Raw genomic sequence first — 57671 nt, 5'->3', positions numbered from 1 at the left:
TGCGAGGAGCGACCATGAACGCGATCGGACACTGCCGGACCTTCCTCGTCGTTGCCGTAATCGCCGCGTCGAGCCTCTTCGGGGGGGTGGCGTCGGCGGACGCGTGGCGAACCCTCCCAGCCGAGAAACCTGCATCGGCAGACGGATCCGTCCTCGACCACGTCGAAGAGGTCGGCGACCGTCAGCTGAACATGTACGTCTACTCGGCAGCGATGGAGAAGGTGGTCCTGCTCGAGGTGATCCGCCCCGCGGATCCCAGCGTGCCCCGTCCGACGCTGTACCTGCTCAACGGTGCCGGTGGCGGCGAGGACACGGCAACCTGGCAGGCCAAGACCGATGTGGTCGGCTTCTTCGCCGACAAGAACGTCAATGTCGTCACCCCGGTCGGCGGCGCCTACAGCTACTACACCGACTGGGAGAAGCCCGACCCCGTCCTCGGCCTCAACAAGTGGACCACCTTCTTCACCAAGGAACTTCCCCCGATCGTCGACGCCACGCTCGGGACGACCGGGGTCAACGCCATCGCGGGACTGTCGATGTCGGGGACTTCCGTCCTGAGCCTGGCCCAGGCCGCCCCCAAGTTGTATCGCACGGTCGGCGCCTTCAGCGGGTGCGCCGAGACCAGCACCGCGCCCGGCCGCGACTACGTCAACTTCGTCGTCGGCTTCCGCGGCGGAGACGTCGCGAACATGTGGGGACCGCCCGACAGTCCGGACTGGGTGGCCAACGACCCCGTCGTCAACGCCGAGAAGTTGCGCGGCATGAACCTGTACATCACCAACGGCACCGGGCTGCCCGGCCCCCACGAGACCCTCGACGCACCGGGAGTCAACGGAGACCCGGGCGTCCTGGCCAACCAGGTGATCGTGGGCGGAGTCATCGAGGCGGGCACCAACGAGTGCACGCATCGGCTGGCCGACAGGTTGAATGCGCTGGGAATCCCGGCCACCTACGACTTCCGGCCCACCGGCACCCACTCGTGGGGCTACTGGCAGGACGACCTGCACAACTCCTGGCCCATGATCGCCGACTCCCTCAACTGATTCGCAGCTGGTCGGACCGGCCGACGGCTACTCCGGCGGCGTCTCGACGGGCAGCGTCAGCTGCATGATCGTCAGGTCCAGCCAGCGGCCGAACTTGACGCCGACCTCCGGCATCTGCGCGACGACGCGGAAGCCGAACCGTTCGTGCAGTGCGATGGACGTGGTGTTGGTCGACTCGATGTTCGCCACCACGGCGTGCACCCCGCCGGCGCGGGCGCGCTCGATCAGCTCCGCCATCAGCGCCTTCGCGATGCCCTTGCGGTGGTGGTCGACGTGTACGTACACCGAGTTCTCCACGGTGTACCGGTAACCGCTCTTGGTACGCCACGTCCCGTACGACGCGTACCCCGCCACCTTGTCGCGGTCGACCGCGACAAGCACGGGGAACCCGGACGCCTGTCGCCCCTCGAGCCACGCGCGCCGGTCCTCGACGTCCACCGTCTCCTCGTCCCACACGGCCGTGGAGTTGCGCACGGCCTCGTTGTGGATCTCGAGGATGCCCGGTAGGTCGTCGTGACCGGCGTCGCGGATCAGCATGGGGCGTAGGTCATCTCAGTTGCCCGTCAACTCAGTTGCTCAGGCCGCGGCGGGTCTTCTCCAGCGCGGCCAGCATGCGCAGGATCGAGGTCTTCTGGTTGCCGAGGTCGGCAAGGCGGGCCCGGGCGGCGAGCCCCTGGCCGGTCTCCGCGACCGTGATCTGCTCGTCGACCGAGGAGAGCTGGTCCAGCAGTCCGGTGACGCGAGCCTCGAGCGTGGCCAGGTCCACCGTCGTGGTCGCCGACGCAGCCGGCGTCTTGGTGGCCCCGGAAGTCGACGCAGACGCGCCGGCGGCGGTGGACCGGGGTGCGGCCGTGCGGCGGGCCGGTACGGCCGTCTCGGCGACCACAGCGGCCGCACGCGGACGCAGGGCCTTGCGCACGAGCGCCGGGTCCGGCGGGTTCTGCAGGCGGGTGCCGTTCAACGCGGCGCGCGCGTCGCGAGCGGTGACGCGCCACTCGCGCTCCTCCTCGTCGTCGGACTGCAGCGTGCCGCCGAGCGGGCGCAGACCGTACATCCCGAGGAAGCGTCGCGCGCCTTCGATGATCTCCTCGTTCGTGCGGCAGGTGCCGCAGCGAGGCTCGTTCCGGTAGGTCTCCACCGAGTCGTCGTCACCGCACCAGACGCAGGCGCCGGGAACCCAACGTCGGGCCGCCTGCATCGTCGTGGTTCCGGCCGGGACATCGAGAGTCTGCGCGTCAATCACAGCGCATGACAATAGGGCAGAGCGCGACGGCGCACGACACCGGATCGTTACGAACCTGCATTTCTCCGTTCCAGCGTGATCAATCTCATGGTCACCGCCGCGACTGGGGACGCCATAGCGCACAAATGCTTGTCGCGCAAGAAGATTCCGGGCGGTCTGTACCGCTACGACGGATCGCCGAGCACGTCCGACGACCACTCCACGAGCGGCGTCAGCGCCGTCCAGGCGGCGGCCACCTCGGTGGCCGCGCGGGCGGTGGCGAGCCACTCCGGGGCGCCGAATGCGCGGCCCGCGGTGAGGGAGCGGTGACGCAGGAGGTCGATCCGTGGATGGTCGGTGGCGAAGCCCCGCGGCTGCGTCTTGAGCCGGTCCCCGCCGATCTCGAATCCCGCGGTGCGGAGGTCGGCGGTGATGCGCTCGAGTTGCCCGCCACGCAGCGCCCCGTCGACCGCGGCGCGGTACCGGGCGACCCGGTCGGGGGTGTGCTGGTAGAAGCCGCCCGCCACGAAGAGCCCGGACGCGTCGACCTGGACGTAGTAGCCGAGGCCGGAGCGGACGTCGACGAAGCCGCCCTGGTGGGTCTTGTAGGGGGTCTTGTCCTTCGAGAACCGGACGTCGCGGTACGGCCGGAAGACCTTGCCGGCCCCGAACTGCGGCTCGAGTTCGGCGAGCAGTTCGGTCATCGGCGCGCGGACGCACTCGTCGTAGACCGCCTTGTGCGCGGTCCCGTTTGACGGGTCCGTAGACACGTCAAACGCGCACGAGCGCGAAGCGACTAGGCGATGCCGTTGAAGAGCGAGGTCACCGAGCCGTTCTCGAAGACCTCCTTGATGGTGCGCGCGAGCAGCGGGGCGATCGAGAGGACGGTCAGCGTCGGGAAACGCTTCTCCTCGGGGATCGGCAGCGTGTTGGTCGCGATGACCTCCTTGGCGCCGCACGACGCGAGCCGCTCGGCGGCCGGGTGCGAGAAGATCCCGTGCGTGGTGGCGATGATGACGTCGCCCGCGCCGGCGTCCTTGAGCACCTTCACCGCGCCGGCGATGGTGCCGCCGGTGTCGATCATGTCGTCGATCAGCACGCAGGTGCGGCCGCTGACGTCACCGACGACCCGGTTCGACTTGACCTGGTTGGGCACCAGCGGGTCGCGGGTCTTGTGCACGAACGCCAGCGGCGCGCCGTCGAGGGCGTCGGCCCACTTCTCGGCGACCTTGACCCGGCCCGCGTCCGGGGAGACCACGCAGATGTTCTCGGTGCCGTAGTTCTCACGCACGTACTCGGCGAGCTGGCCCTGCGCGTGCATGTGGTCGACAGGGCCGTCGAAGAAGCCCTGGATCTGGTCGGTGTGCAGGTCGACGGTGATGATCCGGTCCGCGCCCGCGGTCTTGAGCAGGTCCGCGATCAGGCGGGCCGAGATGGGCTCACGGCCGCGGTGCTTCTTGTCCTGCCGGGCGTACGGGTAGAACGGCAGCACCGCGGTGATGCGCTTGGCGGATCCACGCTTGAGGGCGTCGATCATGATGAGCTGCTCCATCACCCACTGGTTCAGCGGGGCGGGGTGGCTCTGCAGGACGAAGGCGTCGCTGCCGCGCACCGATTCCTCGAACCGGACGAAGATCTCGCCGTTCGCAAAGTCCGTGGCCGTCTGCGGGGTGATCTGGATGTCGAGTTCCTTGGCCACCTGCTCGGCCAGTTCGGGGTGGGCGCGACCGGAGAAGAGCATGAGGTTCTTCTGGTTGTCGATCCAATTCGCGGTCACTGCTCTTCGCCGTCCTTGTTCGTGTTCTCGATGTGTTGCTGCTGTGCCCGCGAGGCCGCCTCGGCCGCCGCAGTGCCGGGTCGGTTCCGCTCGACCCAGCCTTCAATATTGCGCTGCTTGCCTCCGGAGACGGCGAGCGCCCCCGGCGGAACGTCGAACCGCAGCACCGTTCCGGCTCCGGTGTAAGCACCGTCACCCACCTGCACCGGAGCGACGAACATGGTGTCCGACCCCGTCCGCACGTGCGACCCCACCACGGTACGGCTCTTGCCGACCCCGTCGTAGTTGACGAACACGCTCGACGCCCCGATGTTGCTGTGGTCGCCGATGGTCGCGTCGCCCACGTAGGTCAGGTGCGGCACCTTCGAGTGCGCACCCACCTCCGAATTCTTCACCTCGACGAAGGCCCCGAGCTTGCCGGCGGCGCCGAGCACAGTGCCGGGACGCAGGTAGGTGTACGGCCCGACCGTCGCGCCCGCACCGATCGTGGACCGGTCGGCGTGCGTGCGGACGACGGTGGCGCCTTCTCCGACGGTGACGTCGGTGAGCGTGCTGTCCGGGCCGACGACCGCGTCCTCGTCGATGGTGGTGCGTCCGCGTAGCTGGACGCCGGGTTCGAGGGTGACGTCGCGGCCGATGGTCACGCCGACGTCGACCCAAGTCGTGGCGGGGTCGATCACGGTGACGCCGGCTCGCATGTGGGTCTCGAGAATGCGGCGGTTCATCTCCCGGCCCAAGGCCGCCAACTGCACCCGGTCGTTGGCGCCTGCGACCTTCACCGGATCTGCGAGCAGGGCTGAGTAGACGTCGCGACCGGTCTCGCGGGCGATCTTCAGCACGTCGGTGAGGTACAGCTCTCGCTGCGCATTGTGGGTGTTGAGTCGGCCGAGTGCGTGCCGCAGCACCGCGGCATCGAAGGCGTAGACACCCGAATTGACCTCGGTGATCATGACCTGCCGCGGCGTTGCGTCGGCATGCTCGACGATCTCCATGACATCGCCGTCCGAGTTCCGGACGATGCGGCCGTAGCCGTTCGCGTCGTCCGGAACGAAGGTCAGCACGGTCACCGCGGCAGGCGTCGGCGCCGACAGGTGCTCGTCGAGCAGTCCGTGCAGGGTGTGGCCGTCGAGCAGGGGCACGTCCGCGGAGGTGACGACCACGGTGCCGGCGAAGTCTGCCGGCAGGGCGCTCAGGCCGCACGCGACCGCGTGGCCGGTGCCGTTCTGCTCTTCCTGGACCGCCGTGGCGATCTCGAGGTCCAGTTCCTTCGCGACCTCGGCGACCGCGGCGCCGACGGCCTCGCGGGCGTGACCGACCACGGTGACCAGGTGGGCCGGCTTGAGTTCGGCCGCTGCGTGCAGGGAGTGGGCGAGCATCGTGCGACCGCCCAGGGTGTGCAGCACCTTGGGGGTCTTGGACCGCATTCGCGTCCCTGCTCCCGCAGCGAGGACTACTACGGCGGTCTCGACCGGCATGAATCTCCCTCGAAAAGTCGTCGTTCTCGCGCTCCGCCGCCAGGACTCGAACCTGAACTATCTGAACCAAAATCAGAGGTGCTGCCATTACACTACGGCGGATCATTGCGACAGCGGAGTGCTATCAACCCTGGGCCGACGCGCCCGCTGTGCGCCCACGATCTTCGCATGCGGGCGCCGAATCGGTCGAACCGCATCGCCGAAAATACCCGACCGGCCGATAGGCTGGCCGACATGTCCCGACCACCGCAGGCCACTCCCGACCGACCGGCCCGGACCCGGATGACCGGCACCCAGCGCCGGCAGCAGCTGATAGAGATCGGCCGCAGCGTGTTCGCCGAGCGGGGGTACGAGGCGGCGTCGATCGAGGAGATCTCCACCCGCGCCAACGTCTCCAAGCCGGTCGTCTACGAGCACTTCGGCGGCAAGGAAGGGCTGTACGCGGTGGTAGTGGATCGGGAGATGTCCACGCTGCTGGAGATGATCACCTCCTCGCTGACCCAGAACCGTTCCCGGGTCCGGGTCGAACGGGTCGCGTTGGCCCTGCTGACCTACGTCGAGGAACGGACCGACGGTTTCCGGATCCTCGTCCGTGACTCGCCGGTCGCGGCCAAGGAGGGCACCTACTCGAGCCTGCTCAACGAGGCGGTCAGCCAGGTCGGGCACATCCTGGCGGGCGACTTCTCGCGGCGCGGGCTCGACGCGGCGCTGGCCCCGCTGTACGCGCAGGCGCTGGTCGGGATGGTCGCCACCACCGCGACCTGGTGGCTCGACGAGCGCACCCCGTCGAAGGAGGTCGTCGCCGCGCACCTGGTGAACCTGTGCTGGAACGGACTGACCAACCTGGAGGAGAACCCGCAGCTCGGGGAATAGCCGGTGGTCCGGTGGGTTCCTGACGTCGAAGGTGCAGACAATCCAGGCGCCGTACTGCCGAGTCCGTCCCTACCGCGACTCGCAGTCGCAATCGGGGGAAGTTCACCAGTCGGGTGTTACGTTTCGACGACATTCGACAGGTAGTCGGTCACCAGAGGTGGGGTGGATGGTCAGGCAGGAACGGGCCGAGGCGACCCGGAATGCGGTCCTGCTCGCGGCGGCGGACGTGTTCGCGCGGTTGGGATACGCGCCGGCGAATCTGAGCGAGATCATCGCCGCGTCGGGTGTCACGAAGGGCTCGCTGTACTTCCACTTCGCGTCCAAAGAAGATCTGGCTCGCGGCGTGATCGACGAGGGCAGCCGACGGCTCGACGCGGCCTGCGCGCCGCTGTCCGACCTGCGAGATCCCGCGCTGGAGGTCATGATCGGCCTGTCCTACCTGGTCACGGACGTGGCAGCCGCGGATCCTGTCGTCGCCGCGATGTTCCGCCTGCACCACGAGATCGGCGATCACCGAGGGACGGGCGACAACGTCGTCGCAACGTGGCAGAAGTACCAGGTGGCGCTGGCCGCTCGTGCCGTCGCGGAGGGCGACATCGTGCCCGACGCCGATGCGGAGGCGATCGGGATCTTCACCTTCGAGACGCTGTTCGGCGCACGCGTGGTGGCGCACGCGACCGGGACGCTCGATCAGCTCCCGGCCCGGATGGAACGCGCCTGGTACTACATGCTCCCGGCGTTGGTGGGGGAGGAGAAGGTTTCCTACTTCCGGCAGTTCGCGGCGCGACGTTCCCGTCGCTGACCGGGCAGCGCGGGCTGTCGGTACCCGGGCCTAGAATCCACTGTGGTCGTCCGCGTGACGTCCGAAACCCGTTCGGCAAGCTCAGGAGCATCGACGTTGCCTTCCCGTACTCCGCACGACCCGAGCCCGGCAGTCAAGGATCCGTCGCCCTACCCGTTGGCGGGGGTGTTCGCCACGGCTGTCGCGGACGTCGCGTTCGACGGGGTGCGCGCGGCCCTGGGCCGCACCGACCTCGCGGTCGTCGCGCCCGCTCCGGCCCGTCCCTTCGTCGCTGCCGCGATCGCCGAGCACGCGCAGCTGTTGCTGGTCACCGCGACCGGACGCGAGGCCGACGACCTCACCGCCGAGCTGCAGGAGGTGTTCGGGGCCGCCGTCGCGCAGTTCCCGTCCTGGGAGACCCTGCCGCACGAACGGCTGTCCCCGGGCGCGGACACCGTCGGACGACGGATGCAGGTGCTGCGCCGGCTGGCCCGTCCCGACGACGCCGACTACGGCCCGCCCCTGCGGGTGGTGGTGACCACCGTGCGGTCGCTGGTGCAGCCGATGGCGCCGGGCCTCGGCGAGATCGAACCGGTCACCCTGCGCGTCGGCACCGAGACGCCGTTCGACGGGTTGATCCAGCGGCTGGTGGAGATGGCCTACACGCGGGTCGACATGGTCGGCAAGCGCGGCGAGTTCGCGGTCCGCGGCGGCATCCTGGATGTGTTTGCTCCCACAGCCGATCATCCTGTGCGGGTGGAGTTCTGGGGCGACGAGGTGACCGAGCTGCGGGCCTTCTCGGTGGCCGACCAGCGCTCGCTGCCGGAGCTCGAGGTGGCCGCGTTGATCGCGCCGCCGTGTCGTGAGCTGCTGCTCACCGAACTGGTCCGGGACCGGGCCGCGGCGTTGTCCGCCGACAACCAGGCCGACGCCGCGCTGGTCGAGATGCTCGACAAGCTGTCCGCCGGCATCCCCGTGGAGGGCATGGAGGCGCTGCTGCCGGTGCTGCAGGGCGGCGAGCTGGTACTGCTCACCGACGTGCTGCCCGAGGGCACGCACGTATTGCTCTGCGACCCCGAGAAGATCCGAACCCGCGCAACCGATCTGGTGCGGACCGGCCAGGAGTTCCTGGAGGCGTCCTGGACCGCGGCCTCGATCGGCGCGGCGGCCCCGCTGGACACCTCCACCCTGGACACGTCGAGCGTCGGCGGCGCCGGCATCGACCTGGCGGCGTCGGCCTACCGGTCGCTGCGGCACGTGCGGGAGAGCGTCGAGGCACAGGGCCGTCCGTGGTGGACGGTGAGCCCGCTGGCGTCCGGCAGTGCCGACGAACTGGTACTCGACGTCAAGACTGCGCCCGAGGTCCGCGGCTCCGACGACCTGCTCGCCGAGTTGTTCGTCTCGCTGCGTGCTCACGTGAGCACCGGTGGGCGGGCCGCGATCGTGGTCGCCGGCGCCGGTACCGCGCTGCGTGTGCGCGAGCGCCTGGCCGAGGCGGAGGTGCCGGTGGCGGCCCTCGAACCGGGCGCGGCGCCCGCCCGCGGCCAGGTGAGTGTGCTGTGCGGCAGCCTGCACGACGGCCTGGTGCTCGCCGGCTCCGACGACGTCCCGGGCCTGGTGCTGATCTCCGAGTCGGACCTGACCGGCAACCGGGTGGCGGCGGTGGGCGACGGCAGGCGACTGCCCGCCAAGCGGCGCAACCAGGTCGATCCGCTCGCGCTCTCCGCGGGCGACATGGTGGTGCACGACCAGCACGGCATCGGCCGCTTCGTAGAGATGGTCGAGCGCACCGTCGGCGGGGCCCGGCGCGAGTACCTCGTCATCGAGTACGCGGCCAGCAAGCGCGGGCACCCCGGCGACCGGCTGTTCGTGCCGATGGAGTCCCTCGACCAGCTCTCCCGCTACGTCGGCGGCGAGCTGCCCGCGCTCTCGAAGCTCGGCGGGTCCGACTGGACCAATACGAAACACAAGGCGCGCAAGGCAGTTCGGGAGATCGCGGGCGAGCTGGTGCAGCTGTACGCGGCCCGGCAGGCGGCCCCCGGCCATGCGTTCGGCCCGGACACGCCGTGGCAGCGGGAGATGGAGGACGCGTTCGCGTTCACCGAGACCCAGGATCAGCTGACGGTGATCAGCGAGGTCAAGGCGGACATGGAGAAGCCGGTCCCGATGGACCGCGTCGTCATCGGTGACGTCGGCTACGGCAAGACCGAGATCGCGGTGCGCGCCGCGTTCAAGGCCGTGCAGGACGGCAAGCAGGTGGCCGTGCTCGTCCCGACCACCCTGCTCGCGCAGCAGCACCTGCAGACCTTCACCGAGCGGATGGCGTCGTTCCCGGTCAAGGTGCGCGGGCTGTCCCGGTTCACCGACGTGGGGGACTCGAAGGAGATCATCGCGGGCATGGCCGACGGCGAGGTCGACGTCGTGGTCGGTACCCACCGGCTGCTGCAGACCGCCATCCGCTGGAAGGACCTCGGTCTGGTGATCGTCGACGAGGAGCAGCGATTCGGCGTCGAGCACAAGGAACACATCAAGGCGCTGCGCACGCACGTCGACGTGCTGACGATGTCGGCCACGCCGATCCCACGGACGCTCGAGATGAGCATGGCCGGGATCCGCGAGATGTCGACGATCCTCACCCCGCCGGAGGAGCGGCACCCGATCCTCACCTACGTGGGCGCCTACGCCGACAAGCAGGTGGCGGCGGCCATTCGCCGCGAACTGCTGCGGGACGGCCAGGTGTTCTACGTGCACAACCGGGTCAGCTCGATCGACAAGGCGGCCAAGCGGCTTCGGGAGCTCGTGCCCGAGGCGCGGGTGGTCGTCGCGCACGGTCAGATGAACGAGGAGACCCTCGAGAAGACCGTGCAGGGCTTCTGGGAGCGCGAGTTCGACGTGCTGGTGTGCACGACGATCATCGAGACCGGGTTGGACATCTCCAACGCCAACACCCTCATCGTCGAGCGGGCCGACTCGTTGGGTCTGTCGCAGCTGCACCAGCTGCGCGGGCGGGTCGGCCGCAGCCGCGAGCGCGGCTACGCGTACTTCCTGTACCCGCCGGAGAAGCCACTCACCGAGACCGCCTACGACCGGCTCGCGACCATCTCGCAGAACTCCGACCTCGGCGCCGGCATGGCCGTCGCGATGAAGGACCTCGAGATCCGCGGTGCCGGAAACGTGTTGGGTGCCGAGCAGTCCGGTCACGTCGCGGGCGTCGGCTTCGACCTGTACGTGCGGCTGGTCGGCGAGGCGGTGGAGGCATACCGGGCCATCGCCGACGGCCGCCCGGTCACCACCGAGGAGGCCACGAAGGAGGTGCGCATCGACCTGCCGGTGGACGCGCACATCCCACCGGATTACGTGACCAGCGACCGGCTCAGGCTCGAGGCGTACCGGAAACTGGCGGCGGCGGCGGACACCGACACGATCGCCGCGGTCATCGACGAGCTCGTCGACCGCTACGGCCCGCTCCCGGAGGAGGTCCAGCGACTGGTGTCGGTCGCCCGACTGCGCCTGCTCTGCCGCGAGTACGGCCTCGAGGAGGTTTCGGTCGCCGGGACGCAGCTCAAGGTCGCGCCGATGCAGCTCCCCGACTCGAAGCAGCTGCGGCTCAAGCGGATCTACCCGAGCGCCCAGTACCGGGCCACCACCGGGATGGTGCAGATGCCGTTGCCGCGCACCGGTTCCGGCGGGATCGGCGCCGACCGGGTGCGGGACGTGGAGCTGCTGCAGTACATCGCGGACTTCCTGCTCGCCATGGACGGCAAGGCCGCGGGCGCCGTCGACGTGTCTTCCGTGACGCGATGACGGTGGTCCTGCTCGACCCGCGTCGGCCCGATGTGGTGCCCGCCGAGGCAGTGCCGCTGCTGCGGGGGCCGGTGGAGTACGCGGAGGACGTGCCCGCCGAGGTGCGCGAGGTGCTCCGGCTGCCGCACCAGCCGGGCGCCTTGGTGCTGGTGGCGATGGACCGCGACAGTGCCGCGGTGCGGCACCGGACCGGGTCCGGCGAAGCAGTGGTGGCGGTCGAACCGTCGCTGGGGGAGGGGCTGCTCGAGGCGGTCGAGGTGATGGACCGGCTGTGGGGATTCGGCGGTTGGGAGGTCACCCAGACCCACTCCTCGCTGCGCCGCTACCTGCTCGAGGAGACGTACGAGTTGCTCGACGCCGTCCAGGAGGAGGACCCGGAAGGGGTCCGGGAGGAACTCGGGGACCTGCTGTTGCAGGTGCTCTTCCACTCTCGGATTGCCGAGGCGGCCGGCCAGTTCACCGTCGACGACGTCGCACGCACCCTGGTCACCAAACTGGCAATGCGCAGCCCGCACCTGACCAATGGGCACACCGGACCGATCGACGTGGCAGACCAGGAGGCCGCGTGGGAGGTGGCCAAGGCCGCGGAGAAGGCCAGGGCGTCGTGCATCGACGGCATCGCCATGGCGCAGCCCGCGCTCGCGCTGGCGGAGAAGGTGATCGAGCGGGCCACCAAGGCGGGCCTGCCCGCAGACCTGGTCCCGGCGCAGTTGCGCGAGGTGCGGCTCGGCGGGCCGGGCAGTGCGGAGGACGAGTTGCGCAAGGCCACGCTGGCGTTCGTGGCGCGGGTCCGGGCCGCCGAAGTCGCCGCGCATGAGGACGGGATCGAGCCGGGGCGGCTCGACTCGGACGCGTGGGCGCGATACTGGATCGCAGATTAGCTTTCCGCCGCACAATGTGGGGGTGTCGGTGTACGACTACTGCGTCATCGGCGGGGGCATCGTCGGAGTCGCCACCGCCCGGGAGATCCTGCGCCGGCGGCCCGGAGCGAGCCTGCTGTTGCTGGAGAAGGCCGACCGGCTCGGCGCGGCGCAGACCGGACACAACAGCGGCGTCATCCACTCGGGCATCTACTACCAGCCGGGCAGCCTCAAGGCCGAGCTGAGCAGGCGCGGTGCTGAGATGACCAAGGAGTTCGCCGCCGAGCACGGCATCGCCTTCGACGTGCGCGGCAAGCTGTTGGTCGCGACCGACGCCGTCGAACACGCGCGAATGCGGGCGCTGCACGAGCGTTCCCAGGCCAACGGGCTCGACGTCGAGGTGCTCGACGGTGCCGAACTGCGGCGTCGCGAACCGGCGGTCACCGGCACCGGCGCGTTGTTCGTGCCCACCACCGGAATCGTGGACTACCGCAGGGTCACGGAGGTCCTGGCCGATCTCGTCCGAACGTCGGGCGGCGAGGTCCGTCTCGGCGTCGAGGTGACCGGCATCGCCGAGTCGGGGGATCGAGTGGTGGTGGACAGCCCGGCGGGCTCGTGGTCTGCCCGACGCCTGGTGGTGTGCGCGGGACTGCAGGCGGATCGGATGGCCCGGCTCGCCGGGATCCGCACGGACTTTCAGATCGTGCCCTTCCGGGGCGAGTACTTCGAGCTGCCGGCGCATCGATCGGAGCTTGTGCACCACCTGATCTACCCGATTCCCGATCCGGACCTGCCCTTCCTCGGGGTGCACCTGAGCCCCACCGTCGAGGGTCGGCTCACGGTCGGCCCCAATGCGGTGCTCGGGATGGCCCGCGAGGGGTACCGCAAGTTCAGTTTCGCGCGCAAAGACGTGTGGGAGTATGCGAGGTTTCCGGGGCTCTACCGTTTTGCCCGCGCGAACGTCCGTACCGGCGTCGCCGAGTTGCGCGATTCGCTGTCCAAGCGGGGGTACCTCGCGCGGTGCCGAAAGTACTGTCCTGAGCTGACATTGGCCGATCTGCGGCCGCGCGAGGCGGGGATCAGGGCGCAGGCTGTTCTGCGTGACGGGACGTTGGTGCACGACTTCCTGATCGAGCGGACGACTCGCTCGGTTCACGTGCTCAACGCGCCGTCGCCGGCGGCGACATCGGCACTGCCAATTGCGGAAGTCATTGCCGGGCGAGTATTTCCGTATGAGAGTTAGACGTTCGCAAGAGTGCAGTTATCCAAAGGCCATGGCAACTGTCGGTGCGATCCCTGTGACTCCTGGCATGTGCACTATCAGGCGAAGGCCCCGAAGCGAGAGGTGTGGGCGTCTCGCATCGCTTGTACGCACTTCCCCGTGAAGAGGTCTAGGCTCGCTTCCTTCTCGATGTATGCGCGGGCAGCCGCACCGATGCGCTGGCGCTCCTCGGGGCGCGAGAGTAGTCGCTCGATCGCCGCGCGTAATGCGGTCGGATCGCCTGGCGGCACGTACACGCCTGTGACGTTATCGACGATGGTGTCGACCTGGCCGTGGGTGCGGGTGGCGATCACGCACTTGCCCATGGCCATCATCTCGAGAATCGTCGAGATACCGGTCTGATATTCATTCTGCAAAAGTGGCACCACTGCGAGCGCCGAGCGGGCGTAGAGAGCACGCAGGTCGAAGCGATTGTATTTTCGCCAGTCGACGTTGTCGGGTAGCGCACTGCTCGGACGCATCTCTTTCGAGATCCAGGGGCTGCCGGCGGCGACGCGAACCTTCACAGGCAGGCCAACGGTCGCCGCGATCAGGGTGTCGTTGTCGCGCAAGAGTTGTCCGGCGCTGCAGATGACATCGGACTCCTCGGAAATCCCATCTTGCGGGCAGAAGAAGTGCTCGTCAGCGTGATAGTTGAAACGTTGGACGGCGTGCGCGGGAAGGCCCAGCTTGTCCATCAGTCGTTCCTCTGTGGAGGCATAGCACAGCACCTTGTCCAGGCGGCTCGCCGCGCCTGCCTTGAAGAAGACGCGCTTCTTGAGCGGGGCCAAAGTGTGGGCGATCATCGTGTGTGACGCCCGCACGCCGCGCGCCTTGAGCAGCATTGCCAGCGGCAAGCCGATGTCCTCCCCGGTGGTGAAGAAGGCATCCGCCTCGTTACGCTCAACGAGGGCCAGATAGGCCGCCGCGGCGGACAGCCCCAGCGTCTTTCGTATGGTCAGCACATCGGGGCGGCGCGAGCGATCGACGTCGCCGAAGTCGAGCGCACGACTGCCCAGTGCCTTCTGTAGTTCGAACACGTCCAGTCGTGGCTCACGGCCGGCGGCGATCTTGTCTGCCATGCCTTCGCCAAAGCGGCCTGCAGCAACGATGAGGGCTTTCATTGGTGATCCATACGGGACACCAATTCACCCTACGCTTCCCGCGCCTTTCGGAGGAAGTGTCATCGGTTGCATCGAGTGACCGCTTGCCGCCGGACACGGACTGGTCTGCATGGACGATCTTTCGCTTGTCAGGCTTCACCTTTCACACCAGCAGTAGTCCGAAGGTGCAGCCCCGGTGGGAGAGTCCCGTGGAGTCGTGTAAACAGGGATCCCCGAATCCGTGACCGTGCCGGTCCCGGACGTGGAAGAGCCATCGCGTGAAGCTCTGTGAGTACCGACCAAGGAACTCACAAACAAGGAGACCACGCGATGGCCTTCGACCAGTCTGCCCTACTCGAACTGACCAGCACCCTCCGCGATGTCGACGGCGGCAACATGATGCGCACCCTACTGCTCGCAATCCTGCAGGCTCTGATCGACGCCGAAACCACCGAACATATCCGCGCGGGCCACTAGCAACGCGCCGACACCCGCACCGCCAGCGGGATCGGTGCCCCTGCGTGTCGGACATCCCATGCCGGTTGTCGTCAAGCCGCGGCCGTGCATGGTGCTGGGTTTGGTGTCGCCAGCTCGGTGAACATCTCCGGCGGGAACAGATCGAACCGGTGCTCGGGGAGGAACGAGAACCCACTCCCGGCATGGAGGAGATGTTCCGCCACCGACGAGACATCCCACAGGTCACTTTGCGAACCCGAATCACCCTGCATGTCAACATTATCGCAGGTCAAACGCCGGACTGGCGTCGAGACGACCGTCTGTCGGCTGTTGGATTGTTCAGCGCCCTCCCAGTTCGCGAGCGATCCCGACGAGCTTACGGCCGCGACGGGTCGCCACGATCCGTTGACGCCGCGCGTACATCCGCGCGACCGCAAGTCGGGCCCGACGGCGCTGCTGTGCAGTGAGGTCGCACTCGGCAAGCCAGCGCAGCATCTCCCTGCACTGCAACGTAGTTGTGAAGTGCGCCTGCCACGACGGCACGTCTAGCCTGTGCGCCATGATCGACGGCTTCTGATGCTTGAAGCTCCGTCGCGCGAGTGTCTCGTGCACGTGCCCCCACGGCCCCGCGAGCGCCAACTTGCTCGCGAATACCTCGTCCTCGCTAATCATGTTGTGACGCGCGATGCGCACGACGGGCTCCCGCCGGGCCAGTCCGTACAACGGATCGATCAGCAGGTGGCTTTCGTTGAGCAGTCGTAGCATCTCGGTGAAGCGGGTGACCGGGTCGTCGGAGCCGAGTGCGGTGCCATCATAGGTGGCGGACTGGGTGACACCGTCGGGTCCGGTGTATTCCGCCTGGCTAGTCACCAGGATCAACCGGGTGTCCGCCGCGAACACCTCGAGACTCTGCGATACACAGTTCGGCGCCAGCCAGTCGTCGTCACTCAGCCATCGGAAGAACGGGCCGGTGGCCAACCGCTGTGCGATCATGAAGTTGTTGAGCATTCCCACGTTCACCGGGTTGCGGTGGTAGACGATCCGACTGTCCCGTGAGGCAAGGCTGCGGCTTAGTTCCTCGGTGCCATCGGTGGATGCGTTGTCGCAGATCACTAGTTCCAGATTCGCGTGGTCTTGGCTGAGGACCGACTCGACCACACCCTCGACCCGCTCGACCCCGTTACGGACCGGCAATCCGACCGAGACCAGCGTGTTGGCGTAGCGCATGGGAGATCCCCCTGAGGCTCAATGGGCGCGGTCCAGCCGCACCTTCAACTGGCGGAATTGGTCCATCGGGACCACCACGAGAATGTAGACAAGCATGCCCATGCCGCCTGCCAGCACCAACTGCGCGAACGCACCACCGTTGACCAAGGGGACAACGAGCATGACCACACCGGCAGCCAGCGCGGTACCGATCGCCGGACGCACGAGTGTAGGCAGCGTCGGTACCAGGCTGATGCCCGCACGGTGCAAGGCAAGCACGGCTAACGGAAGCGCGATGAGTACCGCCACAGCGGCGTGTGCGATGGCTGCGCCCTGGACGCCGTCCAGGTGGGTTCCGACCCACAGGGCGGGAATCAGCGCTATGGCCCAACCGGCGTTGAGCCACACGGTGGCCTTCGTCGCTCCCAAGGAGGTCAAGATGTCGAACGCCAGCGATGTCAGCATCCGCACGACCATCAGGACCGCGAGATAGCGCAGCACGTCTGCGGACGGGCCCCACTGATCGCCGTAGAGGAACAGCACCATCGGTGTAGCGAGTGTCGCCATCAGCACTGCAAAGGGTAAGGCCGTGGAGACCAGTACGGGAACCGCGCGCAGCACGCCGAGTGCGAGCGCCTGCGGCCCCTGTTCGGCTAGCCGCGAGAAACTGGGGATCGACACGTAGCGGACCGCAGTGCCAACCAGGCCAGGCACCCAGTTGGAGATGTTGAACGCCAACAGATAGTAGCCCAGTGCCGTGGCGCCGAGCACGTTGCCGACGATCACATAGTCGGCGTTCAGCAGGATGGATTCGATGCCCAGGCTGGCAGCCAGAGGTATCCCGAAGGCGAGTACCTTCTTCGCGATCGCCTTGTCGAATCCGACCCTGACCGGCAGATCGCCCATCTTGAACACGAGAACGCCTGTGACGATCGATGCCGTCACCTGGCCACCCGCGAAGCTGTACGCGCCGGCGCCGGCAAACGCCAACGGCAGTGCGACCACCGCGTTGGCGAACATGCCGACAATGGTTGCTTTCGTCAGCTTGTCTTGCTCGAACCTGCGCATCAGCGCAGCCGAGCGCATGGAGGTGATTCCGTCAACGATGATGATCAGGGTGAGCAGTCGCACCACGGGCGCGGAGGCCGGTGTTCCCGCGAGCATGGCGAAGGAGGGTGCGAGGATCCAGAACACGCCGTAGACGAGGACGCTGACCACCACCGCGATAGCGGAACCGGTCGGCGCCATCTCCTCCAGCTTGCCGCGCCACTGCACGCCCGCCGCGATCATGCCAATGTCGTTGACGTGCATGAGTAAGGCCGCTGCGGCGAGTGCCACCGCGTACACGCCGAAGTCCGCGGGAGTGAGCAGCCTGGCCAGGATCAAGCCGATCGCGAACGATCCAGCCTTGGTGCAGAGGTTGCCGAGCAGGCTCCACGTCAGGCCCCTGCCTGCTTTACGGCCGATAATATCGACCTGCTCGGCATTCGACTCCCCGGTGGCTGAATCCGCATCGTCAGACACGTTCGAGCCAGATCTCCCGCCAGAACGACACGAACTCGCGAGGACAGTTGGCGTTGTACACGCCGGCGCAGACGACGTCCTCCAGGATTATGCAGGGAGTCTTCATCGTCAGCATCTGGCCCGTTCTTTCGTCCAAGCACCTGGTGACCAGTGCCTGCACGCGCGCAGTGCCACCGCAGTAGCGCGACATCTCCTCCTCGAAGCCCATGCCCCGGTTGAGGCGATCTTCGTTCAGGGTCGCCTCGATCTGCTCCTTGGTCTTGATCCGGACCATCTCGCCGGGTTGCAGGTTCAGTTGTTCGACCGGTGTCCTGCCGACGACCTTTCCCTTCACGAAGCCCCAGGGTAAGCCGTCACGGAACCACAGCTTCCGTGGAAGCACCCGCTTGCTGACATCTTGCAGCCGGTTGAAAAGCGCGACGAGGAAGGCCCTCAGCGACGCTGGGGCGCTGACGTTGCCGGTCTTGACATCAGTCACGTACTGGTTGAGGTTGCGGGCAGGCAGGCAAGTCGGCGCAGCCCGCATCAGTTCGGTCGCCTGGCATGAATAGCGAGGCTCACCGTCCGGCCCGGACTCCTTGCGTGTATTCACCTCCAGCAGTGGTAGGTCGATGTGGTTGCCGGTCGCCGGGATCACCGTGCCAGAGTCAACTCGCTTGAGCCAGGCTTCCTTCCAATACAGCGAGCACTCGGTCTGGCAGCCGCCATGTGACGCGCCACTGCATCTCGAGCCGGTCAGATGCACGGCGTTGTCCATCTTGTGGATGCCGGTGCGGCTGATGGTGTCGCACAGTTTGTGCGCAACCTTGTGCACGGTCAGCCGTTGGCCGCAGAACTCGAGCATCTCCGGCATAAACGGGAGGCTATCCAGTTCGCCCCGCTCGTCGAGGGTCGCTATGATCGCCTCGGCGCTACGGACCTCGACTAGGTCGCCAACTTGTAGGCCCAGGGTTGTGTTGTTCGTAGACTGCGCCATTTCGGCGTCACCCTTCACCGGGCCGGCGTCACGCGGGCGCCAGCAGTGTATGTGTGACGGCGAACCGGGAACCTGTCGTGGCATCCAACTGGCTCCGCTTGCCGTCAGACACACTTAGGATACTTAGGGTAACCGTTTAGCCCCTGTTTCGTGTATTACTCTTGGCCGAATTGGGCGCCGGAGGACACTGCTTGGGCAGGTGGCGGAGGGGGCTAGCGCCGGGCTCGACTGCCTTGAGAGCTTCCGATCTGCTCAAAATGTACAGATGGCAGTACGCTGTCCTGATGGCAGTGGTGCAGGCATCCTGAAATCGCATGCGCCATCATCAGACGAGTCCATGACCTACTAATTCCACTGCGCGGGTTGACTTCTCGGTGGCGCGGCGTCCGCAAGGCCGCGGCAGGTCAGGGCCGGAGGTGGTAGATGATCAGCGTATCGGACTCCCTGTGATGATTTCGCCCGCCCGGACGCGTCATCAGTCCACGCAGCGACAGGTGCGTCGTTACTCCTCGGCGGCAGCGGCGGCAGGCTTGGTGCTCGTCTGCACCTCACTCGTCGCCGCCCTCGGTGTCGTTGCCACCGCGGGCGGCAACGACCAGCAGAGTTTCCATCTTCCGTCGGTGACTCAGATCCGAGATGAATTCCCGCACATCAACATTGTCGACTTGAATACCGCCACTGGGCCGCTTTACCACTTGGTGGTTGCTGCGATCTCAGGTCCACTTGGTTTTGGGGAAGCCGGCACCCAGATTGTGGGCGCGCTTTTCGCGGCCTTACTGGCCGCACTCGCCGTATGGCACGCTCGAAATGTCCCGACCGCCTATTGGCGCGCGCTTGCGGTCGCCCCACTCTTGCTTTCGGCATATTTTTGGCAGTCCGCCCTGTGGATGCTGACCGACGACGCCGCCATACTGTTCACGATGGCTGCGCTGATTATGATGGAGCGTGATCTGACAGTACGGCGACAAGTCGCGATCGGGGTCCTGATCGCTGCTGCCATCGCGACTCGCCAGACCTTCGTGTGGACCCTCGTGCCCGCCGTTCTTGCCTGCCTGCACTGTCTCCACGGCCAACCCTGGTCGACAAAATTTCGTGCGCTTGCACGGATGACGGTTCCCGGTGTGGCTGTCCTCGCCGTACTCGTGGCGCTGTGGGGTGGTCTCACGCCTCCGGCCATGCGCGGATTCAATGCTTCGGGTGCGGCGCAGAGTTGGATCTCAGTTGCATTCACATTTGCTGTTGCCGCTGTCTTCGCGGTTCCGGTGCTGCTCGCGACGATGCGAACCGGCGTCATCCGTGACCATGCCCGGATTGCGGCGACAGTAGGGGTCGTTGTATCGCTGCCTGCTGTTGTGTGCCCAAGTGCAGCGACCTCCTTTCCGGACGATTCCCGTCGAGGTGGGGTGGTGTGGTCCGTCGTTGCCGAGTTCCCGGACCTCGCCGGACGCGCACCAATTCTCGTCGCGCTTGCATTCATCGGTGGCTTTGCATGCACGATCGTGTACTTCCTCCTGGATCGGCGGACTGCGATCATCCTGTCATCGTCTCTGCTCGCGCTGGCAGTTGCGACCACACCGGCCTCGCAGATGTATCAGAAGTATGTTGAGCTTCCGATTGAGATGATTGCGGTACTTGCGATCGTGGCGTTGTTCATCGGCGGCCGTCTCCGACATTCCTGGCCACTGCTCGGTCTCGCCGGGTTCCAAGCCCTCGCGACAGTCGGAATTGTGGTGGTGCCGGTCCTGCAAGCGCTGTGAGCCAGAGCGCTCGGCGTATCGAACCCAGGTGGTCCGCCGACGTTGGGTGAATGAAGTGGCGGGGATATTATCCTCGAGAGAGCGTGCACGTCGCTCCGGGCTGATCTGCCCGGAGCGAGTAGCGTCGAAAGGTCGAGCGGGTGGGCGATTCAGGATTGACGGGGTCTCCACGAGACGAGGCCGAACGAGGCAGGTTCGTCACTTCCGACCACCATGTCGATGTCACTGCGGTGGTAGTGACCTACAACAGCGCATCCGATATTTCCCCGCTGATCGGTGACCTGCGGATCGAGGCTCACCGCAATTCGATTCGTGTGGTAGTCGTAGACAATCAATCGTCGGATGGGACAGCCGAGTTGATTCGCGCGCACTCCGACATCAGGTTGATCGAGTCGGGGGGGAACCTTGGCTACGCAGGTGGAATCAACGTCGGACTGCCGTTCACCGAACCATGCGACGCCGTACTGATTCTCAATCCCGACTTGAGGTTGGCGCCGGGCGCAGTAGCGCGACTGCTCGAGGCGCTCGATGACGATCGAATCGGGGCGGTGGTTCCACTCATTCTCGACAGTGAGGGAGCGGTCTACACCTCGCTGTGTCGCGAGCCGTCGCTGACGCGAGCTGTCGGCGACGCATTCCTCGGCAGTAGGCTGATGCGTACTCGGCCCGAATTTCTGTCCGAATTCGATTACCGCCCTGAAAGTTACGTTGCGGCACGTGATGTGGACTGGGCGACAGGAGCCGCGCTGTTGGTTCGGGCCGCGCTTGCTCGCGAGTTGGGAGGATGGAGTGAAGAGTACTTCTTGTACTCGGAGGAGACCGACTACTTCCGTCGTATCCGGGAGGCCGGCAAGCGCGTTCGATTCGAGCCATCCGCGGTTGTGAAACATCGGCAGGGTGGGTCAGGTACCTCGTCGGCGCTGGCGACTCTCACGACCGTCAACCGTGTCCGCTACGTGGAACGACACCACTGGTGGGGGTATGCGGCGCTGTTTCGGGTGGTGGTCGTGATGGCTGAGGTAGTGCGGTCCGCCGACCCGAATCATCGCCGCACACTCGCTGTCGTCGCGAACCGACATCGGTGGCGGGAACTTCCACAGGCAACCAAACTTGCTTTGGTGGAACAGATATCGGGTCCACGCATGCGCGGGACGGTGATTGTCCCGGCCTACAACGAGGCGGCGGTGATCGAACGAACGCTCGCCCCGCTGAGTCAGGCGGCGGTCGACGGGTATATCGAGCTGATCGTGGTATGCAATGGCTGCACGGACAACACCGCCGACATTGCACATTCGGTGCCGGGTGTACACGTGATCGTGCTGGAGGAGGGGTCAAAACCCTCGGCGCTCAACGCCGGAGATGAATTAGCTACTTTGTGGCCGCGACTATACCTGGATGCCGACATTCAGATTACCGCGGTCGCGGTCATCGCGGTACTCGACAGGCTTTCTCTAGGCGACGTACTGGCCGCCCGGCCAAGGTTTCGCTATGACTCCGACGGCGCCGGGCCACTGGTTCGGAGCTACTACCGGGCCCGAAGACGAATTTCAGCGCACCAGCAAGCGCTGTGGTGGGCAGGAGTCTACGGACTCAGTGCGCGAGGGCACGAACGAATCGGCGTGTTTCCGGACCTCACGGGAGACGATCTGTTCGTGGACAGTCAGTTCGACATCGACGAGAAGGCAGTCGTACAGACCGAACCAAGCGTGTGGCGCACGCCGTCCGATGTCCGCGGACTGCTGACAGTCCTGGGTCGTCATCACAGGGGCGGCACCGAACTTCTCGCCTATGACCCCGAACGAGGGCCGCGGACCGCGTCCATCACTGCGCGCGCACTTATGCGTACTATCCGTGGCCCCCGCTCTGCCTGCGACGCGGCCGTATACATTGTTATGGCGTTGGCTGCGCGGCGTACTGCTACGCGTCGGAGCACGCGCTGGGAACGTGACGAAACCAGCCGATCAAGCCGATAATGAAAATAGCGTTTCGTTTCGTCCAGTAACCGGAACGGTGAATGTGGACCACAGCAGTCCGAATACGATAAAAAGAATAAGGCTTGCCTGCTGATAGTGGAGCAGGTCAAATGTGGTGCTGGAGACCATAATGCCGGCTATCATGGATCCGAGCATGTAGGCCTCGTCCCGCTCTCGCGGTGACGTCGCTCGGCGCAATCGAGCGGATATTCCAAGAACCCCACCGACGACGAGAAGCAGCATCGCGGAGAGCCCTATGACGCCACCTTGCACGATTGCCTGAAGCCACTCATTGTCCAGTAGGCGTGGCTCTCCGCCTAAGCCGAGGCCGAATACAGGATGCTCGTGGAATGTTCGGGACACCCCCGCGTAGTCCTCGGTTCGCGCTCGAATGCTCGGGTCTTCTTCCGAACCGGTGATTGTTCCCCACAGTGCACTCGCTATCTGTGGGAATATCGCGACATAGCCGGCAAACGCGATGGATCCGACCACGATGGCCAAGGCCAACTGTCGAACTTTGAAAGCAAGCATGTAGACCAATAACACCGTGACTAGAGAGATCGCTCCGGTTCGCGAGACTGCGGCTGGAACCGCCAGCAACGCAACGCAGCATCCGGCAGCGGCGAATGCGCGGCGCCACCGGGTGGCGGTGTAGCGTGCAAGGTGGAGGGTCAGTGGGATCGTTACTGCGGCCAGCGTTGAAAACTCGATTGCGTGCTGAGAAGTGCCCATGACGCGAACAGCGCCGCCGCGATTGACAAGTTCGAGAAACCGTGGGTCGGCGTTGACAACAAATCCGGGCGGCTGAAAGATCATACGCAGGTCGATCGTCGTCGAGCTTTGTAGTACCCCGACTATGCAGTTGAAGGTTAGCCCGGTTGCGAGGCAGCCAAGAATGATTGCCCGCTGCCGCGGCGTCTTGATTCTGTCCATGACGTAGAGTGCAATGCCTGCATAGGCAAACGCCGTCACGATCGCGCGTGTCCTGTTCGCCGCGACGACCGGGTCGCTGAAGTCCCAGTGGAGCAGGCCGACTCCATATATTAGGAGCAGCGCAAAGAAGTACAGAAGTATAATCATTTTCCCCGGACTCGCAGTCCGGGGCGTCGTGGTTCGCCGGATCGAAACGAAACCGAGCAAGACCAGCCCGAAAAGTATGACCGCGACAATTCGTGCCGGTGAACCGTTGCTCTTCAGCGGTCCCGCCAAGACCACATAGGTCGGCAGGGCGGGAATCAGAACGCAGAGAAAACCGAGGAGCCACGGGGTGCGTTCTGTCGGTTCGATGCGGCGCGCAATGCCGACTCGGGGCGCAGCCGACTCGGTGGTGTTCATCTGGCGTCCAGGGGACCTTCGTAGGCGGGTGATTGATCCTTGTTGTCGGGTGAGGCGTCATCTTCGTGAGTATCGCTCCGCGAGGGTGCGGGATTCGGGCCGGCTGCCGCCTCTGTTCCCGCTTGCGGCGGTGCCTGCACGCGCGACTTGCGTCGCGGCAGTAGCAAGTCAGCCAGAACGGTGCACAAGATCGAGAGCCCGGCGCCTGCAGCGAAGATCGTGATCGTCGAACGGGTCCGGGTCGGCATCCCACCCCAGGGGATACTCGGCGGCGATACGACGAAGGGTGCCACCATCTGGTCCTCGGGCACATGGGCCTGCTCCTGAATGGCTCGAAGCGTCCCTTCGGCCTGTGCCGAAACCAGCTCTAGCGTCTTGGAAACAGCAGAAGGATCTGGGGACGTTGCTTCGATCATGATGAGGGGCAACTGTGGGTTGGGTGCATCGGTGGGGAAGATCTTCGAAACGTAGTCGGGCAGGCCACCGGCGGCGGCCACCTGGCTTACGACTGCGGGGTCTCGCAGTCCGAGGGCGGTCAGGTTGGCCACCAACGAGGCTCCGCCGATGTCCAGGAGGCCGTTTCGGCGAATCTCGCCCTGAACCGAGGTTGATTCCTGCCGGACGCTGGGTGGTGCGAGGCCGAGCACAGTATTCGCGTAATAGACGGGCTTCGCCGAGCTGTAGGCATTGTGGGCGTACCAGGCTGTGATGAGAAGTAGAGGAAGCGCGATGTACCAGCGGCGTAAGCACGATCGCGCGACATCGAACAAGTCCATGTCAACGTCCCCTTGTCGTCGAGCGCGTCGGCTTCCGCGGCTTACCCGTAGGGTTCCATTCCTTACGCTAGGGCCACCCCCGACCGCCTTCAACCCTACTGACCCCCATTCGCCGACGGCAAGCAAACCTCGCGCTTTCACGCTGAATCGGCAGGGGGCCTGTGTCACTCACAATGAAAGGTGCCCTGAACTGCAAGAATATGACTTGCTGGGTTGGCGATGATCATCGTCGGAGACGACTGGGTGGAAGGCCGCCACGACATCGAGCTGATGTCAGAAGGTGGCGACACCCTTGCCCGGTTCCAGATACCAGAAAATGTCGAGGGCCTCGACGAACTGCTGGTGAACGTCGGCGAGCGCAGCACCGAGGGAGACGACGTCACCGTCGGCATCGAACGTCACAACCGACCCTGGGTCACCGCCCTGCGCGGCTGCGGATTCCTCGTACGCAATCAACCCGCTGCAGTCCGCACGATGCCGGGAGCCGTTCTCCCTCGCCGGAGCCAAGCGCGACACCGGCGACGCCATGTCCTGGCGGACATGGTCCGAACCGAACGCCGGCAACTGCGTCCGGTAGCCGAGGACTCTGTGGAAGTCGAGGGCCTGAAAATACTTGCCCGAACCCAAAAGGCCCTCATCTGGGAACGCAACGGGCACCTGAATCGGTTGCGGTACAACCTGATCCGGCACTCGATTGGGTTCACGCTCACCGAGACAATGGCGGAGAAGATTACGTTGATAGCGAAGCGCATCGTTCAGCAACCCTGTTGTGCAATGGCTTTGAGGAATCCTGCCGTCTGGTACGCATATCCGAAAGCCCATTCCGGAAGGGATAAGTCGGTCGGGCTTGCCACCATGGTGAGTTCACCGTCGAAGCAGTGCCCGACGATGTACCGCGCGCGTGAAATGTGCAGTGTGTACGTGACGACGATGACGCGATGCCACTGATGCTGCGCTGCAAGGCGGTGCAGTTCCTGCGCTTCGCCCCTTGTTGTCGGCGGATCAGGGACGAAACAGTCCAACTCGAAGTTGGTTTGTGGCGTCGCGCAAAGTTCGGTTAACCACTCGTCTTTCGCCCCGTAGGGGTTCGACAGGACCACGGTGGGTGCCCAGCCGGCTGCGCCGAGTTCGAGACCGAACGAATACCGGCGGGAATCGGCGCCGCCGAGGATCAATATCGCATCGGCGGGCTGCAGCGGATCGACCTGCGGTCGTACGTAGACCGGCACGCCGACGAACCCGGCTATGAGCAGCAGCAGGCAGACCGACGCCACCGCTCGCCTGACTCCAACTCCGCGTAGCGGACCAACAGCACTGAACCATCGAGCCATGAGAAGACCGGCGTTGCGCCTTGATCTCGCCATTCAAGGTCCTCCGACGGAGGTCAGTCGAGCGACCTCGTTGATGATCCGGGCAGCAGCATCGACATCGTGTCCGAGGTGCCAGTAGGTGATCCCGAATCTTTCGCGCCATTCGAGCAACTGCTGTGCGCATCGCGTCGCCGTGCCTATGAGTAACGCAGGCGAATCTCTCAACAGGTCAGCTTGAGCTTCGGCATGGTGCGCCCACGATGAACGCGGTGCAGACCTTGAGGGTGCATCGGTGACGTGAACGTGGTGGCAGCTGAATTGGAGTCGGGGAGGCGGTCGCCCCGCAGCAGAAGCAGCAGCCCGAACCATCGCGATCTTGGAGTCGATCCGGGCAGCGGTCAGGTCAGTGGTGGCGGCATCGTCGATCGTATTGTCGTTCATTCTTGCGTGTATTCCGACGATGTCCGCGGTCCGTCCGGCGAGATCGAGCATGCGAGGACTTCCGGCGCCGACCAGTATCGGCGGGTTCGGCCGCTGTACGCACGGCGGAAGTGCCTCCATCTGGTTGATCCGATAGTGATCGCCGACGAAATCGACCGAATCTCTCGTGAAGTATTGACGGATCACCTCGAGGGACTCGGTCAATCTCGCGACCCTGGTGCCCGCGCTCTCGAAGGTCACGCCGAGGGCGGTGTAGTCGTCGGCTTGCCAGCCGGGCCCGATCCCGAGTTCGACCCGCCCTCCCGAGAGCACGTCGATCGTCGCAATGTCTTTTGCAAGCAATGCGGGGTGATGAAGGTCGTTCACCAAAACTAGCGAGAGGATACGTAATCGTGAAGTGTTGGCTGCAGCAAATGCCATTGCGACGATCGGCGCGAGCTGCCATCCGTGGCTGACGTGATGGGAAACGGCGAGGGTGTCGAAGCCGAGTGACTCGAGCCGGCGTACTTCAGACACCCACATTGCGCCATCCGTCCGCATCCTCGGAATCGGCGCGATGAATTGGAGTGGATCAGACATCGGTCGGCGCCGCGCCCTCGTAGGTGAGCGCGACGTCCTCTGGGATTCGCTCGAAATCTCGGGCGCGCAGGAAGTCTCGGAGCGACGTGCCGGTGCACTCGGAGTCGATGTTCGGCGCTTCACGCCGTGCGATCACGTCGTCAACGTTCACGGTACGGAAATCGATACTGAACCTCGTCTGCCCCGAGGTGTTCGGCACGGTCGAGTGCAACTGATTGCCGGAGAACAACATGACGCCGCCCGCATCGGGCACGACGCGAACCTGCGGATCGAGCTGCAACGGTTCCTCGGGCTTCGGCTGATCACGGGTGTCGGTCTTGATGTGCTGCGCGGCAGTCTGCCGGCTGGTGCGGTTCCACTCGTAGTAGTTGTAGCGCCTCGATCCGTTCAGCACCGGGTTGCTCCAGTACTGCGGATGGAACGCCATCACGTTCTCCGGCACGACCGGAAAGATCGGTATCCACCAGTTCAGCTGGCTGAATGGTGCTGAGTACCAGGTGTCGCGGTGCGGGTGGAAGGCGTACGAGATGCCAGATGTCAGGTAGTTGTTGGATGTCGACGTGCGCATGCGGGGAAGGTCGAAGTACGTCCGGTCGAGGTCGCAGCAGAAGGATCTGAGTAGCGTCTTGACCCGGACTTTCGACTCGGGGTGGTGGATGAACTTCGGCTTCAGCTTGGCTAGCACCGCAGCGAAGTCCTCGACGGGCAGGTCGTGTTGTGCGGTTTGCGGATCCTTCGAGCCGAACGCCTCTGCGATGAGGCTGCGGGCATGCTCGACCAGTGCGAGCGATTCTGGGGACGCGGAATACACCAAGACCTGTCCGCGGTAGAGCCGCGCACGTCGCTCGTCATCAGTGATGTCGGGGTTCGCGAGGACTGTTGTCACTTCAGATCCTGCCTTTCATGCCGAGGAAGTTCCCGCAGCCGCGACCACGAGGCCGACCGGATCGTGCTCGGTCCGAACCTTGGTCGCAGGATCTTCCTTCTCGAAGGCGGTCTCGGCAGATGCGCCGCGTTCAACGGGTCGTGGCACCGATGCATACGCGCAGAGGCCTTCCCTACCTCGCGATCCGGCGGTGGGTTCTCTGCGACCCAGCGTACGGCCAACCAGAGGGCGATTGCACTAGATCCACCAATCGGCGCACGCTCCGCGGCCGAGGCCGATTAGGCTCGGTAACTGTGATCGGCGACCGGATCCGACTCGCTATTCTCGGGATCAACTATGTGCCCGAGTCGACCGGAATTGCGCCGTATACATTCGGCCTCGCGACCGGCCTCGCCGCTCGTGGACACGAGGTGGCGGTCCTGACGGGGTACCCGCATTACCCGCAGTGGATGCGTGCGACGGGCCATCTCGGATTTCGAACTGAGGAGGTCGCCGCTGGTGTCCGGGTGCGCCGGTTCAGGCACTATGTTCCTCAGCCGTACTCGGCCGGCGGTCGCGTCGCGATGGAACTGACTTTCGGCCTGCAGTTGCTCACGAGCGGATGGCATCGGCCTGAGGTCGTGGTGTGTGTGAGTCCACCGCTTCTTGCCGTCGCACTGGCTGTCGCCCGGACCCGGTTGACGCGACGACGTCCGGCAGTCGGATTGCTCGTTCATGACGTGTACAGCCGGGCGGTCGTCGAGACGGAAGCAATGTCGGGTGCCCCAGCACGTGCCGTCCGTACCCTCGAGTCGGTTACCGCGCGGGGCGCCGACAGCGTCGCGGTCATTCACAGCGGGTTCACGACTGACCTGGTTGACAGGCTGGGCGTCGATCGGAGTCGGATCCGTGTGATCCGCAACTGGACGCATATCGCACCGGCGGATCCTCGCGCGGGTGCAGCCTTCCGCGCCGCGCGCGGCTGGGGTGATGACGACATCGTGGTCCTGCACGCCGGGAACATGGGCGCAAAGCAGGGACTGGAGAACGTGATCGAGGCAGCCCGAATGGCCGGTGATCACCAACGTCGGGTCCGGTTCGTCCTGCTCGGAGACGGTAACCAGCGCGCCAAGCTCCAGAATCAGGCGGCCGGCGTCGCCGCACTCGAATTCCTGCCTCCGGTTCCCGAGCACGATTTTCCGGCAGCACTGGGAGCTGCGGATGTGCTGCTGGTCAACGAGCGGCCCGGGGTTGCGCAGATGGCGGTGCCCAGCAAGCTGACCTCCTATTTCATATCGGGCGTACCCGTTCTCGCCGCGACCGATGCCAGTGGGTTCACCGAGCTCGAGGTCGCCGCATCAGGCGCGGGGATCTGCGTGCCGGCTGGTCGGCCGGAGCTACTGCTCCGCGAGGCCGTGCGCCTGGGCACCGATCAGGCGGTAGCTCGGCGACTTGTCGACGCCGGCCGTCGCTACGTCGCATCCACCCTGTCCGAGGACACGGCGCTGGACCGGTACGAGGAATGGGTCCGGGATCTTGCGGGGGCACGGCGGGCCCGAATGGGGGAGGGGCACAGATGACCCGACGTGCGCTCATCACCGGAATCACCGGTCAGGACGGCTCCTACCTGGCGGAGTTACTGCTGAACAAGGGCTACGAGGTGCACGGAATCATTCGTCGTGCCTCGACCTTCAACACCGCCCGGATAGACCACCTGTACGTCGATCCGCACACGCCCGGCGCCCGGTTGTTCCTGCACTTCGGGGACCTGGTGGACGGCGCTCGGCTGATCACACTGCTGTCCCGGATCGCGCCCGACGAGGTGTACAACCTTGCGGCACAGTCACACGTTCGGGTCAGCTTCGACGAACCCGAGTACACGGCCGACACTGCGGGTCTGGGTACTGTCCGGCTGCTCGAGGCCGTCCGGCACCTTGACCTGAACTGCCGCTTCTACCAGGCATCCAGTTCGGAGATGTTCGGGTCGTCACCGCCACCGCAGAACGAAGACACCCCGTTTCATCCGCGGTCGCCATACGGCGTGTCGAAGCTGTTCTCGTACTGGACTGCTCGCAACTACCGGGAGGCCTACGGGCTCTTCACCGTCAACGGCATCCTGTTCAACCACGAGTCGCCGCGGCGCGGCGAAACCTTCGTCACGCGCAAGATCACCCGCGCGGTGGCCCGCATTCATGCCGGTCTCGACCGGCACCTGTACCTCGGGAACGTCGACGTGGTGCGGGACTGGGGCTACGCGCCCGAGTACGTCGAGGGCATGTGGCGGATGATGCACGCCGACGCCCCTGACGACTACGTGCTCGCGACCGGATTTGGCTGTTCGGTGCGTGAGTTCCTCGCATTGGCGTTTGCGCACGTCGGCCTCGACTGGGAGGAGTACGTTCGATTCGACGACCGCTACCTGCGCCCAACGGAGATCGACGCGGTGATCGGCAACTCGTCGAAGGCCCAGTCGGAGCTGGGCTGGAAGGCTCAGGTGCTGGCCCCGGATCTGGCAAAGATCATGGTGGCGGCCGATATCCGGGCACTCGAACTCGGCGGTACCCCCGGCATCGACCGGCCTGCGCTGCCGGGCTGGGGTGTCGAATCGCGGTGAACCGGAATCGTCAGGTCCGGTAGGCGCCCTGCTGCGCGAGGTACCACTGGTACGTCTCACGCACGCCTTGATTCAGCGGGATGGTCGCTATCCATCCGAGCCTGCTCAGCCGCTGCACGTCGAGTACCTTGCGCGGCGTGCCGTCCGGCTTGTCGGTGTCCCATCGAATCTCGCCGCGGTAGCCGACGACCTCGGCGACCAGGTGCGCCAACTCGGCGATCGTCAGGTCGGATCCGGTACCGACATTGATCGGCTGGTCCTCGTCGTAGTTGTCGAGCAGGAAGTGGCTGGCTCGGGCCAGGTCATCCACGTGCATGAACTCTCGCCGGGCCTTCCCCGTGCCCCAACAGGTAACTTGGTCAGTTCCTTCGAGTGTGGCCTCGTGAAAGCGGCGGATCAAGGCGGGGAGGACATGACTGTCGTGGGGGTGGAAGTTGTCACCCGGGCCGTACAGGCTGGTCGGCATCGCGGAGATGTACCGCAGCCCGTGCTGTCTGCGGATGGCCGCAACCTGCGCGATACCGGCGATCTTTGCGATCGCGTAGCCCTCGTTGGTCTCCTCGAGCGCGCCTGTCAGCAGTGCGTCCTCGCGAATCGGTTGATCGGCGAACTTGGGGTAGATACAACTCGAGCCGAGGAACAGGAACCGTCCGACGCCCGTGGCCACGGCACTGTCGAGAAGGTTGACCTGGATGCGGAGGTTGTCGGACAGGAACTCTGTCGGGCGGTCCCGATTGGCGGCGATCCCCCCCACCCGGGCCGCTGCCGCGATCACCACTTCCGGTCGCGTCTGGGCGAAGAACGCCTCGGTCGCGCGCCGATCACGTAGGTCCAACTCGCCGGAACTGCGCCCGATCAGATTCTGGAATCCGCACACTGCGAAGTGCCGCCACAACGCCGATCCGACGAGACCTCGGTGACCGGCGATGTAGAGGCGAGCATCTCTCGCTATCGGCTGAGGTGCCATGAGTACATTGTCCCGCGGACACCCGCTCACCACCCTAGAATTGGTCGATGACCTCCGGCGGTCGACGGGCAGTCCTGGTGCGTGCGGCCCGGGTATGGGCCGGCCCGTTGTGGTGGTCCGTCAAACGCTCGGGCGTGTCGGAGTCGGTCGCGGTGGACGTCGACTGGTGGCTCGAATGCATCGGCAGCAAGGCCCTGCTCGAGCTCGACCGCTACGCACGATTTGCGTACCTAGCCGGCGCATTGCCCGAGTTCCGCACCCTGGTCCACTACCGTCTCCGTCCGGCCCACCCGGTGCTGCGTTTCGTTCTCCGCACGCTGTACCGGCCGGAGCCGACGCTCACGCTCGACGCCGAGCGGATCGGTCCCGGACTGTTCATTCAGCACGGCGTGGGAACGATCGTCACCGCTGAGGTCATCGGGAGCCACGGTTGGATCAACCAGCAGGTGACCATCGGGCACGACGCGAGAGGTCGGCCCACGCTCGGCGACCACGTCAGAGTCGGGGCAGGGGCCGTGGTACTGGGTCCGATCACGTTGCACGACAATGCGACTGTAGGTGCCAACGCCACCGTGATTCATGACGTCGCGGCCGGCGTCACCGTCGTCGCCCCGCTCGCTCGGCCACTCACCGGCAAGCCAGGCGAGCAGCACCACTAGACGTCGAGTTGTCCCGCAGCAGGACGACGACGGACCAAGGTGGGCACCCACAGCAAGGCCGGAACCACCTGCACAGCAAACACGCCCAACGCCGCCGCACACGTCACACCGACCGCTCCGAACGGACCCGCCAGGGCGATACCGCAGCCAAGGCTGACCGCGGCCATGGCGGCTGTCCAGCACGTCTGCCACCGCGCCTCGGTCGGCCTGGTCAGCAGTACGCCCGCCGGAAAGTACATGGCCTGCGCCACGAGTAGTGCACCGAACGCCAGAGCGAGCGATACAGGCACCGTGATCTCCCCATCCGAGAGCACCGACGCGACCCACGGGCCGAGCGCTGCCAGACCGACCGCGGCGACCGCGGCGGACCCCCCGAGGACGCCGGTGAGACGCCACCAGATTCGGACCGTCGCCTCCGCAGCATCCCGCCTCTTCACGAAGACCGGCCAGTAGGCCATGCCCGCGGTGGAGAGAACCGACCAACCGACCGCGTACATCTGCGCGGTCAGCGCGTATGCGGACAACTGCGCAGGAGTGGAGAGGTGTGCGAGGAGGACCCTGCCCGTCTGCAGTCCCACCGGCAGCCCGACCCCGACGAGGAAGAGCCATAGGCTGCCCTTCAGCAGTCGGGCGCGGGCCGAGGAGGCACTCACCGGCGCGAAGGCCGACCATCCGAGGCCGGACAGGTGCAGTGCGAGCGCGGTACCAAGGAGGTGCCCGACGAGCACGCCGCCCAGCGCCGACAGCGCGTACCAGATCCCTCCGACGTCCATCGAGTGCAGCAGTACGGTCAGCACCAACGCGAATGCAGCGCAGCTCATCAATACGAGGGTGGCCAGCTGATTTCGGTCGATCCCGATGAGGATGCGCACGCCCAGCCCGGCGGGGATGGTGAGGGCGAAAACCACTGCGGCGACGGTGATTGCCCACCGGTCGTCGGGGCCGCTCGAGAATCCGATGAGCGATCCCCAGCCGTCGGTCGCCATCACGACGAACGCGGTGGTGGCGAGGGCGGCGGCCACCGAGAACAGCACCCGATAGGCACGCCGGATGACGTCGACTGCACGCGGGTCATGACTCGGTCCGTTGAGCAGGGCGCTGGCGCTCAGGACGACCGCCCCGATCCCGAGGTCGGCGAAGGGGAACAACAGGGTCACCGTGGCGACGAGGGACACCAGGCCGAACACGGCCTCCCCGGTTTCTCGCACAATGACGGCGGTGTTCACCAGGCCGAGGGCCGCCACCACCGGGGTACCGACGATGCGGTACAAGGTGCCGCGAACCAGCGCGCGCTTCTCCTCGGGCGCGAGCTGGCTGGCCGGCACGGGTTGCACGGTCACGGGCTTTGTGCCGTCGCCGGGCGCCGTTCCGCTGGCCGGACCGCCGCTCGCGCCCGCAACGTGAGGACCCGCGCCGTGTTCATGGCCGCGTAGCCGAGCGCCCAGGGGCCGGGCCGGCCGTGGCGCAGCGCCGCCGAGATCGAATGTCGCACACCCCTGACTGATCGAGCCGACACAGCGGCGCTGACCGGGCTGGTGCAGAGGTAGTCTCCCCGCACTCGCGGCGATTCGCGGCTCAGATATTGCAGGCCCCAGCCGATGTACGCATCGGTGCGGTCGATAGTGCTGCGCGAGAGCGACTCGCCCTCTACGTGGTAGGTGCTGAGCACGTCGGGGAGCTGGACGAAGCGCACGCCGGGCATGGCCGCCTGAACCCGGATCAACCAGCTCGGCTCGTCGTGCGGCGAGCCGGTGTCGGCGTCCCACCGCACCCTGCGCGCGACCTCGGTGGGGAAGCAGAGCGTCGATGTCTGTAGGACCGCGCCGCCGAACGTCAGGTCCGTGAAGCGGAAGAGGTACTCCGCCACCGACTGGCCGGGTTCGATGATCCGTCGTGGCCACGTCCGCCGCCGGTCACCGGGACCCTCGACATCCATCCGGCACGAGGCAATCCATTGGCCTCCGGCGCAGGCCGCGACCGCGTCGAGTTGCCGGCGCAGCTTGTCGGGGCGCCACTCGTCGTCGTCGTCCAGTAGCGCGATCACCCCGCCGGTCGCTGCGTTGATACCCAATTGTCGGCACCGCGCCGGGCCTGCACCCACGCCCGGCCTGAGCTGCACGATCCGCTCATCCGCCGGCAGCGACAGCGGGGCCTCGGTGTCCGCCACCACGAGAATTTCTGTGGGGCGGTACGTCTGATCGAGGACGGACCGCACGGCGCGGGCGAGTGATGCCCGCCCCACCGTTGGGATCACGACACTGACCCGCGGTGTCACGGCCGGCCGGGTCATGGTGGACCGGTGTCCCCGACGACGGGACGGACGAAGTGGGCCGCCGAGTAGAACAACGCGATGCATGCGTAGACAGGGAGCGTGTTGTACGTCCACGGCGAGTACACCAGGTCCCAGATGCCCTGCACGGCAATGGTCACCACCAGGGGAGCCCACACTCCGTACCGCTCGAGGTTCCACACCAGGCCGCAGCAGGCGACCAGCAGCCACAGCGGGAGCAGAGTGGCCAGTACGCCGCCCTCGACCCAGGACCCGAGCAGGATCGAGTGCATCGCCGAATAGTCGCGGGGCGGCAGGCGCCAGTAGAGCTCGAAGGGGAAGGTGGGCTCGAAGCCCATCCGGACGGCGAGATGTTCCGCCGCGGTGTACAGATCCGGCGTCAGCTTCTGTGCGCTACCCCAACCGAGCAGGGGACGCTCGAGGATGGCGGTGACCGACATCGGTGGCTCGGTTCGACCGGCTAGCAGCAGTGGCAGATGGGTCGCCTGCTGCTCGAGGGTCTTGTGTTGCAATGCCGGTCCGAACACTCCCGCGCGGGCGACGATCGGCATTGCGTAGGCAAAGGCGATGCCGAATACCGCGATCCCGGCAAACTGCCAACCGCGCCTGATCCGGGATCCCACGATCTGCCGGGTCAGCACGATCGCGGCCGAGGCGAGGCAGATCGCCGCATGTGAACGGAAGTTGAGGCCGAGGCTGGCCAGCCCGAGCAGCATGAGGGTTGCAGGGAAGGCGAACCTTGGTGTGCGCGCCTTCCTCGCCATTCCGTACAGGATGAGGATCGTCACGGACTGCGCGATGCCGTACTTCCATAGGTCCAGGAAGCTCCCGGTCCGCGTCAGCTCGATCCCGCGGATCAGAAAGAAGACCACGCTACCCGCGGCAACCCCTGCGAGGGCCGTGGCGATCGACGCCACCGCCCGGCCGGTGATGACCGTCAGTCCGACGAGATACAGAGAAAATGCCGCTGGCGCAATGGCATTCGGCCACAGCATGCTGACCCCGTTGACCAGGCCGGACACAATGTAGGAGATCCACCCCAGTGCGGCGAGCACCAGCGGTACCAGCTCGACCCCGCGATGCTTCATCAGCAGAAATCCGGGCACCAGCAGTAGGCACACCACCGACAATCCGGTGACTGTGAAATTGGCGATCGGTACGAAAGATGTGGCGCCGGCGGCGAATACGGCGACCTGTGCCAGCACGGCCCGCCGCGCGCGCTGTAATTCCGCGAACGTCCGGGCCGGTGCGAATCCGATACCGGCCATGAGTCATCCCCTTCACGGCTATGCCGGGGCGTGACTCAAACACTAGTGGCTCCCGACACACTGCGGGCGTAATCTCATAGCCGTTGTCTGCTGAACCAGTCGGTCACCGACCGGGGGAGGTACGCATGGCCAGCACGCGATCGACTCGGTCGTTGGCTGCTCGGCGCGGCCGTTCCTACGACAAGGGTCGTGGATTTCTCGCACAGTGCCTTTGGGTGGCGACATCCACCCTGCTGTTCACGCAGGTGTGGTGTCCCAACCGACTGCGGTGCGCCGCCCTGCGCTGGTTCGGCGCCGAGGTCGGTGAGGGTGTCCTGATCAAGCACCGGGTGAATGTCCAATGGCCGTGGAAGCTGTCGATCGGCAACGACTCCTGGATCGGGACCGGGGCCGACCTCTACAACATCGATCGCATAGTCATCGGCTCCGACGTGTGCATCTCCCAGTACGCCTACCTGTGCACGGGTAGCCATGACCGCAGGTCGCCGACCTTCGAGTTCGACAATGCGCCCATCGTCATCGAGGACGGCGCGTGGCTGTGCGCCAGGTCGATGGTCCTGCGTGGCGTCACCGTCGGCGCGAACTCGGTGGTCGGCGCGATGTCGGTGGTGTCGTCCGATATTCCGCCCGGGTGCTCCGTTCGGCCCCCCCAACCGAGTGTCGCGCCGGGCTGAGTGTCGTGCGAATCCTGCAGGTGGTGACGCTGATCAGCCCAGACGGGGCGTACGGCGGGCCCGCCCGCGTCGCTCTCAACCAGAGTGCGGAGCTGATTCGCCGTGGACACGAGACGATCATCGCGGCAGGCACTCGCGGGTATCCGGTCGTGCCGACCATGCTCGGCGAGGTCCCGGTTCGGTTGTTCCGCGCCCGCACTCTCGTCCCCGGCGCCGGGTTCGCGGGCGTCGGTGCGCCCGGGCTCGGACGCTGGTTCCGCAGGCACCGCGCCGGGTTTGACGTGGTCCACATCCACCTCGGCCGCGACCTGGTGGTGCTGCCGCTGGCGGTGGCAGCGCGGCGTTACGGGGTCCCTTACGCACTGCAGACTCACGGCATGGTCGCGCCGTCCGGACATCCGCTCGCCGGCCCGTTGGACGGGGTGTGGACACACAAAGTGCTCCGCGGCGCCGGAACCGTGTTCTACCTGACTCCGACAGAGCGTGAACAACTCGTCGCCGTCGGGGGAGGGTCGCTGCGACTGATGGAGCTCGGCAACGGGGTGCCGCACTCGACCCCGGACGCCGTCGACTCCGGCACGCCGGAGGTGCTCTTCGCCGCCCGCATGCATCCGCGTAAGCGCCCGGCGGCGTTTGTCGAGATGGCGCGACTCCTGCTGGACAGCGGTGTCGATGCGCGATTCACACTGGTCGGGCCCGACGAGGGTGAGGGGACAGCACTGCGCAGGTCGATCGGGGCTGACCCGCGGATCGTCTGGGAGGGTGCGCTCGACTCGGCAGCAGTCCCACGTCGGATGGCCGCGGCCAGTGTGTACGTCCTTCCGTCTGTCCGCGAGCCGTATCCGATGTCGGTGCTCGAGGCGATGTCCGTCGGGGTTCCCGTGGTCGTCTCGAACGACTGCGGGCTGGCACCAACCGTCAGCCGGACCGGCAGCGGAATCGTCACCGATCCCACGGCCCCCGCGCTGGCAGCCGCGGTTGGGACCCTGCTCGGGGACCGCTCCTGGGCCGTGGAGATGGGGCGGCGAGGCCGATCGACGGTGCACCGCGAGTTCGGCATGGATGCCATCGCCGACCGGCTGTTGGCCACCTACACCGACCTGGTCGAGGGTTCGTCGTGACTCGCCGGCGCCGCGCCCTCCCGATCGTGTCGGCCGCTGCGGCAGTGATCCTGGTCGCAGCCCTGGCGGCGGCCTCGGCGATCGCGCGAAGGAGCAACGAGGAGGCAGCACCTCCGCGTTCGCTGCGGATCGCCGTCGTCGGAGACGACTACACCGCCGGACGTCAGAATCGGGTGGTGTGGCCAACCCTGCTGGCCCAGCGCACCGGGTGGTCCGTGTCGAACTTCGCGCTTCCCGGCGCCGGCTACCTGGCGGACGGCGTGGGCGGATACGCGTTCACCTATCAGGTGGACCGGGCCCGAGGCGCCGACCCCGATTTCATCTTGGTGGTCGGCGGCCTGAAGGACACCGGATTCCCCGAGGCGGCTCCGATCAACGCGGGTGCCACCGCCGCAATTCACAAGATCGTTCTCGGCGGTGAGAGACCCCTTGTGATCGGACCGACGTGGTACGAGACCCCGGTGCCGGAGGCGGTGAGCCGGGTGTCCGACGCGGTCCAGTCCGCCGCGAAGTCGACCGGCGTCCCCTACCTCGATGCCCTCGATCCCCCGTGGCTGACGCCTCGTCTGATGCAGGCAGACCTCGCGTACCCCACGGACGAGGGACAGTCCCTGCTCGCGGACAGAGTCGCGGCGTGGGTCCGTACGGAGGTGGTCCGATGACGCGGCGACGGCGACTGGACGCGGCCCTGATCGCGCTCGCCACGGCGGTGCTGACCGGCTTGGCTGTGGTCGTCGTGTCCCTCGACGCCGCGCCGCCGGTGGCGGCGCCGGCAACCGGACAGATCGAGCGACAGCATGCCGATCCCGGGGCACCGCCGGCCGTCCTGTTCATCGGCGACTCGTACACGGGTGGAAGCGGACCACTGGCGGAAATGTCCTATGCCTGCCTGGCGGCGGTCCGGATGCGGTGGCACTGCGACCTCTCGGCCGTGCCGGGGACCGGATACATCAGCGGCGGTCCGCCCAATCGCTTTGTCGTCAACGAGTACGTCGGGGACTCGACCTCCTTCTCCGAACGCATCCCCAAGCTGGCGGACCAGTACCAGCCCGACATCGTCGTCCTCGACGGTGGCCGGAACGACCTCTTCGCGCCCGGCGAGGACGTCTTCAAGGCAATGGCCTTCACGATCGGAGAGGCCCGTAGGGCCTGGCCCGCCGCGAAGGTGGTGTTCCTCAGACCCAGGTACCTCGCCACCCCTCGTGACGACCTGGGATTCGACGACGACTTCATGGCCCGCCTCGAATCCGACCCGGCGGCCGATGGTGTCCTCTTCCTCGACCCCATCGCGGACGCGCCGTTTGCCGGCGGCGACACCGCCGACCTGCTCGCCTCGGACGGGAAACACCCCAATCCCCGCGGCGACGGAGAGCTCGGCGCGGCCCTGGTGGCATCGCTCGTCTCTCATGGCATGGTCCCCTCGCCATGAGCACCGCGCTGCACGCTTACGTGCGGGTACTCCGCGAGCGATGGCGCTGGCTGGCGTGGGGGATGCTCCTGGGTGTCGGGGCCGCTGTGGTCGCCCTGCTGCTGGCGCCGCCGCTCTTCCGATCGACGGCGACCGTCTTCATCCGAACACCCGGGGACGTCAGCCGTGCGGTCGACGGCGGTGACACGTACGCCCAGCACCGTGCCGGTAACTACGTCGAGCTGGCCCGCAGCACCGACCTGGCCACGAGTGTCGTGCGAGATCTCGGCATCGATCTGGCACCCGAAACTCTCGCCGAGCGGACGACGGCGACCAACCGGCCGGGCACCGTGCTGATCGATGTCGCCGTCGATGCCCCGACCGCCGGAGAGGCCCAGCGGACCCTCACCGTGTTCCTGCCCGAGTATGCGGCGGCAGTGCACGCGCTCGAAACCGTGACGGGTTCAGTGGTGCCCCGCGCGGAACTCGTCGTCGTCAACCAACCGAGTCTGCCCACCCGGGTCAGCTTCTGGGGAGCGCCGCCACTGGCGGTGTTGCTCGGGGCGGGCCTGGTCGGGATGCTCCTCGGGGCGACCGGCGCGGTGCTGCGTTCGATCTTCGACCGCTCGGTCCGTGATCCGCGCGACGCCGCCCGCATCACCGGCAGGCCGGTGCTCGGCACGATCGGCGATGTGCACGCCGGGACGGCCACCGAGAACGCCCGTCTCATTCGGCGTCGCCTGCTCTCGGTGATGGGCGATCCCGACCGAGGCGTCATCGCGGTCGCCGAGCCCGCAGCCAGGTCGGCGACCGCCGCGGCAGCTGTCGTGCTGGCCGACGCGCTGCGTGTCCAGGGCGACTCTGTGATCCTGGTCGATCTCGATCAGGCCTCCTGGGAGTTGACGAAACTCTGTGGTGTTCAAGGGCTTCCGGGCGTCATGGACGTCCTTCTCGGCCATGCTGTTGCGCTGGAGGCAGTGCAGGACTCGGGGAACGGACCACTGCTGGGGGCCGGCAGCGCAACCGACTTTCCGAGGGACCCGATCGACCCGAACGCGGTACTCGCCATCGTGGTGGAGCTCCGCAAGCACTACGACTGGGTGGTGCTCACCTGCCCGTCGGCCGTGACGGCAGACGCGATCGTCGGCGCGGCGGGCACGATTGTTCTGGTTGTTCGGCACGGTGTGACCACGGAGGACGAATTGCTCGACACGTCAGCGTCCCTGCCGGCGGCGACGACGGTGGCCGTGATTGTCGACCAGGCGCCCGAGCCGAGTGCCGTCAAGGCGTTTCGGTCCGGGGAAAGGACGAGTGCAAGATGAATGTGAGAACCTTCCTCGCCGCGGTCCGGCTGCACTGGAAGTTGTTTCTGACTGTCCTGCTCGCGTGCGTCGTCGTCGGTGTGGGCGGCGCGCTGCTCGCACCGGGGAAGTACGCCTCGACCACCCAACTGCTGGTGTCGATCCAGGGGTCCGCGACGGCCACCGCGTACGAGAACGATCAGGTGGTGTGGGGACGCGTCAATTCCTACGTCGAACTGCTGACCACTGAGGCCGTGAACCAGCGTGTCGTCGACAAATTGGGGCTGTCGCAGTCGGCGCGGGAACTTGCTGACAATGTCAGTGCCACGATCGTGCCGCCGAGGACCACGGTCATCGACCTCGCCGTGGCAGACACGTCACCGGACCAGGCGCGACTGCTTGCCGACACGCTTGCCGCCGAGTTCATCGCGTACACCGGCGCACTCGAGACACCCACCGGTGTGGACGGCCAGAAGGTGCACACCACCGTCGTAACCTCGGCGAGCACGCCGCACAGGAGACTTCCCGGACCGTTGACATTTGGCGCCATCGGCGCGCTCGTGGGCTTGGTACTGGGGGCGGTAGCGGTGTGGATCCGAGACCGCACGGATCCGATCGTCAGGACCGCGGACCGCGCCGCGGCGGCCTCGGGCCTGCCGGTGATCGGAGTCGTCGCGTCGACGCCCGCGGCCGACGGGTCGGACCTCGAGGGGTACCGCCGCCTGAGCATGCGACTGCGCCCGCCTGTATCCAGTTCCGACCAGGCCGGCGAGTCGGCGCAGGTGTGGGTAGTCACTTGTGCCGACGGGGAAACAGATACCGCCGTGTTCTCATTGAACCTCGGGCGCACCCTCGCAGCCGGTGGCGACCTCGTGATCGTCGTCCAGACCAACCTGGCGAATCTGGGGATCGCCGCCGAGCCCGGCCCCGGGCTGTTTGACGTGTTGGCCGGATCGGCAACGGCGGCGAATACGATTCGACGTGGCGTCGACGGACTCCCGGACGTGATGCCCGCCGGAGACGGAGGGGAAAGTCGCGATGATCTGCTGGCGGCCACCGCGATGCGGCGGCTGGTCGCCAGGTTGCTGACCGCCTACGCCCACATCGTCATCGACTCCACACCCGTGACGTCGACCAGTCCAGCGACGGTACTGAGTGAACTCGCTGACAGTGTTCTCCTCGTTGTCGTACCTGGATCAACTCGGCGGCGTGACCTCACCTTTGCCGCCGAGGAACTGCGAACGGTGGGAGCGCCGCTCGCTGGGATCGTGCTGTGCGGCGGGTCGGACATGCCTCGACAGGTTGGTGGACCCGGTATGCCACGAATTCGCAGGTCGAGTTCTGTTCACGCCGATGAGGTCAGCCCAAGCGACCAGCCCAGCTCGATAGGTTGACGAGGCGCGTCGGAACCCGCACCAGTGCGCGTCACCACGATTGTCGTCCTCCCTCCGTGACGGGGGTCGCCGAGACGGCACGGGCCCGAAACTCGAGACGAAACAGCTCGGGCGGTGCCTCGACCAGATAGCGGTGTGCAAGTCGCCGAGGCTCTCGACCGAGTCGCCAAGCCCACTCGAGTCCGCTGTTCGTCGCCCATTGCGGGGCCCGAGGGATCCGTTCCGACAGGAAGTCCACCACCGCACCGAACGCCAGCAGCGCCCGTGCGCCTGTGGCGGCACCGAACTGGGCAATCCAGTTCTCCTGAAGTGGCTTTCCCATCGCGACCACTAGAATCTGCACCTCGGCCGCGCGGATCTGCGCGGCGATTCGCGCGGATGAAACGGCATCGGTCAACTCGGACCGATCGGGCGCCCAGGTTCCAACGATCTGGAGTGCGGGCCGCCGCACGGCCATTACCGTGCGCAATCGCTCGTGCGTCTCAGCGGATCCGCCGAGGAAGCCGATGCGGACACCGTCGGCCTCCGCACGCGTGAGAATTGGGTATATGAGGTCGCTGCCGGACAGCTTCGGCCACTCGCGGCCGGTCAGTGACTTCGCCCTGTGTACCAGCGGGACACCATCGAGGAGGGTGAGCCACCTCAGTTCCGAAGTCGCTCCCGCCGAGGGCACGGCCGGTGGCCGGCCCGCCCACGAGGCGTCACGGCCGAAGTGGTGAATGTGGTCCAGGTTCGCGGACGCGACGGCCAATGGTCCGGCGGTCGTGAGTACATCGAAGATCAACGAGATCGCGGACTTGCGATCGATCAGGTCGACGGGGACCTGGTCGACGAACATTCGGGGCCAGGGCGGCGGATTTACACTCATTGTGGTTGCCCCTGCCCGATGTGCGTATTCGTCGATACCCGCCGCGCCTCGCCGCCGGATCGGTCGACGATCCACCGGCCACGCAGAGCAGGGAACAGGTGCTGTACCTCAGGAAGCAGGTCGGGAACGGTGAGCAACACCCAGTCCGGATCGGCCGCGAGGAGCTGGTCGGGGGAGATGATGGGCACGTCGGTGCCTGGCATGCGCCGGCCTTGTTTGGCGGGGGAGGCGTCGGCGACCGCAGAAATGAGTCGGCGGTCGATCCCAGCGCGAGTGAACAGTGCGACGGCTCGGGATGCTGCGCCGTATGCATAGACCCGCCGATCGAGGTCGGCCATCGACTTGAGCCACTCGCGAAGTTCCCGTGTGTTGTCGTCAGCGGCCGGCTGCAGCGTACCCACGACGGCCGGATCGTCCATGCCGAGAGCACGTTCGGCCGCGAGGACGTCTCGGACGATGTCGGATTGCGGGCACGATTCGTGCTGCGCGGCGACGAGAACGGTTCCCCCGTAGAGGTCGAATGCCCAGGCGGCGCATGGGAACATGCCGACAGCGGCGAGCAGTCGACGCAGGGCTGTCAGTGAGTAGTATGCGAAGTGGCCGTGCCGCAAGGCATTCCATTGAACATGTTCGACGATCGCGCGCAGGGAGTGGAACTGGACCAGCAGGATTCCGTCTGCTGCCGTGGTTTCGGCTCGACGCCGGAATGCGGCCCGCTGATCTGGCTCGTGCATGACGCCGAAGCAGTCCAACACCACCGAAGCCGGGTGTCCCGGCTGCGGTCCCCGGAATCCGCGGTCCGTCAGCAACGGCAGCCAACTGCCGCCGTGCGGGCTGCCGAATTCGAGAACGGTGTCACCTGTCAGCCAACCAGCGTCGTCGACTGTTCGAACGGCCTCGGCGGCTTGGTCCTTCAGTGCCTGCGGCTCGACGCCGCGGGGTTCGTCGGTGGTTGTGTCGTCCTCGGCGAGTTGGGCGAGTCCGCAGTCATGGCACAGTTCCATCGCCAACGGGTGGGACGCCTCGTCCGGAGACACCGGGGTCGAAGAGAGCGGGAAATGATCCGCGGCCGGTACTCGACCGAGGTCGAGTACCCGGTCGGTGGCGGTGGATCCGCACCCTCGGCATTGCATCACGTTCCTCCGATGTCGCCGGATCGGTGGAATCGAGGGCGGAGGGGGAGCAGGATGGGCGTATGCACGTCGAAAAGGCCGACCTTGCAGATGTTCTGGTGTTCCGCCCCGAGCCATTCCGGGACGACAGGGGACTGTTCACCCGCACGTTCGATGCGCGGATAGGCGAGCAGGCAGGGGTCGAGACTGCGGCCTTCATTCAGGATTCGCAATCTCGCTCGGTGCTCGGCGTTATCCGTGGAATGCATGGACGTTCGGGGCGAGGTGAGGCCAAGTTGGTGCGCTGCGCGCACGGGGCGGTGCACGACGTGCTGGTGGATATCCGACGAGAGTCGCCGACCTTCGGCGCGCAGCAGGCCTTCGTGCTCGACGACGTCGAGTTCCGGCACCTGTACGTCCCGCCGGGGTTCCTTCACGGTTTCCAGGCACTGACCCCGACCGCGGACGTCTGCTATCGGATCGACCGGCCGCACGACCCCGCCGAGGACGTTGCCGTTGCCTACGACGACCCCGATCTCGGCATCGACTGGCCGTTGCCGGTCACTCTTGTCAGCGGGAGGGACGCCCGTGCCGGTCGTTGGTCGGACCTTCTCGAGACACTCTGACAATGACACGTCGCTGACCTCAGCCATGACGAGAGCCGACGGTCTGGAATCGGAGTGATTGGTCGACAAGCCCTGATGTCCTGAGGTTTTCGAGGTGGGCAAGTCGGACGAATCGCCGGGTGAAGTCCGCTTCGGTCAAGCCTGCGGCCAGGTACTCCCGACAGAGTTCGGCGGCACCGTCCGGGATGCTCCACGCCGCCTCGAAGCCCAGCGCGCGGCGGATGGCCGAGAAGTCCACCCGGTACGAACGCAGGTCGGGTCCGCTCTCCCCGGTGATCAGCAGCCTCGACCCCGGCACCACGTCGACCACGGCCGCGGCGATCTGCGCGACGGTGAGGTTGTTTGCCTCCGTGCCGACGTTGAATGCCGAGCAGTGCACAGCGTCGATCGGCGCGACCAGGGCTCGGGCAAACGCCGACGCGATGTCGCGCGCGTGCACCAGCGGCCGCCAGGGCGTTCCGTCGGAGAGCACCCGAACCTCGCCTGTGAGTACGGCATGCCCGACGAGATTGTTCAGCACGATGTCCGCACGCAGTCGCGGTGAGAAGCCGAAAGCGGTTGCGTTACGCAGGAACACGGGGGAGAAACCGGAGTCGGCGAAGGTCGCGACGTCGTCCTCGACTCGGACCTTGCTCTCCGCGTACGGCGTCAACGGGCGCAGCGGCGCGCTCTCGGTGACGAGGTCCTCGCCCCCCGCGCCGTACACGGAACAGGTGGACGCGTACAGGAAGCGCCGGACGCCGGCATGTTTGGCGAGCCGCGCAAGGCGAACGGACGCATGGTGGTTGATGTCGTAGGTGATTCGGGGCGCGAGGGCCCCGAGCGGATCGTTCGACAGCGCCGCCAGGTGGATCACCGCGTCGAACCCCGACAGGTGGCTCTCGCTGACATCACGGATGTCGACCTCGATGCCCGGGGGGTCGACGGGTGCCGACCCGAGAATGCAGTCGGCGAACAGCCCGGAGTCGAGTCCGACCACGTCGTGGCCGGCCGTGCGCAGAACCGGCACCATGACAGTGCCGAGATAGCCCTGGTGACCGGTGACGAGAACCCTCATGTCACGCCCCTCCGAATCGGATCATCGACTTTTCCACCACGAACGCCTCGGCGAGCGTTCGATGACACTGCACCCCGCGCAGGCGTGCGAGGCCGAGGAAGGCGCTCTCGTCGAACCAGTCGTGCTCGGCCTGTGACTGGTAGTGCTTGAGCAGGACACGGGCCTTCTCCTCCGCGACCTTCTTGGTGAGTGGGTGGAACACCGTCGGCCGCGGTGTGTCCGATTCCCACTTGAGGATCTCGTAGCCCAGTACGAGGTGGTCGCGGAAGACCGTCGGTACCAGCTCCGCGAGCAGCCGATGGTCCTGGTGCGCATCACCGCGTTGTGGTGCGAAGACCACATCGGGGGCGACTTCCCTCCGGAACAGCTCGAGCGCACTCTTGATCGGACCCCAGTACTCGGGCGCGTGCCCGTCGGGGACGTCCAGGACGGTGATTTCGAGATCCGCGTCCGGGCACAGCGCCGCGAGTGCGTGGCGCTCCTCGATCTCGCGCCCCGAATCATCCCCCGACAGCACGAAGGCGCGGACCCGTAGATGCGGGATCGCGGTGGCGAGGGTCAACAGGGTGCCGCCGACCCCGATGGCGATGTCGTCGCAGTGCGCCCCGAGCGCGGCGACCTCACCGATGGTCGAGGGATGCAGGTCGATCATGGCTGTGGGACGGGTTGTGAGTGGTCCCAGACCGTCCACGGGTGGTCGCCGTGGGCGTAGCTGTCGTCGAGTTCGGCGCGCTCCTTGAAGGTGTCCGCGGGCTTCCAGAAGCCCTCGTGCCGGTAGCCGAAGAGCCGGCCCTGCCCGGCGAGGGTCTGGCACACGTCCGCGACGAGGTCTCCGCCCGGCGGCAGCAGATCGAAGATTTCCTGGCTGAGCACGAAGTATCCACCGTTCTCCCAGATCGGGAACTGGCTGATCGGGGTGATCTCCTTGATCTCGCCGTTGTCGGCGACGTCGACGCAGTGGAACGAGGACTGTGGTGGGACGACCAGGATCGACGCCGCGGCACCCGATTCGTGAAACTTCTCGACGACCAGATCGAGCGGGGCGTCGGTGAGGACGTCCGCGTAGTTGGCGAGAAAGTAGGGGTCTCCGTTCAGATGCCGGCGGACCCGGCGCAACCGTTCGCCGATGGCGGATTCGAGGCCGGTGTCGACGAAAGTGATCGACCAGTCGCTGATGTCGGTGTGCAGCAACTCGACCCGGTCGTTGTGGAGTACGAAGTCGTTGGACTGCTCCTCGTGGTAGTCGAGGAAGAACTCCTTGATCTTGGCGGATCCGTAGCCGAGGCACAGGATGAACTCGGTGTGGCCGAAATGGGCGTAGTACCGCATGATGTGCCACAGGAGGGGGCGGGGACCGACCATTTGCATGGGTTTGGGTATTTCGTCACTGCGGTCGTTGCGCATGCGCATCCCGTATCCGCCGCAGAACAGAACGACTTTCATGCTGGTCCCTCCCGGTGGGTTGTTGGATGTCGGCGGTCGCGTCGGCTACAGCGCGGCCGGGTGCAGGCGCGGGAGCGGGAACATCAGCTCGCCGCCCCACTCGGTGATGAATCGGAGTTGTTCGGTGAGTTCCGGTTCGAGGTTCCACGGCAGCGCGAGTACGACGTCCGGGCGGTCCTTGGCGATCTGCTCGGGTTCGAGGATCGGGATCCGCGTACCCGGGGTGAATCGGCCGTGCTTGTAGGGGTTCCGGTCCACCGTGTACTCGAGCAGGTCGGTGCGGATTCCGCAGTAGTTCAGCAGGGTGTTGCCCTTGCCGGGCGCCCCGTACCCGACCACGGTCTTGCCGTGGGATCGGCACTCGAGGAGGAATCGAAGGAGGTCGTGGCGAACGGACTCCGCCAGCGGCGCGAGCCTGAGGTAGCCGTCGACATCGTGCAACCCAGCCTGCTGCTCGGCTCGGAAGACCTCGCGTACCCGAGCACTCGGCGCAGCACCGTACGAATCGGGCCGAGCCCAGATCCTGATCGACCCTCCGTGTGTCGGGAGCAATTCGACGTCGACGACCGCGAGCCCGGCGGTGGCGAGGGCCCGAGCGGCGGAAAGCAAAGTGTAGTACTGGAAGTGCTCGTGATACACGGTGTCGAACTGGCCGAGACCGACCAGGTTCAGCGCGTGGTGGACCTCGATGCTGAGCCAGCCGTCGTCGGCCAGCAGGGCGCGGAGCGACTGGGTGAAGCCGAGGAGATCCGGGATGTGTGCGTACACGTTGTTCGCCACGACGAGATCGGCCGGCCCGTGTTCGGCACGGATCGAGGCCGCCAGGTCCTGGTCGAGAAATGCGGTCCGGGTCGGCACCCGCAGGTCACGGGCCGCCGCCCCGACGTTCACGGACGGTTCGATCCCCAGGCAGGGGATTCCTGCCCGGACGACGTGCTGGAGCAGGTACCCGTCGTTGCTGGCCACCTCCACCACGAGGGAGTTGCTGTCGAGGGACAGTCGGCGTACTGCTTCGTCCACGAACTGGCGAGCGTGCTCGACCCAGGTGTCCGAGTAGGACGAGAAGTATGCGTACTCGGTGAAGGTGTCTTCCGGTGTGATAAGCGCCGGAATCTGCAGCAGCAGGCAGTCCGTGCAGAGGCGCAGGTGCAGCGGGTATGTGGGCTCGGGGTCGTCAAGCTCGGCGGCGGTGAGAAATCGCTCGCACGGCGGCGTCGCGCCGAGGTCGAGGACGCTCAGGAGGCGGTCCGAGTCACACAGTCTGCACCGCATTCGCCTGTCTTCCCCTCGTCCGGACCTTCGGCTGGTGGACTCCGTCAAACTAACCACACTTCAGGCCCGCTTTCAAGGGAAATTAAGTACTTGAGGTTTGTTTGACCTGGCTTTTTTATTGATCGAGTTGGTGACTGAAAGCACTGGGTGGAACAGGGAATTTGGCATTCAGTTATGTCTCCCCAGTCGTGCGAATACCCGGTTATGGTGGATCTGCTGTGACCGGATCGGGAGCTGTCGCGAGCCGTGGGGGAACCCGTTCCGGGGAGGGAGCGTGGTTGAAATGCGGTCAGGGGAGATTGAGTTCGTCGAACTCGGTGAAACCTTCGTGGGGGGCCTGCCGGTGCGAAGTCCCAAGCGTCCGTTGGGGATGCTGCGGGATCCGAACCTCGAGCGAGCCTGGTCCGCGGTCCTCGGGCAGAACCCGCCGGGACCGCTGGCGTCCATCTACACAGATCATGCCGCCGAGGCCGGATCGTTCTACACCCAGGTCGTGGGCTACCGGTGCGAGTCGATCGGGGACGTGATGCGTGGCCATGTCATGGCCAGGGTTCCGGGCGGACGGTACGCGCGGTTCTTTTCGACTGGAGAATTTCCCGACGTCGTGAGCAACCTGTGGCAGCAGGTGCGCGAGGCGGAGGACGCGGGGCAACTCGACCGCGCATTCACCGGCGCCTTCGAGTGCTATCCGCACGCGTACCGCATCGATCTCTACATCGCGGTCGGCTCACTGTCTCGGAGCAATTGTCATGGGCTTTGAGATCGTCAAATGCAGCGCGGTCGACGTCGGAGGACTGGTCTTGCCGAATGTGGATGCAGGATCGGGGGAGCGGTCGGGAGGGCTGATGGAGTTCACCCGTGAACGCATCCTGGAACGGGGATTGGCGGAGATCGTGACGGTGTACACCCCGAACACGGAGGGCGACTCGATTGCGGTCGTCGGGTACCGATGCGATGGTCCCGAGCATCTCGCGGAGGGGGACGTGATGGTGCGGGTGCCGGCCGGGTACTTCGCGCGGTTCGTTCCGGACGGACCTGTCGATGATCCGATCGAAGATGTGTGGAAACAGGCGGAGGTCGCGGCACGGGAAGGGAAGATCGACCGTGCCTTCGCCGAGGAAATCGAGATCACCCGCGCGCCGAGCGGGGTCGAACTCTTCATCTCGCTGACCTAGGGCGCACGCTCCGCGGATGGTCGGGTTTCCGGTTCAAGACCGAACTCGAACATTCCGAAGTTGGAGGCAGTGATGACCCGTGCACTTTCAAGTGTGATCTGTGGGGCCGAGGAGAAACTCGAAAAGACCAGCGTGTGGGACCCGCGGTCGGAATACCGATTTATCGCGGCGCGGCCAGACGAGGAACCCGAGCTGTGGTCGGAATACCTGGCCGGAGCGCTCGCGAGTTACACCAAACACGGCGTGCTCGAGGCGCTGCAGTACGAGCAGCTCCGCGACGGCAGGTCGACTACCTTGTTCTTCGTCGCGGTGGGACCGGACGGTTCGGTGAGCGGCGGGATGCGGGCACAGGGGCCGCACGCGCGGGTGGAGCAGGTCCACGCGATCAGCGAATGGGCCGGCAGGCCGGGGGAATCCGAGCTGCGAGCGATGGTTGCCGACCGGCTCCCGTTCGGCGTGGTCGAGATGAAAACTGCATGGGTCGCAGACGGCGCCGTGCACCGTAAGGAGCTCACCCGATCGCTCGCCGATGTCATCGTGTGGGGACTCGAATTGCTCGACGTCCAGTTCGTGTTGGGAACTGCGGCAGATCACGTGCTGAAGTTGTGGTCCTCGTCGGGAGGAGAGGTCAGCAGCCGCATTCCGTCGACCCCGTACCCGGACGAGCGCTATCGCACGCGGGTGATGTGGTGGGATCGGCGCAAGCTGCCCGTCGGCCCGGACGCGCACCGCCTCGCGAGGCCGGGGACCGCGGCGCGCACGGGCCGTGACGACCTCGTCGAGTTGGGTCGTTCGGTGTGACTCGGCGAGTCGTGACTGATCCATCGGGACAACACACGGCGACGTTGTTCGACGAGCGACGGGCAGTGGATGCGCAGGCTGTGGCCCAGCTTCGAGCTCATCCGGACTGCGTCGTGTACGACACGATCGACGCGCAGCGGTCCAGCTTGCGGGCGTTGGTGACGTCGGTGGCACCGGCCCTGGCCGACGAAGCGCCGAGTTGGGCGTACTACCCGTGGCGCCGGTCTCTGGTCCACGTGCTCGGGCCGATGTCTTTCCGGCGGTTGCGGCTCGACCGCAACCGCAACAAGGTCACCGACCACGAGCAGCAACGCCTTGCCTCGCTCGAGGTCGGCGTGGTGGGCCTCAGTGTCGGTCACGCAGTGGCCGTGGCACTGGCACTCGAGAGTGCCTGCGGTGCAATGCGTCTTGCCGACTTCGACACCCTCGATCTGTCCAATCTCAACCGGGTTCCGGCCGGCGTGTTCGATCTCGGTGTGAACAAGGCGGTCGTGGCCGCCCGCCGGATCTCGGAGATCGACCCGTACCTGAGGGTTTCGGCGTGGCCCGAGGGCGTCACCGAAGACACCATCGGCAGCTTCCTGGAGGGGCTCGATCTCGTTGTCGAGGAGTGTGATTCGCTGGACATGAAGGTGCTGGTGCGAGAGGAGGCGCGCCGCCGGGGAATTCCGGTCTTGATGGAGACCAGCGATCGTGGACTGCTGGACGTCGAGAGGTTCGACCTCGAGCCGGACCGGCCGCTGTTCCACGGGCTTCTCGGTGAGGTCTCCAGTCGATCGTTGGCCGGCCTGACGTCGAGGGAGAAGTTGCCGGCGGTGTTGGGGATTCTCGGTGCAGACGAGTTGTCTCCGCGGTTGGGGGCTTCGCTGGTGGAGATCGACACCACGATCTCCACCTGGCCCCAACTCGGCGGCGACGTCCTGCTCGGCGGTGCCAGCGTGGCAACTGCGGTCCGGCGGTTCGGGACCGGTCGGTCGCTGCCGTCGGGTCGAGTGCGCATCGACTTGGAGGCGGCTCTCGACGGTCTGGCATCGTCGGCTCCCCGGGTCGATGTCGACCGCACGGACGAGGTGTCGGTCGACTGCACGATGCAGAGCGCCGTGAATGCGGTCGTCCGCGCCGCGTATGCGGCGCCGTCGGGCGGAAACGCACAGCCATGGCGAGTGATTGCTGGCGCGGACGATCTTCGGATCTACCTGGATCCGGACCGCACGTCGGCGATGGACGTCCAGTTCCGGGGCAGTTTCGTCGCGCTCGGAGCGGCGTTCTACAACGCGCGCGTCGCGGCCGCCGCCCACCACATGCTGGGGCCGGTCGAGGTGTTCGGCGACGGTGACGCGGTCTCGGACGGTTCGGTGCCGGTGGTGACGATGGCTTTCGGTGCCGGCGCCGACGAAGTGCTCGCAAGCCGGTACGAGCGGGTGCTCGGCCGCGTCACAAACCGCAGGACAGGTGCGGTGCGGCAGGTCGATCCCGAGACGATCGGGGTGCTCGAGGCCTCGGCGCGGGACGAAGGGGCGCGCCTTGCGGTTCTCACCGGTAGGGAGGACATCGCTTCGGCGGCCGAGCTGCTCGCCGTGTCCGATCGAGTGCGGTTCCTGGCGCCTCAGTTGCATCGCGAAATGATGGGCGAGGTGCGCTGGGTGGGTGAGGACGTCAGCACCGGCATCGACGTCCGCTCGCTCGAGCTCGGCGCAACGGATCTCGCGGCGCTGAGCATCGTTCGCCGGGGCGATGTCACCGCGCAGCTTGCCGAGTGGCGGCTGGGTAGCGGCCTCGGGGATGCGACGCGTGATCGAGTCAATTCCAGCTCGGCTCTCGCGGCAGTGGTCATCAGTGGAATCCGGCACATCGACTACTTCCGTGGGGGCGTGGCGCTGGAGAACGTGTGGATCACATCTGAGGACGAGGGATTCGCAGTGCAGCCGGTGTCGCCGGTATTCCTGTACGGCGTACACAGGTGTGATCTCGAGGAGCTGGCCCCACAGCACACCGGTGAGCTGGCCGAATGTCGGCGGGCCTTGCTCGATCTCTTCGGTGTCACCGACCGGGAGGCTCTCGCGCTCGTCCTGCGACTGAGCCACGCGCCTCCGCCGTCGGTTCGCAGCCGCCGTCGATCGCTCCGAGTCGAAAGCTGAGGTCTTCCCGTGAAACCACGAATGCTCGAGGAACTCGTCACCTCGGTCGCCTCCCTGCTGACCGCAACTCAGGCAGAGACATGGGTGGCAAGTGCCGAGCAGGTACTGCATGAGGTCGTCGACTACTTCGGGCTCGATGTCTGCTTCCTGCGTCGAAACGACCACGAGATCGGAGCGACGGTCTTGGTCGCCGAGTGGCCACGACGCGAGAACAAGCCCGATCCGGATCCGCTCGACATCGTATATTTTGCCGATGCCGGCCCGGAGTTCGCGAGCGCGGAAAATCTCAAGGACGTCATCCTCGCCCGTCCGGGAGGAAGCAGCACCGCGTACCAGGATCGCGTTGGGCGGGCATCGGGCATCCTTGCCGCGTCAATGGTGGCGGTGCCACTGCTCTCCGGCGAGGTGACGACCGGGACACTGGGGTTCGTCAAGTTCGGCGACCGGGAATGGAGCACGGCGGAAATCAACGTGCTCAAGGCAATTGCCGCGCTGCTCACCCAGGTCCAGGAACGTGTGCGCGCGGAAAACAGTCTGCACTACTGGGCCGACCACGACGAGCTGACCGGGCTCGCCAACCGACACTCGCTGCTCGACCAGCTCAACAGTCGGATGGCGCCGGGAAGCCCGGGGCCGGTGGCGATTCTGTTCCTCGACCTGGACCGTCTCAAATCTCTCAACGACTTCCTCGGTCACTCCGCTGGTGACCGGTTCATCGTCGAGATCGGTGCGCGCCTCACCGGTCGATGTGCACCCGACGCTCTGGTGGCACGACTGGGTGGGGACGAATTCGTCGTCGTGCTCGGCGAGGGAGTGGGCTTGGACGATGCTCGCCACGAGGCCGAGCGGATCAGTCAGTTCGTCAACGAATGGGTGTTGCTCGGTAACGTCACCTTCAGTCGCAGTGCGAGTATCGGGATTGCGGTGGGGATGCCTGGTGACTGCACCGCCGCCGACCTGCTGTGGCAGGCGGACCAGGCCGTCATTGGGGCGAAAGCGCAGGGCGGCAATGCGATTGTCGCGTTCACAGAGGACATGCGCGAAGAGATCGAGATCCGGAACATCATCGAGCTCAGTCTCAAGTCGTCGATCACGGACGACTGGCTCCACCTCGTCTACCAGCCGGAGGTCGATCTTCGTACCGGTGAGATCCTTGCGGTCGAAGCGCTCGTGCGGTGGGACCACCCGGTCCTGGGGCTACTGCTGCCGCAGTCGTTCATTTCGGTTGCCGAGTCGACCAATCTGGCGGGTGAGCTGGGGGCCTGGGTGTTGGGTAGGGCGTGTCGCGAGTACGCCCAGTGGCGGGCCGGGATTCCCGGGCTGGACGTCACCCTGAGGGTGAACGTGTCGCCCGCACAGTTGGTGGGTCTCGAATTCCTCGACATCGTCGCGCGGATTCTCGAGGAGAACGGGGTCGACGGTGGCCATGTGTGCCTGGAGATCACAGAGAACGTGGTGGTCGGTGACCTGGACCGAACGCGAGTGGTTCTGCAGGGGCTCGCCGACCTCGGTGTGCGGGTGGCGATCGACGACTTCGGGACGGGGTACAGCTCGTTGGCTCAGCTCAAGCAGCTGCGGTTCGACGTGCTCAAGATCGACCGTGAGTTCGTGCGTGATCTCGGGAACAGCCCGAGTGGTCGTGCGATTGTCGAGTCAATCGTAGGACTGGCGAAATCGTTTGACCTCGATCTGGTTGCCGAGGGTGTCGAGACGAAGGTTGCCGCGCGCGCACTGCTCGAGCTGGGCTGTCACCGAGCGCAGGGTTACCTGTTCAGTCGGCCGGTTTCCGCGGAGCGATGCGGCGAGCTTCTCCGTGCGGGTCGAATTCGGGTGGGGGACCCGCAACCCTCGCGGGCATAGCGGCAGGCGAGCGCAGAGTTTGGTAGTGGTAGTCAAATAGGAGTGTATGCACAGACTTGAGTGATCTAACCAACTTGAGGTATGTTTTTGGTCTGTTCGCCGGGGCGGCGGAATACCAAAAAGTTGGACATTCCAGATGTGCGAATGCGATACGCGAGGCGGTGTGGGGGCAAACGCCGCGCCGATGCAGGATCCGGTACGGGCCGTCTGCCCGGTATGTGGACGGCCGATCGACGCACCCGCGGAACGGCACGGAGCCTGGGGTGTTCCGATACCGATGCCGGCGCCACCCCGCCCCAGTTGGGAATCTCGTTACGGACGGGTGGCGCTGGGCATCGACATAGCGAGCCTGCTGGCGGCAGACGTTTTCGTCTCGGCTGTCTACCACGACGTTTCCGTACTCGACCTCCGGGCCAATCTCGCTGTTGCGCTGGCGGTTCCGCTGTTGGCGCTGTTTGCCCTTGCGCTCAATCACGCCTGGGACCCGAGAATCCTCGGCTGTGGACCGGAAGAGTTTCGCCGGGTCGCATCGGCCTACGTGACGGTGATCGCAGTGATGGCGGTGGTCGGATACGCCGTCGAGACGGCGGGCGGGCATTCGTGGGTGTTCGGCGCCCTGCCCCTCGCCGCTGCGGGGTCGGTGGTCGGTCGATACCTGCTGCGCAAGTGGCTCCACCGGCGTCGTAGATCGGGTGCGTACCTGCGGTCGGTGGTCGCGGCCGGCGACGAGGCGGCGGTGCGGGACCTGATCCACCGAACCAGGGGGGCCTCCCACACGGGGTGGAACGTCGAGGCGGTCTGCCTCGCGGGTGCCGCCCCGTCCGGGGAACTGCCGCTCGACGTCGACGGGGTCCCTATTGTCGGCACCGAACGGGACATCGTCGGGATCGTGGCCCTGCGGGGCTTCGACGCCGTCGCGATCCTCCCGTCGATCGGGTGGTCGCAGTCGCGCACCCAGCGGCTTGCGTGGGATCTCGAGGGTACCGGCGCGGATCTGCTGATCGCGCCCGCGCTCATGGACATCGTCGGTCCGCGACTTCACATCAGCCCGGTCGCCGGCACGCCGCTGCTGCAGTTGAGCGCGCCGCGCTTCACCGGACCCGCCTGGGTGGTCAAGTCCGTGCTGGACCGTGTGCTCGCGTTCGCGTTGCTGGTCGCGATGTCGCCGCTGCTGATCGCGGTGGGCTGTGCGGTTCGCCTGACCAGCCCCGGTCCCGCGTTCTACCGGCAGACGCGGGTGGGCCGCGCCGGGACGACGTTCGAGATGATCAAGTTCCGCAGCATGGCTCGCGACGCGGATACCAGGCTGGCGGAATTGTCCTCCGTCAACGAGGGGTCTGGCGTCTTGTTCAAGATCAAGGACGATCCGCGGGTGACGCGTGTGGGTCACTTCATCCGGCGGTACTCGATCGACGAACTGCCGCAGCTGCTGAACGTCGTTGCCGGTCACATGTCGCTGGTCGGCCCCCGGCCGCCGCTGATCGCCGAGGTCGAGAAGTACGACGACGGCGGTGTGCGTCGGCGAATGCTCGTCAAACCCGGTCTGACGGGCCTGTGGCAGATCAGCGGGCGCAGCGACCTCTCCTGGGAGGAGTCGGTACGGATTGACCTGCGCTACGTGGAGAACTGGTCGATGACCCTCGACATCATGATCCTGTGGAAGACCGCGGGTGCCGTGTTGCGCTCCGACGGCGCCTACTGACCGCAAGTTCCTACGTCTCAGCCGTCCCCGGACGCGCCGGCGTCCCCGTACAGCGTCGAGCCCCAGTGCCCGTTCAGCACGTCGCTGCAGGCCAGATTCTGCTGTGTCGGCACGAACTGGCCGCCCGGGGCGCCCGCGACTGTGGATGATGGAGCGAGTGAATTCACGGAAGAGGCGGGCCGTCGGGTGGGCGGCGGTGGTGACCGTCGCGGGGGTGACGCTGGCCGGTTGCGGCGGCGCGCCCCGGGTTGCGATCCCGGAGGGCATCCCGCCCGGACCCGGTGCGGCGCTCCCGGCGATCGACGTCGACGCCCCCGGCCGTGCCGCCGAGCAGCTGCGCGGCTGGGCCGAGGAGCAGCCCGACGCCCTCGGCATCGGCACCCTGGCGCTCGAGGCGTACGGGTACGCCGCCGCGGTGATGGCGCAGTCGCGGCCCGACTGCGGGATCGGCTGGACCACCGTCGCCGGCATCGCCGGGGTGGAGAGCCGACACGGCACCTACCGAGGGTCGAGCGTCGCGCCGGACGGGACGGTGAGCCCGCCGATCCGCGGGATCCCGCTCGACGGCGGACCGGGCGTTGCGGAGATCCCGGACACCGACGGCGGGGCCCGCGACGGCGACGCGGTGCACGACCGCGCGATGGGGCCGCTGCAGTTCATCCCCGAGACCTGGCAACGCTGGGGAGTGGACGCCAACGGCGACGGCGTGGTCGACCCCGACAACATCGACGACGCCGCGCTGACCGCGGCCCGGTACCTCTGCGCCCGGGGCGGGGACCTGACCACCGCGGACGGGTGGCAGCGGGCACTGATGGCCTACAACCTGTCCGGCGAGTACCTGTCGGACGTACGCGACCGGGCCGCCGCGTACTCGGTCGGCACCCGCCCGTGACCGCGCGCAACCGCCTGATCCGGCCGGTTGCTGCGGTTAGGCTCAGACCTGGCACTATTGAGCAAAATCGTCAACAACGAAGCCGCCAAAAGGAGACCATCCGTGGCCATCATTGAGCAGGTCGGAGCTCGCGAGATCCTCGATTCCCGGGGCAACCCCACGGTGGAGGTCGAGGTGCTGCTCGACGACGGCAGCTTCGCGCGCGCCGCGGTGCCGTCGGGCGCCTCCACCGGCGAGCACGAGGCCGTCGAGCTGCGCGACGGCGGAGCTCGCTACGGCGGCAAGGGCGTCGAGAAGGCGGTCGAGGCCGTGCTCGGCGAGATCGCGCCCGCCATCATCGGGCTGGACGCCACCGAACAGCGTGTCGTCGACCAGGCCCTGCTGGACCTGGACGGCACCCGGGACAAGTCGCGCCTCGGCGCCAACGCGCTGCTGGGTGCGTCGCTCGCGGTCGCCCGCGCCGGCGCCGAGTCCTCCGGGCTGGACCTGTACCGCTACGTCGGCGGCCCGAACGCGCACATCCTGCCGGTCCCGATGATGAACATCCTCAACGGTGGCGCGCATGCCGACACCGGTGTCGACGTCCAGGAGTTCATGGTCGCGCCGATCGGCGCCGCCACCTTCAAGGAGTCGCTGCGCTGGGGCACCGAGGTGTACCACTCGCTCAAGGCCGTGCTCAAGGCCAAGGGCCTGTCCACCGGCCTCGGTGACGAGGGCGGTTTCGCCCCCGACGTCGCGGGCACCAAGGAAGCGCTCGACCTGATCATCGAGGCCATCGCCAAGACTGGCCTGAACCTGGGCACCGACGTCGCGCTGGCGCTCGACGTCGCGGCCACGGAGTTCTACACCAAGGGCACCGGCTACAAGTTCGAGGGCAAGGTCCGCACCGCCGCCGAGATGTCGGCCTTCTACGCCGAGCTGATCGCCGCGTACCCGCTGGTCTCGATCGAGGACCCGCTGGACGAGGACGACTGGGACGGCTGGGTCGCGCTCACCGAGCAGATCGGCGACAAGGTGCAGCTGGTCGGCGACGACCTGTTCGTCACCAACCCGGAGCGCCTCGAGGACGGCATCGTCAAGGGCGCCGCGAACGCGCTGCTGGTCAAGGTGAACCAGATCGGCACGCTGACCGAGACCCTCGACGCTGTCGACCTCGCGCACCGCAGTGGCTACAAGACGATGATGAGCCACCGTTCCGGCGAGACCGAGGACACCACCATCGCGGACCTCGCGGTCGCCGTCGGCAGCGGCCAGATCAAGACCGGCGCCCCGGCACGCAGCGAGCGCGTCGCGAAGTACAACCAGCTGCTGCGCATCGAGGAGAACCTCGGCGACGCCGCCCGTTACGCGGGCGAGCTGGCGTTCCCGCGCTTCTCCTTCGACGGCTCGGCGAACTGAGCGCAGACGAAGGAATCCGGTTGTGAGCCAACGCGGTAGGTCACGTCCGGGCAACAGCCCGGGTGGTCGGGATCCCCGTCGCGAACGCGACGGGGATGGGGCGCGGCGTCCGTCGCGCGCCCGCCCGGCGGGACCTGCCGCGTCGGCGGGCCGCGGCGCCACCGACGACGCGGCGCCCGGCGCGCGCCCGCCCGGCGGGACCTGCCGCGTCGGCGGGCCGCGGCGCCACCGACG

General features: G+C 66.4%; 51 protein-coding genes, 1 tRNA gene and 2 pseudogenes. 28 read left to right on the top strand and 26 right to left on the bottom strand.

The annotated features are described in order from the left end of the window. Positions 1–14: 14 nt before the first annotated feature. Positions 15–1043 (top strand): alpha/beta hydrolase, encoded by a 1029-nt coding sequence (locus tag AC1DWC_RS14830; RefSeq protein WP_477909159.1) that lies wholly within the window; start codon positions 15–17, stop codon positions 1041–1043. Between the two features lie 27 nt (positions 1044–1070). Here the strand turns inward: AC1DWC_RS14830 and AC1DWC_RS14825 are convergent, their stop codons facing one another. From AC1DWC_RS14825 to AC1DWC_RS14800, 6 genes are all read right to left on the bottom strand, one after another. Further along, positions 1071–1580: an N-acetyltransferase family protein gene (locus tag AC1DWC_RS14825; protein WP_477909157.1), complete on the bottom strand. Its 510-nt coding sequence runs from the start codon at positions 1578–1580 to the stop codon at positions 1071–1073. A 31-nt stretch (positions 1581–1611) separates the two neighbouring features. Continuing rightward, positions 1612–2286: a hypothetical protein gene (locus AC1DWC_RS14820; RefSeq protein WP_477909155.1), complete on the bottom strand. Its 675-nt coding sequence runs from the start codon at positions 2284–2286 to the stop codon at positions 1612–1614. A 164-nt stretch (positions 2287–2450) separates the two neighbouring features. Further along, positions 2451–3035 (bottom strand): DUF2461 domain-containing protein, encoded by a 585-nt coding sequence (locus tag AC1DWC_RS14815; protein WP_477909153.1) that lies wholly within the window; start codon positions 3033–3035, stop codon positions 2451–2453. 26 nt (positions 3036–3061) lie between these two features. Then, on the bottom strand, positions 3062–4042 hold the full coding sequence (locus tag AC1DWC_RS14810; protein WP_072845373.1) for a ribose-phosphate diphosphokinase: 981 nt from the start codon (positions 4040–4042) through the stop codon (positions 3062–3064). Further along, positions 4039–5517, bottom strand: a complete 1479-nt coding sequence (gene glmU, locus AC1DWC_RS14805; RefSeq protein WP_477844195.1) for a bifunctional UDP-N-acetylglucosamine diphosphorylase/glucosamine-1-phosphate N-acetyltransferase GlmU — start codon at positions 5515–5517, stop codon at positions 4039–4041. Before glmU ends, AC1DWC_RS14810 begins: the two co-directional genes overlap by 4 nt. 31 nt (positions 5518–5548) lie before the next feature. Beyond that, a tRNA-Gln gene (locus AC1DWC_RS14800) sits at positions 5549–5619 on the bottom strand. Positions 5620–5751: 132 nt separating this feature from the next. Between AC1DWC_RS14800 and AC1DWC_RS14795 the strand changes: the two genes are divergently transcribed. From AC1DWC_RS14795 to lhgO, 5 genes are all read left to right on the top strand, one after another. Next, complete coding sequence (locus tag AC1DWC_RS14795) at positions 5752–6390, top strand: TetR/AcrR family transcriptional regulator (protein WP_477844196.1); 639 nt, start codon at positions 5752–5754, stop codon at positions 6388–6390. A 166-nt stretch (positions 6391–6556) separates the two neighbouring features. Further along, positions 6557–7192: a TetR family transcriptional regulator gene (locus AC1DWC_RS14790; RefSeq protein ID WP_477909151.1), complete on the top strand. Its 636-nt coding sequence runs from the start codon at positions 6557–6559 to the stop codon at positions 7190–7192. 204 nt (positions 7193–7396) lie between these two features. Next, positions 7397–10975, top strand: a complete 3579-nt coding sequence (mfd, locus tag AC1DWC_RS14785) for a transcription-repair coupling factor (RefSeq protein WP_477909240.1) — start codon at positions 7397–7399, stop codon at positions 10973–10975. Further along, positions 10972–11856, top strand: a complete 885-nt coding sequence (locus AC1DWC_RS14780) for a nucleoside triphosphate pyrophosphohydrolase (RefSeq protein WP_477909149.1) — start codon at positions 10972–10974, stop codon at positions 11854–11856. Before mfd ends, AC1DWC_RS14780 begins: the two co-directional genes overlap by 4 nt. A gap of 22 nt (positions 11857–11878) precedes the next feature. Continuing rightward, positions 11879–13078, top strand: coding sequence for an L-2-hydroxyglutarate oxidase (gene lhgO, locus AC1DWC_RS14775; RefSeq protein ID WP_477909147.1), 1200 nt, complete (start codon positions 11879–11881; stop codon positions 13076–13078). 77 nt (positions 13079–13155) lie between these two features. Here lhgO and AC1DWC_RS14770 read toward each other — a convergent pair whose 3' ends face one another. Further along, positions 13156–14220 (bottom strand): glycosyltransferase family 4 protein, encoded by a 1065-nt coding sequence (locus tag AC1DWC_RS14770; RefSeq protein WP_477909145.1) that lies wholly within the window; start codon positions 14218–14220, stop codon positions 13156–13158. 309 nt (positions 14221–14529) lie between these two features. Between AC1DWC_RS14770 and AC1DWC_RS14765 the strand changes: the two are divergent. Then, positions 14530–14673 (top strand): annotated as a pseudogene (locus AC1DWC_RS14765) (IS256 family transposase); the annotation flags it as partial. A gap of 321 nt (positions 14674–14994) precedes the next feature. Here the strand turns inward: AC1DWC_RS14765 and AC1DWC_RS14760 are convergent. From AC1DWC_RS14760 to AC1DWC_RS14750, 3 genes are read right to left on the bottom strand one after another with little or no spacing between them, the layout of a single operon-like run. Then, positions 14995–15882 (bottom strand): glycosyltransferase family 2 protein, encoded by an 888-nt coding sequence (locus tag AC1DWC_RS14760; protein WP_477909143.1) that lies wholly within the window; start codon positions 15880–15882, stop codon positions 14995–14997. Positions 15883–15900: 18 nt separating this feature from the next. After that, the gene (locus AC1DWC_RS14755; protein ID WP_477909141.1) at positions 15901–17385 is read right to left on the bottom strand and encodes an oligosaccharide flippase family protein; all 1485 of its coding nucleotides are present in this window, start codon (positions 17383–17385) and stop codon (positions 15901–15903) included. Then, the gene (locus AC1DWC_RS14750) at positions 17378–18238 is read right to left on the bottom strand and encodes a hypothetical protein (protein WP_477909139.1); all 861 of its coding nucleotides are present in this window, start codon (positions 18236–18238) and stop codon (positions 17378–17380) included. Before AC1DWC_RS14750 ends, AC1DWC_RS14755 begins: the two co-directional genes overlap by 8 nt. Before the next feature lie 572 nt (positions 18239–18810). Between AC1DWC_RS14750 and AC1DWC_RS14745 the strand changes: the two genes are divergently transcribed. After that, complete coding sequence (locus AC1DWC_RS14745) at positions 18811–20118, top strand: hypothetical protein (RefSeq protein ID WP_477909137.1); 1308 nt, start codon at positions 18811–18813, stop codon at positions 20116–20118. A 140-nt stretch (positions 20119–20258) separates the two neighbouring features. Beyond that, positions 20259–22091, top strand: a complete 1833-nt coding sequence (locus AC1DWC_RS14740; RefSeq protein ID WP_477909135.1) for a glycosyltransferase family 2 protein — start codon at positions 20259–20261, stop codon at positions 22089–22091. On the opposite strand, the gene AC1DWC_RS14735 is transcribed toward AC1DWC_RS14740, so the two are convergent. Both AC1DWC_RS14735 and AC1DWC_RS14730 read right to left on the bottom strand, forming a co-directional pair. Further along, a complete protein-coding gene (locus AC1DWC_RS14735) occupies positions 22080–23426 on the bottom strand; it encodes an O-antigen ligase family protein (RefSeq protein ID WP_477909133.1) in 1347 nt (448 codons plus the stop codon). The genes AC1DWC_RS14740 and AC1DWC_RS14735 overlap by 12 nt on opposite strands. Continuing rightward, complete coding sequence (locus AC1DWC_RS14730) at positions 23423–24202, bottom strand: hypothetical protein (protein ID WP_477909131.1); 780 nt, start codon at positions 24200–24202, stop codon at positions 23423–23425. The genes AC1DWC_RS14735 and AC1DWC_RS14730 overlap by 4 nt, the downstream gene beginning before the upstream one ends. A 219-nt stretch (positions 24203–24421) precedes the next feature. Between AC1DWC_RS14730 and AC1DWC_RS14725 the strand changes: the two are divergent. Further along, positions 24422–24823: pseudogene (locus AC1DWC_RS14725) on the top strand (IS110 family transposase); the annotation flags it as partial. A 134-nt stretch (positions 24824–24957) separates the two neighbouring features. On the opposite strand, the gene AC1DWC_RS14720 reads toward AC1DWC_RS14725, so the two are convergent. The 3 genes from AC1DWC_RS14720 to AC1DWC_RS14710 form a co-directional block, all read right to left on the bottom strand. Continuing rightward, on the bottom strand, positions 24958–25476 hold the full coding sequence (locus AC1DWC_RS14720; RefSeq protein ID WP_477909129.1) for a YdcF family protein: 519 nt from the start codon (positions 25474–25476) through the stop codon (positions 24958–24960). 90 nt (positions 25477–25566) lie between these two features. Continuing rightward, positions 25567–26532 carry a TIGR03621 family F420-dependent LLM class oxidoreductase gene (locus AC1DWC_RS14715; RefSeq protein WP_477909127.1) on the bottom strand — a complete coding sequence of 322 codons (966 nt, stop codon included), beginning with the start codon at positions 26530–26532 and terminating at the stop codon, positions 25567–25569. Next, positions 26525–27418, bottom strand: coding sequence for a phytanoyl-CoA dioxygenase family protein (locus AC1DWC_RS14710; RefSeq protein WP_477909125.1), 894 nt, complete (start codon positions 27416–27418; stop codon positions 26525–26527). Before AC1DWC_RS14710 ends, AC1DWC_RS14715 begins: the two co-directional genes overlap by 8 nt. Positions 27419–27711: 293 nt before the next feature. Between AC1DWC_RS14710 and AC1DWC_RS14705 the strand changes: the two genes are divergently transcribed. Together AC1DWC_RS14705 and gmd are read left to right on the top strand one after the other, a co-directional pair. After that, a complete protein-coding gene (locus tag AC1DWC_RS14705; protein WP_477909123.1) occupies positions 27712–28977 on the top strand; it encodes a glycosyltransferase family 4 protein in 1266 nt (421 codons plus the stop codon). Then, positions 28974–30011 (top strand): GDP-mannose 4,6-dehydratase, encoded by a 1038-nt coding sequence (gene gmd, locus AC1DWC_RS14700; RefSeq protein ID WP_477909121.1) that lies wholly within the window; start codon positions 28974–28976, stop codon positions 30009–30011. The genes AC1DWC_RS14705 and gmd overlap by 4 nt, the downstream gene beginning before the upstream one ends. 10 nt (positions 30012–30021) lie before the next feature. On the opposite strand, the gene AC1DWC_RS14695 is transcribed toward gmd, so the two are convergent. Next, the gene (locus AC1DWC_RS14695) at positions 30022–30978 is read right to left on the bottom strand and encodes a GDP-L-fucose synthase family protein (protein WP_477909119.1); all 957 of its coding nucleotides are present in this window, start codon (positions 30976–30978) and stop codon (positions 30022–30024) included. 47 nt (positions 30979–31025) lie between these two features. Between AC1DWC_RS14695 and AC1DWC_RS14690 the strand changes: the two genes are divergently transcribed. After that, positions 31026–31637, top strand: coding sequence for an LbetaH domain-containing protein (locus AC1DWC_RS14690; protein WP_477909117.1), 612 nt, complete (start codon positions 31026–31028; stop codon positions 31635–31637). Here AC1DWC_RS14690 and AC1DWC_RS14685 read toward each other — a convergent pair. The 3 genes from AC1DWC_RS14685 to AC1DWC_RS14675 are packed head-to-tail and all read right to left on the bottom strand — an operon-like array spanning position 31634 to position 35195. Beyond that, the gene (locus tag AC1DWC_RS14685) at positions 31634–32977 is read right to left on the bottom strand and encodes a lipopolysaccharide biosynthesis protein (protein WP_477909115.1); all 1344 of its coding nucleotides are present in this window, start codon (positions 32975–32977) and stop codon (positions 31634–31636) included. The genes AC1DWC_RS14690 and AC1DWC_RS14685 overlap by 4 nt on opposite strands. Beyond that, positions 32974–33927, bottom strand: a complete 954-nt coding sequence (locus tag AC1DWC_RS14680; protein WP_477909113.1) for a glycosyltransferase family 2 protein — start codon at positions 33925–33927, stop codon at positions 32974–32976. The genes AC1DWC_RS14685 and AC1DWC_RS14680 overlap by 4 nt, the downstream gene beginning before the upstream one ends. Next, positions 33924–35195: a hypothetical protein gene (locus tag AC1DWC_RS14675; protein ID WP_477909111.1), complete on the bottom strand. Its 1272-nt coding sequence runs from the start codon at positions 35193–35195 to the stop codon at positions 33924–33926. The genes AC1DWC_RS14680 and AC1DWC_RS14675 overlap by 4 nt, the downstream gene beginning before the upstream one ends. Before the next feature lie 215 nt (positions 35196–35410). Here AC1DWC_RS14675 and AC1DWC_RS14670 point away from each other — a divergent pair, with 215 nt between their 5' ends. Genes AC1DWC_RS14670 through AC1DWC_RS14645 form a run of 6 tightly spaced genes read left to right on the top strand, consistent with a single transcriptional unit; the run spans position 35411 to position 41093 of the window. After that, the gene (locus AC1DWC_RS14670; protein ID WP_477909109.1) at positions 35411–35869 is read left to right on the top strand and encodes an LbetaH domain-containing protein; all 459 of its coding nucleotides are present in this window, start codon (positions 35411–35413) and stop codon (positions 35867–35869) included. A gap of 5 nt (positions 35870–35874) precedes the next feature. Next, positions 35875–36990, top strand: coding sequence for a glycosyltransferase (locus AC1DWC_RS14665; RefSeq protein WP_477909107.1), 1116 nt, complete (start codon positions 35875–35877; stop codon positions 36988–36990). Then, positions 36987–37652: an SGNH/GDSL hydrolase family protein gene (locus AC1DWC_RS14660; protein WP_477909105.1), complete on the top strand. Its 666-nt coding sequence runs from the start codon at positions 36987–36989 to the stop codon at positions 37650–37652. The genes AC1DWC_RS14665 and AC1DWC_RS14660 overlap by 4 nt, the downstream gene beginning before the upstream one ends. Further along, positions 37649–38419 (top strand): SGNH/GDSL hydrolase family protein, encoded by a 771-nt coding sequence (locus tag AC1DWC_RS14655; RefSeq protein WP_477909103.1) that lies wholly within the window; start codon positions 37649–37651, stop codon positions 38417–38419. Before AC1DWC_RS14660 ends, AC1DWC_RS14655 begins: the two co-directional genes overlap by 4 nt. Next, entirely contained in the window at positions 38416–39720 is a 1305-nt protein-coding gene (locus AC1DWC_RS14650) for a hypothetical protein (protein ID WP_477909101.1), read from the top strand. Before AC1DWC_RS14655 ends, AC1DWC_RS14650 begins: the two co-directional genes overlap by 4 nt. Continuing rightward, positions 39717–41093, top strand: a complete 1377-nt coding sequence (locus AC1DWC_RS14645; RefSeq protein ID WP_477909099.1) for a Wzz/FepE/Etk N-terminal domain-containing protein — start codon at positions 39717–39719, stop codon at positions 41091–41093. The genes AC1DWC_RS14650 and AC1DWC_RS14645 overlap by 4 nt, the downstream gene beginning before the upstream one ends. A gap of 31 nt (positions 41094–41124) precedes the next feature. Here AC1DWC_RS14645 and AC1DWC_RS14640 read toward each other — a convergent pair whose 3' ends face one another. Both AC1DWC_RS14640 and AC1DWC_RS14635 read right to left on the bottom strand, forming a co-directional pair. After that, complete coding sequence (locus tag AC1DWC_RS14640) at positions 41125–41931, bottom strand: WecB/TagA/CpsF family glycosyltransferase (protein ID WP_477909097.1); 807 nt, start codon at positions 41929–41931, stop codon at positions 41125–41127. A gap of 26 nt (positions 41932–41957) precedes the next feature. After that, positions 41958–43097: a class I SAM-dependent methyltransferase gene (locus tag AC1DWC_RS14635; RefSeq protein WP_477909238.1), complete on the bottom strand. Its 1140-nt coding sequence runs from the start codon at positions 43095–43097 to the stop codon at positions 41958–41960. 59 nt (positions 43098–43156) lie between these two features. Between AC1DWC_RS14635 and rfbC the strand changes: the two genes are divergently transcribed. Beyond that, complete coding sequence (gene rfbC / locus AC1DWC_RS14630; protein WP_477909095.1) at positions 43157–43699, top strand: dTDP-4-dehydrorhamnose 3,5-epimerase; 543 nt, start codon at positions 43157–43159, stop codon at positions 43697–43699. A gap of 19 nt (positions 43700–43718) precedes the next feature. On the opposite strand, the gene AC1DWC_RS14625 is transcribed toward rfbC, so the two are convergent. Genes AC1DWC_RS14625 through AC1DWC_RS14610 form a run of 4 tightly spaced genes read right to left on the bottom strand, consistent with a single transcriptional unit; the run spans position 43719 to position 47471 of the window. Next, positions 43719–44756, bottom strand: a complete 1038-nt coding sequence (locus AC1DWC_RS14625; RefSeq protein ID WP_477909093.1) for an NAD-dependent epimerase/dehydratase family protein — start codon at positions 44754–44756, stop codon at positions 43719–43721. Between the two features lies 1 nt (position 44757). Continuing rightward, positions 44758–45408, bottom strand: a complete 651-nt coding sequence (locus AC1DWC_RS14620; protein ID WP_477909091.1) for a PIG-L deacetylase family protein — start codon at positions 45406–45408, stop codon at positions 44758–44760. Continuing rightward, positions 45405–46199 (bottom strand): glycosyltransferase family protein, encoded by a 795-nt coding sequence (locus tag AC1DWC_RS14615; RefSeq protein WP_477909089.1) that lies wholly within the window; start codon positions 46197–46199, stop codon positions 45405–45407. Before AC1DWC_RS14615 ends, AC1DWC_RS14620 begins: the two co-directional genes overlap by 4 nt. Positions 46200–46244: 45 nt before the next feature. Further along, positions 46245–47471, bottom strand: a complete 1227-nt coding sequence (locus tag AC1DWC_RS14610) for a methyltransferase domain-containing protein (protein ID WP_477909087.1) — start codon at positions 47469–47471, stop codon at positions 46245–46247. 283 nt (positions 47472–47754) lie between these two features. Here AC1DWC_RS14610 and AC1DWC_RS14605 point away from each other — a divergent pair, with 283 nt between their 5' ends. The 8 genes from AC1DWC_RS14605 to eno all read left to right on the top strand — a co-directional run bounded on the left by AC1DWC_RS14605 (position 47755) and on the right by eno (position 57437). After that, entirely contained in the window at positions 47755–48231 is a 477-nt protein-coding gene (locus AC1DWC_RS14605; protein ID WP_477841876.1) for a GyrI-like domain-containing protein, read from the top strand. 85 nt (positions 48232–48316) lie between these two features. Further along, on the top strand, positions 48317–48646 hold the full coding sequence (locus AC1DWC_RS14600; RefSeq protein ID WP_477909085.1) for a hypothetical protein: 330 nt from the start codon (positions 48317–48319) through the stop codon (positions 48644–48646). A 72-nt stretch (positions 48647–48718) separates the two neighbouring features. Continuing rightward, complete coding sequence (locus AC1DWC_RS14595; protein ID WP_477909083.1) at positions 48719–49447, top strand: hypothetical protein; 729 nt, start codon at positions 48719–48721, stop codon at positions 49445–49447. A gap of 11 nt (positions 49448–49458) precedes the next feature. Next, the gene (locus tag AC1DWC_RS14590) at positions 49459–51585 is read left to right on the top strand and encodes an Rv1355c family protein (protein ID WP_477909081.1); all 2127 of its coding nucleotides are present in this window, start codon (positions 49459–49461) and stop codon (positions 51583–51585) included. Between the two features lie 21 nt (positions 51586–51606). Further along, complete coding sequence (locus tag AC1DWC_RS14585; protein ID WP_477909079.1) at positions 51607–53445, top strand: putative bifunctional diguanylate cyclase/phosphodiesterase; 1839 nt, start codon at positions 51607–51609, stop codon at positions 53443–53445. 277 nt (positions 53446–53722) lie between these two features. Then, on the top strand, positions 53723–55147 hold the full coding sequence (locus AC1DWC_RS14580; protein WP_477909077.1) for a sugar transferase: 1425 nt from the start codon (positions 53723–53725) through the stop codon (positions 55145–55147). A gap of 148 nt (positions 55148–55295) precedes the next feature. Continuing rightward, entirely contained in the window at positions 55296–56039 is a 744-nt protein-coding gene (locus AC1DWC_RS14575) for a lytic transglycosylase domain-containing protein (protein WP_477909236.1), read from the top strand. Positions 56040–56141: 102 nt separating this feature from the next. After that, positions 56142–57437, top strand: a complete 1296-nt coding sequence (gene eno, locus AC1DWC_RS14570) for a phosphopyruvate hydratase (RefSeq protein WP_477909075.1) — start codon at positions 56142–56144, stop codon at positions 57435–57437. A gap of 40 nt (positions 57438–57477) precedes the next feature. On the opposite strand, the gene AC1DWC_RS14565 is transcribed toward eno, so the two are convergent. Further along, on the bottom strand, positions 57478–57671 hold a 194-nt coding region (locus AC1DWC_RS14565), incomplete at its 5' end, for a hypothetical protein (RefSeq protein WP_477909073.1).

The organism is Rhodococcus sp. P4_C10 (assembly GCF_056402135.1).
The sequence above is the reverse complement of the archived record's forward strand: the minus strand, read 5'-3'. Positions and strand labels throughout refer to the sequence as shown.

What these genes read in the sequence shown, in the direction of transcription:
- AC1DWC_RS14830 (WP_477909159.1), top strand. Translation starts at nt 15, where the DNA reads ATGAACGCGATCGGACACTGCCGGACCTTCCTCGTCGTTGCCGTAATC.
- AC1DWC_RS14825 (WP_477909157.1), bottom strand. Translation starts at nt 1,580, where the DNA reads ATGCTGATCCGCGACGCCGGTCACGACGACCTACCGGGCATCCTCGAG.
- glmU (WP_477844195.1), bottom strand. Translation starts at nt 5,517, where the DNA reads ATGCCGGTCGAGACCGCCGTAGTAGTCCTCGCTGCGGGAGCAGGGACG.
- AC1DWC_RS14795 (WP_477844196.1), top strand. Translation starts at nt 5,752, where the DNA reads ATGTCCCGACCACCGCAGGCCACTCCCGACCGACCGGCCCGGACCCGG.
- AC1DWC_RS14790 (WP_477909151.1), top strand. Translation starts at nt 6,557, where the DNA reads ATGGTCAGGCAGGAACGGGCCGAGGCGACCCGGAATGCGGTCCTGCTC.
- AC1DWC_RS14780 (WP_477909149.1), top strand. Translation starts at nt 10,972, where the DNA reads ATGACGGTGGTCCTGCTCGACCCGCGTCGGCCCGATGTGGTGCCCGCC.
- AC1DWC_RS14770 (WP_477909145.1), bottom strand. Translation starts at nt 14,220, where the DNA reads ATGAAAGCCCTCATCGTTGCTGCAGGCCGCTTTGGCGAAGGCATGGCA.
- AC1DWC_RS14760 (WP_477909143.1), bottom strand. Translation starts at nt 15,882, where the DNA reads ATGCGCTACGCCAACACGCTGGTCTCGGTCGGATTGCCGGTCCGTAAC.
- AC1DWC_RS14750 (WP_477909139.1), bottom strand. Translation starts at nt 18,238, where the DNA reads ATGCCGGAGATGCTCGAGTTCTGCGGCCAACGGCTGACCGTGCACAAG.
- AC1DWC_RS14745 (WP_477909137.1), top strand. Translation starts at nt 18,811, where the DNA reads ATGATTTCGCCCGCCCGGACGCGTCATCAGTCCACGCAGCGACAGGTG.
- AC1DWC_RS14735 (WP_477909133.1), bottom strand. Translation starts at nt 23,426, where the DNA reads ATGAACACCACCGAGTCGGCTGCGCCCCGAGTCGGCATTGCGCGCCGC.
- AC1DWC_RS14730 (WP_477909131.1), bottom strand. Translation starts at nt 24,202, where the DNA reads ATGGACTTGTTCGATGTCGCGCGATCGTGCTTACGCCGCTGGTACATC.
- AC1DWC_RS14715 (WP_477909127.1), bottom strand. Translation starts at nt 26,532, where the DNA reads ATGTCTGATCCACTCCAATTCATCGCGCCGATTCCGAGGATGCGGACG.
- gmd (WP_477909121.1), top strand. Translation starts at nt 28,974, where the DNA reads ATGACCCGACGTGCGCTCATCACCGGAATCACCGGTCAGGACGGCTCC.
- AC1DWC_RS14695 (WP_477909119.1), bottom strand. Translation starts at nt 30,978, where the DNA reads ATGGCACCTCAGCCGATAGCGAGAGATGCTCGCCTCTACATCGCCGGT.
- AC1DWC_RS14690 (WP_477909117.1), top strand. Translation starts at nt 31,026, where the DNA reads ATGACCTCCGGCGGTCGACGGGCAGTCCTGGTGCGTGCGGCCCGGGTA.
- AC1DWC_RS14680 (WP_477909113.1), bottom strand. Translation starts at nt 33,927, where the DNA reads ATGACCCGGCCGGCCGTGACACCGCGGGTCAGTGTCGTGATCCCAACG.
- AC1DWC_RS14675 (WP_477909111.1), bottom strand. Translation starts at nt 35,195, where the DNA reads ATGGCCGGTATCGGATTCGCACCGGCCCGGACGTTCGCGGAATTACAG.
- AC1DWC_RS14655 (WP_477909103.1), top strand. Translation starts at nt 37,649, where the DNA reads ATGACGCGGCGACGGCGACTGGACGCGGCCCTGATCGCGCTCGCCACG.
- AC1DWC_RS14650 (WP_477909101.1), top strand. Translation starts at nt 38,416, where the DNA reads ATGAGCACCGCGCTGCACGCTTACGTGCGGGTACTCCGCGAGCGATGG.
- AC1DWC_RS14645 (WP_477909099.1), top strand. Translation starts at nt 39,717, where the DNA reads ATGAATGTGAGAACCTTCCTCGCCGCGGTCCGGCTGCACTGGAAGTTG.
- AC1DWC_RS14640 (WP_477909097.1), bottom strand. Translation starts at nt 41,931, where the DNA reads ATGTTCGTCGACCAGGTCCCCGTCGACCTGATCGATCGCAAGTCCGCG.
- rfbC (WP_477909095.1), top strand. Translation starts at nt 43,157, where the DNA reads ATGCACGTCGAAAAGGCCGACCTTGCAGATGTTCTGGTGTTCCGCCCC.
- AC1DWC_RS14625 (WP_477909093.1), bottom strand. Translation starts at nt 44,756, where the DNA reads ATGAGGGTTCTCGTCACCGGTCACCAGGGCTATCTCGGCACTGTCATG.
- AC1DWC_RS14620 (WP_477909091.1), bottom strand. Translation starts at nt 45,408, where the DNA reads ATGATCGACCTGCATCCCTCGACCATCGGTGAGGTCGCCGCGCTCGGG.
- AC1DWC_RS14615 (WP_477909089.1), bottom strand. Translation starts at nt 46,199, where the DNA reads ATGAAAGTCGTTCTGTTCTGCGGCGGATACGGGATGCGCATGCGCAAC.
- AC1DWC_RS14610 (WP_477909087.1), bottom strand. Translation starts at nt 47,471, where the DNA reads ATGCGGTGCAGACTGTGTGACTCGGACCGCCTCCTGAGCGTCCTCGAC.
- AC1DWC_RS14605 (WP_477841876.1), top strand. Translation starts at nt 47,755, where the DNA reads ATGCGGTCAGGGGAGATTGAGTTCGTCGAACTCGGTGAAACCTTCGTG.
- AC1DWC_RS14600 (WP_477909085.1), top strand. Translation starts at nt 48,317, where the DNA reads ATGGAGTTCACCCGTGAACGCATCCTGGAACGGGGATTGGCGGAGATC.
- AC1DWC_RS14595 (WP_477909083.1), top strand. Translation starts at nt 48,719, where the DNA reads ATGACCCGTGCACTTTCAAGTGTGATCTGTGGGGCCGAGGAGAAACTC.
- AC1DWC_RS14585 (WP_477909079.1), top strand. Translation starts at nt 51,607, where the DNA reads ATGCTCGAGGAACTCGTCACCTCGGTCGCCTCCCTGCTGACCGCAACT.
- AC1DWC_RS14580 (WP_477909077.1), top strand. Translation starts at nt 53,723, where the DNA reads ATGCCGGCGCCACCCCGCCCCAGTTGGGAATCTCGTTACGGACGGGTG.
- AC1DWC_RS14575 (WP_477909236.1), top strand. Translation starts at nt 55,296, where the DNA reads ATGGAGCGAGTGAATTCACGGAAGAGGCGGGCCGTCGGGTGGGCGGCG.